This window comes from Paracoccus beibuensis (genome assembly GCF_026162625.1).
Taxonomy (GTDB): domain Bacteria; phylum Pseudomonadota; class Alphaproteobacteria; order Rhodobacterales; family Rhodobacteraceae; genus Paracoccus; species Paracoccus beibuensis.
The window spans coordinates 1-42,912 of sequence record NZ_JAOTBD010000032.1; the positions used below are offsets into that span (position 1 = coordinate 1).

42 protein-coding genes and 1 pseudogene are annotated in these 42,912 nt (G+C 67.3%); 20 read left to right on the top strand and 23 right to left on the bottom strand.

What is annotated here, in order from left to right; all coding sequences use genetic code 11:
* Positions 1–208 precede the first annotated feature (208 nt).
* From OC159_RS15710 to OC159_RS15745, 8 genes are all read right to left on the bottom strand, one after another.
* Positions 209–2,032, bottom strand: coding sequence for a methyl-accepting chemotaxis protein (locus OC159_RS15710; protein ID WP_265502117.1), 1,824 nt, complete (start codon positions 2,030–2,032; stop codon positions 209–211).
* Between the two features lie 80 nt (positions 2,033–2,112).
* Entirely contained in the window at positions 2,113–3,360 is a 1,248-nt protein-coding gene (locus tag OC159_RS15715) for an AI-2E family transporter (RefSeq protein ID WP_265502118.1), read from the bottom strand.
* Positions 3,361–3,478: 118 nt separating this feature from the next.
* Positions 3,479–4,705, bottom strand: coding sequence for a saccharopine dehydrogenase family protein (locus OC159_RS15720; RefSeq protein WP_265502119.1), 1,227 nt, complete (start codon positions 4,703–4,705; stop codon positions 3,479–3,481).
* Positions 4,706–4,740: 35 nt separating this feature from the next.
* Positions 4,741–5,835, bottom strand: a complete 1,095-nt coding sequence (gene nspC / locus OC159_RS15725) for a carboxynorspermidine decarboxylase (protein ID WP_265502154.1) — start codon at positions 5,833–5,835, stop codon at positions 4,741–4,743.
* A 126-nt stretch (positions 5,836–5,961) separates the two neighbouring features.
* Complete coding sequence (locus OC159_RS15730) at positions 5,962–6,342, bottom strand: hypothetical protein (RefSeq protein WP_265502120.1); 381 nt, start codon at positions 6,340–6,342, stop codon at positions 5,962–5,964.
* Positions 6,343–6,352: 10 nt separating this feature from the next.
* On the bottom strand, positions 6,353–7,132 hold the full coding sequence (locus tag OC159_RS15735; protein ID WP_265502121.1) for a DUF6478 family protein: 780 nt from the start codon (positions 7,130–7,132) through the stop codon (positions 6,353–6,355).
* 153 nt (positions 7,133–7,285) lie between these two features.
* On the bottom strand, positions 7,286–7,621 hold the full coding sequence (locus tag OC159_RS15740; RefSeq protein WP_265502122.1) for a 4a-hydroxytetrahydrobiopterin dehydratase: 336 nt from the start codon (positions 7,619–7,621) through the stop codon (positions 7,286–7,288).
* 10 nt (positions 7,622–7,631) lie between these two features.
* Positions 7,632–8,423, bottom strand: coding sequence for a phenylalanine 4-monooxygenase (locus OC159_RS15745; protein ID WP_265502123.1), 792 nt, complete (start codon positions 8,421–8,423; stop codon positions 7,632–7,634).
* Between the two features lie 117 nt (positions 8,424–8,540).
* Here OC159_RS15745 and OC159_RS15750 point away from each other — a divergent pair, with 117 nt between their 5' ends.
* Entirely contained in the window at positions 8,541–9,002 is a 462-nt protein-coding gene (locus tag OC159_RS15750; RefSeq protein WP_265502124.1) for an Lrp/AsnC family transcriptional regulator, read from the top strand.
* Here OC159_RS15750 and cls read toward each other — a convergent pair whose 3' ends face one another.
* Positions 9,003–10,430 carry a cardiolipin synthase gene (cls, locus tag OC159_RS15755; protein WP_265502125.1) on the bottom strand — a complete coding sequence of 476 codons (1,428 nt, stop codon included), beginning with the start codon at positions 10,428–10,430 and terminating at the stop codon, positions 9,003–9,005.
* A gap of 87 nt (positions 10,431–10,517) precedes the next feature.
* On the opposite strand from cls, the gene accD reads away from it, so the two are divergent.
* Both accD and OC159_RS15765 read left to right on the top strand, forming a co-directional pair.
* Positions 10,518–11,447: an acetyl-CoA carboxylase, carboxyltransferase subunit beta gene (accD, locus tag OC159_RS15760; RefSeq protein ID WP_265502126.1), complete on the top strand. Its 930-nt coding sequence runs from the start codon at positions 10,518–10,520 to the stop codon at positions 11,445–11,447.
* A gap of 51 nt (positions 11,448–11,498) precedes the next feature.
* Entirely contained in the window at positions 11,499–12,767 is a 1,269-nt protein-coding gene (locus OC159_RS15765; RefSeq protein WP_265502127.1) for a bifunctional folylpolyglutamate synthase/dihydrofolate synthase, read from the top strand.
* A gap of 232 nt (positions 12,768–12,999) precedes the next feature.
* On the opposite strand, the pseudogene OC159_RS15770 reads toward OC159_RS15765, so the two are convergent.
* Positions 13,000–14,225: pseudogene (locus OC159_RS15770) on the bottom strand (IS5 family transposase); the annotation flags it as partial.
* 48 nt (positions 14,226–14,273) lie between these two features.
* On the opposite strand from OC159_RS15770, the gene OC159_RS15775 reads away from it, so the two are divergent.
* On the top strand, positions 14,274–14,441 hold the full coding sequence (locus OC159_RS15775) for a hypothetical protein (RefSeq protein ID WP_265502156.1): 168 nt from the start codon (positions 14,274–14,276) through the stop codon (positions 14,439–14,441).
* A gap of 284 nt (positions 14,442–14,725) precedes the next feature.
* On the opposite strand, the gene OC159_RS15780 is transcribed toward OC159_RS15775, so the two are convergent.
* Positions 14,726–16,621: an acyl-CoA synthetase gene (locus tag OC159_RS15780; protein ID WP_265502128.1), complete on the bottom strand. Its 1,896-nt coding sequence runs from the start codon at positions 16,619–16,621 to the stop codon at positions 14,726–14,728.
* 259 nt (positions 16,622–16,880) lie between these two features.
* On the opposite strand from OC159_RS15780, the gene OC159_RS15785 reads away from it, so the two are divergent.
* A complete protein-coding gene (locus tag OC159_RS15785) occupies positions 16,881–17,423 on the top strand; it encodes a CAP domain-containing protein (protein ID WP_265502129.1) in 543 nt (180 codons plus the stop codon).
* Between the two features lie 93 nt (positions 17,424–17,516).
* Here OC159_RS15785 and OC159_RS15790 read toward each other — a convergent pair whose 3' ends face one another.
* Positions 17,517–19,316, bottom strand: a complete 1,800-nt coding sequence (locus OC159_RS15790) for an ABC transporter transmembrane domain-containing protein (protein ID WP_265502130.1) — start codon at positions 19,314–19,316, stop codon at positions 17,517–17,519.
* 81 nt (positions 19,317–19,397) lie between these two features.
* The gene (locus OC159_RS15795; protein ID WP_265502131.1) at positions 19,398–20,069 is read right to left on the bottom strand and encodes a 5'-methylthioadenosine/S-adenosylhomocysteine nucleosidase; all 672 of its coding nucleotides are present in this window, start codon (positions 20,067–20,069) and stop codon (positions 19,398–19,400) included.
* Between the two features lie 87 nt (positions 20,070–20,156).
* Here OC159_RS15795 and zapE point away from each other — a divergent pair, with 87 nt between their 5' ends.
* On the top strand, positions 20,157–21,254 hold the full coding sequence (gene zapE, locus OC159_RS15800) for a cell division protein ZapE (protein ID WP_265502132.1): 1,098 nt from the start codon (positions 20,157–20,159) through the stop codon (positions 21,252–21,254).
* On the opposite strand, the gene OC159_RS15805 is transcribed toward zapE, so the two are convergent.
* Positions 21,251–21,868: a DsbA family protein gene (locus tag OC159_RS15805; RefSeq protein ID WP_265502133.1), complete on the bottom strand. Its 618-nt coding sequence runs from the start codon at positions 21,866–21,868 to the stop codon at positions 21,251–21,253. The two genes, zapE and OC159_RS15805, sit on opposite strands and share 4 nt — an antisense overlap.
* Positions 21,869–21,960: 92 nt before the next feature.
* On the opposite strand from OC159_RS15805, the gene OC159_RS15810 reads away from it, so the two are divergent.
* Together OC159_RS15810 and OC159_RS15815 are read left to right on the top strand one after the other, a co-directional pair.
* On the top strand, positions 21,961–22,251 hold the full coding sequence (locus OC159_RS15810) for an HNH endonuclease (protein ID WP_265502134.1): 291 nt from the start codon (positions 21,961–21,963) through the stop codon (positions 22,249–22,251).
* Between the two features lie 59 nt (positions 22,252–22,310).
* Positions 22,311–22,511 (top strand): hypothetical protein, encoded by a 201-nt coding sequence (locus OC159_RS15815; protein WP_265502135.1) that lies wholly within the window; start codon positions 22,311–22,313, stop codon positions 22,509–22,511.
* Positions 22,512–22,578: 67 nt separating this feature from the next.
* Here the strand turns inward: OC159_RS15815 and ettA are convergent, their stop codons facing one another.
* Genes ettA through rimO form a run of 3 tightly spaced genes read right to left on the bottom strand, consistent with a single transcriptional unit; the run spans position 22,579 to position 26,545 of the window.
* Positions 22,579–24,234, bottom strand: coding sequence for an energy-dependent translational throttle protein EttA (gene ettA, locus OC159_RS15820; RefSeq protein WP_265502136.1), 1,656 nt, complete (start codon positions 24,232–24,234; stop codon positions 22,579–22,581).
* Between the two features lie 54 nt (positions 24,235–24,288).
* Positions 24,289–25,203, bottom strand: a complete 915-nt coding sequence (locus OC159_RS15825) for a sulfotransferase family protein (RefSeq protein ID WP_265502137.1) — start codon at positions 25,201–25,203, stop codon at positions 24,289–24,291.
* Positions 25,178–26,545 carry a 30S ribosomal protein S12 methylthiotransferase RimO gene (rimO, locus tag OC159_RS15830; RefSeq protein ID WP_265502138.1) on the bottom strand — a complete coding sequence of 456 codons (1,368 nt, stop codon included), beginning with the start codon at positions 26,543–26,545 and terminating at the stop codon, positions 25,178–25,180. The genes OC159_RS15825 and rimO overlap by 26 nt, the downstream gene beginning before the upstream one ends.
* A 257-nt stretch (positions 26,546–26,802) precedes the next feature.
* On the opposite strand from rimO, the gene OC159_RS15835 reads away from it, so the two are divergent.
* A complete protein-coding gene (locus tag OC159_RS15835; protein ID WP_265502139.1) occupies positions 26,803–27,264 on the top strand; it encodes a hypothetical protein in 462 nt (153 codons plus the stop codon).
* 3 nt (positions 27,265–27,267) lie between these two features.
* Here OC159_RS15835 and OC159_RS15840 read toward each other — a convergent pair whose 3' ends face one another.
* The 3 genes from OC159_RS15840 to mnmD all read right to left on the bottom strand — a co-directional run bounded on the left by OC159_RS15840 (position 27,268) and on the right by mnmD (position 29,933).
* Positions 27,268–28,029 (bottom strand): ABC transporter permease, encoded by a 762-nt coding sequence (locus OC159_RS15840; protein ID WP_407674145.1) that lies wholly within the window; start codon positions 28,027–28,029, stop codon positions 27,268–27,270.
* 5 nt (positions 28,030–28,034) lie between these two features.
* Positions 28,035–28,961 carry an ABC transporter ATP-binding protein gene (locus OC159_RS15845; protein WP_265502141.1) on the bottom strand — a complete coding sequence of 309 codons (927 nt, stop codon included), beginning with the start codon at positions 28,959–28,961 and terminating at the stop codon, positions 28,035–28,037.
* Positions 28,962–29,258: 297 nt separating this feature from the next.
* On the bottom strand, positions 29,259–29,933 hold the full coding sequence (gene mnmD / locus OC159_RS15850) for a tRNA (5-methylaminomethyl-2-thiouridine)(34)-methyltransferase MnmD (RefSeq protein ID WP_265502142.1): 675 nt from the start codon (positions 29,931–29,933) through the stop codon (positions 29,259–29,261).
* A gap of 30 nt (positions 29,934–29,963) precedes the next feature.
* Between mnmD and OC159_RS15855 the strand changes: the two genes are divergently transcribed.
* From OC159_RS15855 to OC159_RS20220, 10 genes are all read left to right on the top strand, one after another.
* A complete protein-coding gene (locus OC159_RS15855) occupies positions 29,964–31,001 on the top strand; it encodes an NAD(P)/FAD-dependent oxidoreductase (RefSeq protein ID WP_265502143.1) in 1,038 nt (345 codons plus the stop codon).
* 52 nt (positions 31,002–31,053) lie between these two features.
* On the top strand, positions 31,054–32,325 hold the full coding sequence (locus tag OC159_RS20025) for a DUF4202 family protein (protein WP_322626737.1): 1,272 nt from the start codon (positions 31,054–31,056) through the stop codon (positions 32,323–32,325).
* 71 nt (positions 32,326–32,396) lie between these two features.
* Positions 32,397–32,831 carry a MarR family winged helix-turn-helix transcriptional regulator gene (locus OC159_RS15870; RefSeq protein WP_265502144.1) on the top strand — a complete coding sequence of 145 codons (435 nt, stop codon included), beginning with the start codon at positions 32,397–32,399 and terminating at the stop codon, positions 32,829–32,831.
* Positions 32,828–33,640 carry an enoyl-CoA hydratase family protein gene (locus OC159_RS15875; RefSeq protein WP_265502145.1) on the top strand — a complete coding sequence of 271 codons (813 nt, stop codon included), beginning with the start codon at positions 32,828–32,830 and terminating at the stop codon, positions 33,638–33,640. Before OC159_RS15870 ends, OC159_RS15875 begins: the two co-directional genes overlap by 4 nt.
* A gap of 47 nt (positions 33,641–33,687) precedes the next feature.
* A complete protein-coding gene (locus tag OC159_RS15880; protein WP_265502146.1) occupies positions 33,688–34,815 on the top strand; it encodes an acyl-CoA dehydrogenase family protein in 1,128 nt (375 codons plus the stop codon).
* Complete coding sequence (locus OC159_RS15885; RefSeq protein ID WP_265502147.1) at positions 34,812–35,201, top strand: acyl-CoA thioesterase; 390 nt, start codon at positions 34,812–34,814, stop codon at positions 35,199–35,201. Before OC159_RS15880 ends, OC159_RS15885 begins: the two co-directional genes overlap by 4 nt.
* Before the next feature lie 30 nt (positions 35,202–35,231).
* Positions 35,232–36,851 carry an AMP-binding protein gene (locus OC159_RS15890; protein ID WP_265502148.1) on the top strand — a complete coding sequence of 540 codons (1,620 nt, stop codon included), beginning with the start codon at positions 35,232–35,234 and terminating at the stop codon, positions 36,849–36,851.
* Positions 36,848–37,669 (top strand): tryptophan 2,3-dioxygenase, encoded by an 822-nt coding sequence (locus OC159_RS15895; RefSeq protein WP_265502149.1) that lies wholly within the window; start codon positions 36,848–36,850, stop codon positions 37,667–37,669. Before OC159_RS15890 ends, OC159_RS15895 begins: the two co-directional genes overlap by 4 nt.
* Positions 37,670–37,852: 183 nt before the next feature.
* Entirely contained in the window at positions 37,853–38,149 is a 297-nt protein-coding gene (locus tag OC159_RS20215) for a BolA/IbaG family iron-sulfur metabolism protein (protein ID WP_407674143.1), read from the top strand.
* A 32-nt stretch (positions 38,150–38,181) separates the two neighbouring features.
* Entirely contained in the window at positions 38,182–38,664 is a 483-nt protein-coding gene (locus OC159_RS20220; protein ID WP_407674144.1) for a hypothetical protein, read from the top strand.
* Between the two features lie 763 nt (positions 38,665–39,427).
* Here the strand turns inward: OC159_RS20220 and OC159_RS15915 are convergent.
* The gene (locus OC159_RS15915) at positions 39,428–40,144 is read right to left on the bottom strand and encodes a GNAT family N-acetyltransferase (protein WP_265502150.1); all 717 of its coding nucleotides are present in this window, start codon (positions 40,142–40,144) and stop codon (positions 39,428–39,430) included.
* Entirely contained in the window at positions 40,144–40,884 is a 741-nt protein-coding gene (locus tag OC159_RS15920; RefSeq protein ID WP_265502151.1) for a competence/damage-inducible protein A, read from the bottom strand. Before OC159_RS15920 ends, OC159_RS15915 begins: the two co-directional genes overlap by 1 nt.
* 107 nt (positions 40,885–40,991) lie before the next feature.
* Between OC159_RS15920 and map the strand changes: the two genes are divergently transcribed.
* A complete protein-coding gene (map, locus tag OC159_RS15925; protein ID WP_265502152.1) occupies positions 40,992–41,789 on the top strand; it encodes a type I methionyl aminopeptidase in 798 nt (265 codons plus the stop codon).
* 178 nt (positions 41,790–41,967) lie between these two features.
* On the opposite strand, the gene OC159_RS15930 is transcribed toward map, so the two are convergent.
* Complete coding sequence (locus tag OC159_RS15930; RefSeq protein ID WP_265502153.1) at positions 41,968–42,219, bottom strand: hypothetical protein; 252 nt, start codon at positions 42,217–42,219, stop codon at positions 41,968–41,970.
* Positions 42,220–42,912 lie beyond the last annotated feature (693 nt).

Here is a 42,912-nt window from a genome sequence, read left to right on the forward strand (position 1 = left end):
ACCACGACGACTTCAAGGCCATGCCCGCCCCGGCCGACGCGCGGGTGATCGACACGCGCGGCATCTGGCCCCGCCCCGAATCCCTCACCCCCATCGCCGCCCAATAGCGCCGACTACGACCCCACCCCCTTCCCCAACCAAAAATGGAAGCGGAGGAATGAGGCGACCGTGGCGGTGCCGGGTCGCGTGCGGACCCGGCCGGCGCCTGCTACCAGGACGACCCGCCAGCCGTGCGCATCCGGTTCGGCGACAGACTGGCCAGATCGTCGCGTGAGCTGGTGCGGAACTGCGCCGCCTTGGCTGCCAGCTGCTCGGTCTGCTCTTCCAGGGCTCGCGCTGCGGCCGTGGTCTGCTCGACCATCGCGGCGTTCTGCTGGGTGACCCGGTCCATCTGGTCGGCCCCCTCGGACAGGGCCCGCAGGCTGTGGGACTGCTCTCGCGTGCTCGAGGCGATCATCGTGATGATCTCTCGCATCGCCGAGACCTCGTCGACGATGGCCACCAGCGACGTCCCCGACGCACGGACAAGGTCCGCCCCTTCCTGGACCGAGGCGGTCGAGGTGCCGATCAGCTTCTTGATCTCTCGCGCCGCCTCGACGGTCTTGTGGGCCAGCGCCCGCACCTCGTGGGCGACGACGGCGAAGCCCCGCCCGGCCTCGCCCGCACGGGCGGCCTCGATTCCGGCGTTCAGCGCCAGGAGGTTCGTCTGGAAGGCGATCTCGTCGATCACGGTGATGATCGTTCCGATCCGCTGGGTCGAGCCCTCGATCTCGCCCACGGCAGCCACGGCCTTCTGCACCACCTCGCCGCCGCTCTCGGCGCTGCACTGCGCCGCCTCGACACTGCTCTCGGCGCTCGACGCGCCGTCGGCTGTCTTGTCGACGCCTCTCGAGACCTCTGTCAGCGCCGCCACCGTTTCCTCGAGGTTGGCTGCCTGCTGTTCGGTCCGCTGCGCCAGATCCTGCGCGGCGGCGCTGATCTCGGCCAAGCCTGCGCGCATCACCGTCACACCTTCGACCACGACTCCGAACGCCTCGTCCAGCTGCCCCAGCGATTCGTTGAACTGATGCCGGATCGGCCCGAACTCGGCCGCGACATCGTCAGTGATGCGCACTGTCAGGTCGCCGCAGCTGAGCCTGTCGAAGCCCTGGCTGATCGCGGCCACGAACTCCTGCAGCTCGGCCGCCTTCTGCTTCGTCTCCTCGGCCATCGCCGTCTGGCGCGCCGCGACGTCGGCCGCCGACTTGGCCAAGCGGTCGCGTTCGATCGTCGCCTCGCGGAACGTCTCGACCGCACGGGCCATCGCGCCGATCTCATCCCGGCGGCCCGCGCCGGGTGCGGCCATGTCCGTCTGACCATGCGCCAGGCGGCCCATCATGGCGGTCAGCGACCGGATCGGCCCGCTGATGCTGCGCGACAGCGGAACGGCGCAGGCGATCAGCGCCAGCACCAGCAGCGCCGACCAGAGACCGCTGCGCCGGAGCTCTGCCATGAAGTCGGCGGTGATGTCGTCCACATAAAGCCCGGCGCCGACGGTCCAGTCCCAGGGCGCGAACTGGGACGAATAAGAGAGCTTCGGCTGCGGGTCGCCACCCGACAAGCGTTCAACGTGATAGTCGGTGAAGCCCCCTCCCGCCTGCGCGGTCTGGATCATCTGACGGATGTGCAGCTTGCCCTTCGCATCCGTGGCGTCCCATGCTTGAGTGCCTTCTCGCGCGACATCGGGGTGCATGATCCGCAGTCCCGTCGTGTCATAGATGAAGACGTAATCGTCGTCGCCATAGCGAATTGCGCGCGCAGCCTCTTTCGCGCGGGTTTGCGCCTCTTGCAGTGTCATCGCACCGGCATCCACCTGATCGGCGAAATGCGCGAGGATGCTCATGGTGCTTTCGACCTGCGTGGAGATCAGCTTCTTGCGGTCATTCCACATCACCTTGTTCAACGACATCAGCTGCAGCGACATCGCAAGGATGCTCAGCGTCACGGCCACGCCTATCATCAAGGTCAGCTTCTTCGAGATGCCAAAGGTCATCGTCCCGTCCCTTCCGGATTTGCCAGCCCCTGGCATAGTCCGAAAAGGTCAAGGCAAGGTTTACGGCGGCCCGTCCGGGCTCAGATGCTGCCGGACGGCTCTTCCGGCTCGACCAGCTCGCGGGTGATGGCACGGGCGGCGGGCTCGTCCTCGGCCTCGGCGCCGGTCTCGACCAGTTCCTTGGCCTCGGCCTCGTCCTCGTCCAGCGCAGGGGGCTGGTCTCCCGCCAGGAAGTTGCCGAACTTCTCCCACCCTGGAACATGTTCGGCCAGCACGCGCATCACGACCAGGACGGGGACCGCTATCACCATGCCGAGCACCGACCACAGCCATGCCCACAGCGCCACCGCCAGAAAGACCACCACCGTGTTCATCTGCAGCCGGCGCGACACGAAATAGGGCGTGATGATCTGCCCCTCGAGCGAGGTCAGCCCCAGATAGGTCAGCGCGACCATCGCGGGCCAGAACAGGCCCGGCATGACCACCAGCGCCACCAGGCCAGAAATGGCGACCCCCATGATCGCGCCCAGGTACGGAATGTAGTTCAGGACGAACCCGCCGATCCCGAACAGCAGCGCGCCTGGCATTCCCCAGGCCCACATCGACAGCCCGATCGCCAGGCCCAGGCAGGCGTTGATGATGGTGATCGCGCCCAGGTAGTTGCCAAGGGAATCCTCGATCTCCCGCAGGGCCAGGTAGGCGCCCCGCTTGTCGCGCATGCGGTCGAAGCTCTGCACGATCTTCAGATAAAGAAGGTCGCCGGACGCGATCATGAAGAACAGCAGGATCAGCGTGAAGACCGTCTGGCCCAGCAGCAGCGGCGCGGTCTTCACGACCATCCCCAGCGTCGTCTCGCCGTCCTCCTCGATGCGGATGGCAGGCGCTTCACCGGTCTGGTCGTCCTCGGTCTGCGCGTTCTCGATGCGCTCGGCCGCGTCGCGCAGGTCGGCAAGGCTGTCGCGGACGCTGTCGAACTTCTGCTCCAGCTGATAGCTGATCAGCGGCATGTTGTTCATCGCGCGGCTGATCGGCCCGCTTGCCGCATAGGCGATCACAGCGACACTGAGAAGAATGGACAGCGTGATGCCGGCGGCGGTCAGTCCATCCGGAACGCCCCGACGCTCGGCGAAGCGGCGTAACGGCGTGAAGACGAAAAACAGCAGCACCGCCATCGTCACCGGCATCAGGAAGTCGCGTCCGGCCGCGATGGCCGAAAATCCCAGGATCAGGAAGATGCCGATGACGGCCCAGTTCGCCAGCCGCGGAACAGAGCTTTCGCCCTCGGCGCTGAAGCGCGGAAACAGAAAGCCCTTGTCTGGACCTGGCATCAAGACCCCCCACATGCCTCGCACGACCCTTTCGGAACCCGTGCAGAAGACGCTGGCAAACGCGAACGGCGGCCCGGATGTTCCGGACCGCCGCGCATTCTTGCCAAAGATCAAGCCATCAGATCGGGCGGTCGCCCTCAGCGTCGATGACGCGGGTGGGCAGGCCCATCTGGCCCAGCAGCTCCAGGAACGGCCGTGCGGGCAGATCCTCGACATTGGCCATCTTCTTGACGTCCCACGGACCGCGGGCGATCAGGATGGCTGCCGCGACCGGTGGCACACCGGCGGTATAGCTGATGCCCTGGCTGCCGACCTCCTCATAGGCTTCCTTGTGGTCGGCGACGTTATAGATGAAGACCTCGCCGGGGTTGCCGTCGCGGGTGCCCTTGACCAGGTCGCCGATGCAGGTCTTGCCTTCGTAATCCGGCGCCAGGCTGGCCGGGTCGGGCAGCACGGCCTTGACCACCTTCAGCGGCACGACCTCGGACCCGTCGGCCAACTTGACAGGCTGTTCCGACAGAAGGCCCAGCTTCTGCAGGACGGTGAAGACGTTGATGTAATGCTCGCCAAAGCCCATCCAGAACCGCACATCCGCCTGTGGGAACCTGGCCGAGAGGCTGTGAACCTCGTCATGGCCGGACAGGTAGGCGGTGCGCTTGCCGACAACGGGCAGGTCCCATTCGCGACCCACCTCGAACATGCGGTTTTCCTGCCACGCTCCCTTCTGCCAGGAATATACCGTGCCGGTGAACTCGCGGAAGTTGATCTCGGGGTCGAAGTTCGTGGCGAACCAGCGGCCATGGCTGCCCGCGTTGATGTCGACGATGTCGATGCTGTCGATCTTGTCGAAATACTCGTCCTCGGCCAGGCGGGCATAGGCGTTCACCACGCCCGGATCGAAGCCCGCGCCCAGCACGGCGGTGATGCCGGCACGGGCCACGTCCTCGCGCCGCTTCCATTCATAGTTGCCGTACCAGGGCGGCGTCTCGCAGACCTTGGATGGGTCTTCGTGAATGGCGGTGTCGATATAGGCGGCGCCAGCGCGGATGCAGCCCTCCAGCACGGTCATGTTGATAAAGGCCGTGCCCACGTTGATCACGATGCCCGCGTCCACCTTGCGGATCAGCGTTTCCACCGCGACCGCATCCATCGCGTCCAGCGCATGGCTGTTGAAGGGCATGTCGTGGCCCTTGTCGCGCAGGGTCTGGATGATCGCATCGGCCTTGGCCTGAGTCCGGTTCGCGATGTGCAGCTCGCCGAACTCGACCGCCCATTGCGCGACCTTGTGCGCCGTGACCTGCGCCACGCCGCCCGCACCGATGATGAGCACGTTCTTCTTCGCCAATTCTGTCTCCTTCAGGTGGCAGAGGTTGGGTCGCCTCAGGAAAGGCTGCCTTTGTAATCGTCATAGCCGAAGCTGCGGACGGTGCGGACCGATCCGTCCTCCTCCAGACGGGCAATGGTGGGCATGGCCACGCCGTTGAACCAGTTCTTCTTGACCATCGTATATCCGGCCGCGTCCTGGATGCTGATCCGGTCGCCGACCTGCAACGGGCGCTCGAAGCGCGCCTCTCCGAAGATGTCGCCGGCGAGGCAGGTCTTGCCGGCCACCTGATAGGCGTGGTCCCCGTCTTTCGGAAGCTTGGCGTCCTCGCGATAGATCAGCAAGTCCAGCATGTGCGCTTCGGTGCTGCTGTCGACGATGGCAACCTGCTTGCCGTTGTCGATGATGTCCAGCACGCTGACCTCCAGCGTGGTGGTGCGGGTGACGCTGGCCTCGCCCGGCTCCAGGAAGGCCTGCACGCCGAAGCGGTCCTGGAACGCCTTCAGCCGGTCGGCCAGACGCTCCAGCGGATAGCCCTCGCCGGTGAAATGGATGCCGCCGCCGAGCGACACCCAGTCCAGCCGCTTCAGCAACCCGCCGAACTCGTCCTCGATCCGGGTCAGCTGGCGGTCGAAGAGGTCGAAGTCCGCGTTCTCGCAGTTATAGTGGATCATCACGCCGTTGATGTGATCCAAGGCGGTTTCCAGCCGGGCCGGGTCCGCCTCGCCCAGCCGCGAGAAGGGCCGCGCAGGGTCGGCAAGGTCGAACCCGCTGGTTGAAAAGCGCGGGTTCAGGCGCAGGCCGGTGGCGATGCCTTTGGTGCGGTCGGCGAAGCGATCCAGCTGCGACAAGCTGTTGAAGATGATCTTGTCGGCATAGCTGACGGCCTCGTCGATCTCGTGGTCCGCCCAGGCCACCGAATAGGCGTGGGTTTCGCGGCCGAACTCCTCGTGCCCCAGCCGCAGCTCGAACAGCGACGACGAGGTTGTGCCGTCCATGTAGTCGCGCATCAGATCGAAGACCGACCAGGTGGCAAAACATTTCAGCGCCAGAAGCGCCTTGGCGCCCGACGCCTCGCGCAGCCAGGCGACCTTTTCCATGTTGGCCCGCAGCTTGGCCATGTCGATCAGGTAATGGGGCGTCTGCGGCAGGGTCATGGGCGAATTCCTTCGGTGGCGCGGACGGGACGGGCGTGCGAGGCCGCCCATATAGAGAAGCACCTTGTTCTTCGCAAGGAAACAAGACGGGTCGGTGAACGGCGGCGGCCCCCCTGACGCTCAGCCGGCGGCGAAGCGTCGCAACTCTCGCTTGACCAGTTCCAGTTCGGCCCGCAGCGTGGCGATCTCGGCCATCAGATCCTCGTCCAGCGGCTGGCCTGCCAGCAGGACAAGACGCGCCAGCACCCGTCCGTCGGGGCGCAGTCCCTCCCCGCGGGCACCTTCTTCGGCCTTGAGCAGCAGTGTCTGCACGCCACTGGTCAGCACCTCGGCCGGCAGGCCGAGCTCGACATGCCACGCGTCAGGCCCGTCGGCGACGGGCACAACCTCGGCCATAATTTCACCGTGCTGGACCAGGACCACACGGGCCGGTGCCTGCGTCCCCCGCAAACAACCGCGCCACACGCCGCCCCGGAGGCCATGATCCTCGAAAATCGGCATGACGCCTCCTTCACATCTGTGCACGCGGATGGCGGGACAGGATCGCGTCGCGCAGCGCCACGGCGTTCATGTACGGCGCCTCGAAGATGACATCCAGCCACGCCTTGTCGACCGACCGCTGGGACAGGTTCGCATAGGCAAGGTCGAACTCGATGATGCGGTGACAGTTCCGACCGGCAATGTCGTCGCCCATCTTGCGCAGCAGCGTTTCGGTGTTCGGGCCCTGCTGGACGTTCAGCCGTGCATAGACGGCGATGGGGCGTTCAGCCTGCAGGACCGACTCCAGCCTCAGAATATGGTGGCTTGCCAGGTCCTCCAGCGCATCGGATGGCAGAGACAGCGAAAGCGACAGGAAGCTGCCGGTGAACCCCATCACCTCGAGCGAGAGGCCGAAATCCGACAGGTCGGTGGCCCGGCGGTTGCGGACCTGCCGCAGGATCAGCGCCCGTTCCCCGCAATCGTGAAACAGCGCAACCTCGTCCGACAGCCATTTTCCGTCACCGGGGGCGACCAGTGCGGGGGCTGCCGTGCGGCTCCGCATCACCTGCGGGCGCCACCGCCAGTCTGTGCCGGCCGGCAGGTCGATCCGGCGCAGCGAATCGCGCGGTCCCAGGGCCCGCGCATCGGCCGCCTGAAGAAAGCGGGACAGGACGTGCTGCAGGGCCCGCGCCTCGTCCCTCAGGTTTTCCGATACCGGGCCGGGGCGGCGCAGGACGCTTGCGTGCATCCGCTGCCACTGGCGCGCCGCGTTGGCGCGAAAGCGCCGCCGCAGCCAACCCCTGCCCCGCACTACCGCCACCCCGCCTGCGCCCCGGAACGCCGGCAGCGCCCGTCAGGTGAGGGACATCCTTCGGAACAAGGATCGATCATTCGCCGTAACCCGCCACATCCTGTCTGCGACCGGGATAGACCGTGACGCAAGCGGCGACAACCCTCGGATGTATCAGGCCACCAGCGCGTCCAGCCGCGCCGCGCAGATGAAGTCGTTGCGGGTCAGCCCGCCCGCCTCGTGCGTGGTGAAGGTGACGGCGCAGTATCCCCAGCCGAAGGCGATATCGGGGTGGTGGCCCTGCTTGTTGCCCAGCCACGCGGCCAGGTTCGCCATCTCGACCGCCTTGGCGAAGCCCTTGAAGTCGAAGCGCCGGGTGATGGCGGTGCCGTCGCCGGACATGGTCCAGCCGGTCAGTTCTGCCATCATGGTCTGGGCGCTGTCGGCGTCCAGGGCTGCGATGCCCCCCTGGCAGGGCTCGCAGGTGCTGGTGGCAAGATCGTCGGTCATCTGCATCTCCTCAGGCGGCATCCTTGGGTGGATATTTCGGGGCGTGCAGCCCCAGCGAACGGGCGTGCCCGACATCGGACAGCAGGTCGCGGCGGGCGGCGGCGAACAGGTCGTCCAGGTTGTCTATCACGAAATAGACCGGCTGGTGGATATCGATGCGGTAAGGCGTGCGCAGGATGTCGATCACGCCGAACGGCCGATGTTCGGGCTGGCCCGAGATTGCCCAGGGCAGTTCCGTGACCGAACTTGCCAGCCCCGACCCCAGCGCCTTCAGCTGGCCAGCCTCGCGCATCAGCCCGAACTCGATCGAGAACCAGTAGAGGCGGATCAGCCAGCTGTAGTCCGACTTGCCGCAGCGCGTCCCCGCCTCGCCGATGGCCTGGCTGAAGGCGGCGAAGGCCGGGTCGGTCAGCAGGGGCGTGTGGCCGAAGATCTCGTGGAAGATGTCGGGCTCCTCTATATAGTCGAAGTGCTTGCGCTTGCGGATGAAGCTGGCGGCCGGGAACGTCCGGTCGGCCAGCATCCCGAAGAAGCGACCGAAGCCGATCAGCGCCGGCACGGGCTCGACCCGCCAGCCGGTCAGCGTGCCCAGCTTCGCGGACACGTCGGGACATTGCGGCACGCGGTCGGCGCGCAGGTCCAGAAGCTCCAGCCCGCGCAGATAGGGCGCGGCCATGTGGCGGCGCACGGCCGGCAACTGCTGCACCACGAGGTCACGCCAGACGGCGTCTTCTTCGGCGTCATAGGTGATGAAGCCGCGGTCGTCGGGATGCTTCGCCTCGTATTCGGTGGACTTGGGCATGGTGGTTCCTCCTCGGAGACAGTCTAGCGCCGATGTCTGAAAAACCTTGCCCAGATGGGCCGCCGGACGCATTCTTCGGGAACAGGATGCCCGCGCGTCGGGGTCAGGGGGAATCGCATGCCGGATCTTGATGAGACCGACCGACGCATCCTGCGGCTGCTGCAGCGCGACGCGACCTTGTCGACCCAAGGCTTGGCCGAGGGCGCGGGCCTCTCGACCTCTCCCGCGTGGCGCCGCCTGCGCCGCCTGATCGACAGTGGCGTGATCGACCGCCAGGTGGTTCTGGTCACGCCCACGCAGGCGGGCCTGCACGCAATGGCTTATGTTCAGGTGTCGCTGCTGGACCACACGGAACAGACGCTGGCGCGCTTCGACCGCTTCGTACAGTCCGAGGACCAGGTCATGGAATGCGCGACGATCACCGGAACATCCGACTACCAGTTGAAGATCGTCGCCGCCGACCCCGAGGGGCTGGAACATTTCCTGATGCGCCGGATGCTGCCCCTGGGCATCATCCGCAGCACGGTGACGCATTTTGTCCTGCGCCAGACGAAATACACGACCGCCCTGCCGCTGTGATCACAGAAGCGGCGATGCCAGCGCCAACAGGTTGTTGCGCATCCGGCGCCCCCTGCTCCAACCCCTGACCTCCTCGAGCGTCAATTCCCGCGCGCGGGCGGCATAGGTCTTCTGCCGCGCGTCCAGCTCTCCCACGACCTCTCGGTCGATGACGGTCATGTTGACCTCGTAGTTCAGCTCGAAGCTGCGGCGGTCCAGGTTCGCGCTGCCGATCATGGCCATCTGCCCGTCGACAGTCATGATCTTGGAATGCAGCAGGCCCTCCTCGAACAGCATCAGCCGCACTCCCGCCGCCAGCAGGCCATGATAGAACCCCTGGCTGGTCGCGCCGACGATCAGGCTGTCGTTGCGCGCGGGCAGCAGCATGGTCACATGAACGCCACGACGCGCCGCGGACCGGATCGCCGCGTCCAGCGCCGCGTCGGGCACATAGTAGGGCGTCGTGATCACCACGCGGTCGCGCGCGACGTGCAGCATCCCCGACAGGCAGTCCGACACGCTGCCCGCCCGCAGGTCCGGACCCGTTGCGACGACCTGAAGGATGCTGCCGGGGTCCGCCACCGGCTGGACCGGCTGCAGCATGTCGCCCAGGTCCCGTCCGGTATAGCTCATCCAGTCGCCCAGGAAAACGGCCTGCAACTGCCGCACTGCCGGCCCCTCGACCGAAACCAGCAGGTCCACCCAGGGCGCGAAGCGCGGCTTGATCGCAAAGGCCATGTCCGAGCCGTTGCGGCTGCCGGTAAAGGCGATGCGGTTGTCGACTACAAGGATCTTGCGGTGGTTGCGCAGGTCCAGCCGCTGGAACAGGATGCTGATGAAGGGCAGGCCCCAGGGGAACGCCGTCACGCATTCCGCGCCGCCCTGCTGCATCCGGTCCCAGACCTCGGAACGCACGAAGGCGCGCGACCCCAGCGCGTCGACGATCACCCGGCACTGGACGCCCCGCGCCTCGGCCCGGATCAGCGCCTCGGCCAGCTTGATCCCGCTGACATCGGGCAGCCAGATGTAGAAGACGACATGGACATGATCCTGCGCCGCGTCGATCGCCTCGACCATCCGGCCGATGGCCTCGTCGCTTTCGGGCAGCAGCTTGACGCGGTTGCCGCTGACCGGCGGCATCCCCCCGACGGCAGCATTGGCCGCCACCACCGGGCTCGTGTCGTCCGGCACCGGCGGCCACGTGGCGGGGCTGGGACTGCGCAGGCCCGTCAGCCGGTCTCGCACGTCGGCCATGCGCTGAACCTCGGCCCGCTTCATGCGCACCTCTCCGAACAGCAGGTAGGCGACGGCGCCCACGACCGGCACGGCCTGGATCACCATCACCCAGACCAGCCGCACCGACGGCTCGATCCGCGGGCGCAGCAGCACCCGCACGATGATCGCCAGCGACAGCGAGGTATGCAGCAGAAAGAACAGGGTGGCCCACATGGGGCGCATCATTCCCGCCCGCCCCGGCAATTGCAATTCCTTGCTTCGCGGCATATCTGGGGCGGGAAGCAGCCAAGGTCGCCCGCGATGAACTGGATCACGAACTATGTCCGCCCGCGCATCAATTCGCTGTTCTCGCGCCGCGAGGTGCCCGAGAACCTGTGGACGAAATGCCCCGAATGCGGGACGATGCTGTTCCACCGCGAACTGGCGGACAACCTGAACGTCTGCACGAACTGCGACCATCACATGGCGATCACGCCGCGCGACCGCTTTGCGGCGCTCTTTGACGCGGGCGCCTTCGTCGAGGTGAAGGTGCCCGAACCGGTGGCCGATCCGCTGCAGTTCCGCGACCAGAAGAGATACCCCGACCGCATGAAGTCCGCCCAGAAATCCACGGGCGAGAAAGAGGCGATGCTGGTCGCCGAGGGCGAAATCGGCCGCACGCCCGTCGTCGCCGCCGGCCAGGACTTCAGCTTCATGGCCGGATCGATGGGCATGTATGTGGGCAATGCCATCGTTGCCGCCGCCGAACGCGCGGTGGAAACCGGCAAGCCGCTGGTGCTCTTTTCGGCGGCCGGCGGGGCGCGCATGCAGGAAGGCATCCTGTCGCTGATGCAGATGCCCCGCACCACCGTCGCAGTCGAGATGCTGAAGGACGCCGGCATCCCCTATATCGTCGTGCTGACCCATCCCACCACGGGCGGCGTCACCGCCAGCTATGCGATGCTGGGCGACATCCAGATCGCCGAACCGAATGCCTTGATCTGCTTTGCCGGACCCCGCGTCATCGAGCAGACCATCCGCGAAAAGCTGCCCGAGGGCTTCCAGCGGGCCGAATACCTGCTGGAACACGGCATGCTGGACCGGGTGACGCACCGCAAGCAACTGCGCGAGGACCTGATCTCGATCCTGCGCATGCTGGGCCGCCTGCCCGCGCCGACCCGCGCCGATCTTCCGGCCCCGGCCACGCCCGATGTCGCGCCGCCCGAAACGGCCGCAACCCCGGCGGAATAACCTTCTTCCTTGTTCAAGCCTCCGGTCGGGGGCTGTCCGGCGGTGTTCGACATGAGCCAATCAGACCAGATCCTGGCGCGCCTGATGGCGCTGCACCCCAAGGTCATCGACCTGTCGCTGGACCGGATGCACCGCATCCTGGCGGCCCTGGGCCATCCTGAACGGTCGATCCCGCCGGTCATCCATATCGCCGGCACAAACGGCAAGGGCAGCACACAGGCGATGATCCGCGCCGGGCTGCAGGCTGGCGGGGCCCGCGTTCACGCCTATACCTCGCCGCACCTGGCGCAGTTCCACGAACGCATCCGCCTGGCGGGCGACCTGATCCGCGAAGACAGCCTTGCCGCGACGCTGGAGGAATGCGAGGCCGCAAATGACGGTCAGCCGATCACCTTCTTCGAGATCACGACGGCTGCCGCCTTCCTCGCGTTCTCGCGCGTCGAGGCGGATTACACTTTGCTCGAGGTCGGCCTCGGCGGTCGCCTGGACGCGACGAACGTCGTTGACGACCCGCGCCTGACGGTCATCACGCCGGTCTCCATCGACCACACGCAGTACCTCGGCGAGACGCTGCCGCTGATTGCCGCCGAAAAGGCCGGCATCATCAAGCCGCGCGTGCCGGTCATCGTCGGCCCGCAGAACGACGAGGCCCTGCGCGTGATCGAGGTCCGCGCCCAAGGGCTGACGGCGCCGATCATCGCCTACGGCCAGCATTGGATGATCCAGCCCGACCGCGACGGGATGGTGTTCCAGGACGACCACGGCTTATGGGACCTGCCGCGCCCGAACCTGATCGGCCCGCACCAGATCCAGAACGCCGGCACGGCGCTGGCCGCGCTCCGCGCCCTTGGCGCGACCGAGGCCCAGGCCCGCGCCGCCGTCACCCTCGCGGAATGGCCGGCCCGCATGCAGCGCCTCCGCCACGGTCCGCTGGTCGATCTGGCGGGCCCGGCCGAGCTGTGGCTGGACGGCGGCCATAATCCGGCGGGTGGCGAGGCTCTCGCTGCCACCCTGTCGGCGCTGCCGCCCCGCCCGACCCACCTGGTCTGCGGAATGCTGAACACCAAAGACATCGCCGGCTACCTGCGCCCGCTGGCGGCCCACGCCGCCACCCTGACCGCCATCGACATCCCGGGCGAGGAGAACACGCTTCCCGCCGCCGAGACCGCACGCTCGGCAGCCTCGGTCGGCATCCCCGCCCGCACCGCCGCCAACGCAACCGAGGCGATCCGCGGCATCATCCAGGACGACCCCGCCGCCCGCATCCTCATCTGCGGCTCGCTCTACCTTGCGGGCCGCATCCTGCGCGACAACGGATGAACACCGGCGCGACGCTCGAAGCTTCTGGGTAGGCTCACTGCGACAGAGAGTATTCGTCTTCGTCGCAATCAGGCACCCTCTGATCCAGATGGGTGTGACCTGACAGCCATGAAATCGCCGGGAATCTGTGCCAATAAGGGTTTGGCTTCCGATCGCCGAGAGGCCATGCGCAGACCTTCTTAGTCCGGCCTGAACAACTGTGTCGGACGGCCAGCGCGAAGCTCTGGCAGTGTCTTTCGCGCCAGATACTGGCCTTGGTCAGGTGAAGCAGCAGACACCAACGAACCCTCATACGGGCGAGGATCTTGCGGATGTTGTGGCCGCAGGCGCAGAGGACGGCATCGCCGATGCGGCCTTTCAGCGGGCGCCTGGCGAGGCGACCGCCTGTGTTCATGTGCCCGATCTCAGGCTCGAGGGCGCTTCGTCGCTTGATGAGCTTGGCCGATAGCGGGGGTGATGCCGCGTCTCGTGCCGCTGATCAGGACCCTGGCCGTCTCCACGCCGTGGCCGCGATAGCCGCGGCCGACCACGGCCAGAGCCGGCACCTGGCCGGTCAGGATGGCGACCTGTTCCAGCGCAGGCGCCAGGGTATGGCCGTCGTGGGGGTTGCCGGGGAAGCTGCGGGCGCCGACAGCGAGGCCTCCGTCGAGGGTTGTGGCGAGGCTGACCTTGGTGCCGAACTCGTAGCGGATGCGGGCCTTGCCCCTGGAGATGCTGTCGACCTCCGGCTCGTGCAGGGAATGGACCCTGTTCTTGCTCTGCGGCGTCTGCTCGAGCAGGCGGCCGACCAGCCAGAGCGCCTCCAGCACCCGTCCGCGCAGCGGACCTTCGGAAATGTCCTGCGAGTGGCGGCGCAGGTCCCGGCAGAGCCTTCCAGCAAAGTTCTTGATCTGACGCAGGGCCTTGGGCATGCGCTAGAATTTTCCGGGTATGGGCATACCGCCCGACTTGAAGGGCCAGTCGCGGGGCAAGACGGGCGTAGCTCTGGCGCAGATCGATCCTGGCTTCCTTCGCCAACCCCACCAGCCGTGCGCGCGCCCGCTCGTAAGGTCGCGCATCCGTGGGATGGGCGATGGCTTTTTCCATCACAATTGTGTCGACCGCGACCCGCTTCAGGCTCTTGTCGCCGCCCGCGCCCGCGGCTCGGCCGGCTTCAAGGGGTCCTGGTCAGCAGCCATTCCACTCCTTCCTCGCCGATCCGCTTGCGCCAGCGCACCAGCGACGAGGGATCGGTCGGCGGGCGGTGCCGGAAGAACGTCTCGCCGGTGAAGTGCTGATGATACGGGTTCTCGACCCAACGGGCGACGACGGCCTCGTCCGACAGCTTGAAGGCTTGCTGGCGATACATCAGCCCCGCCACCAGGCGCGGCGACGGCGCAGGCTGACCCTGATGCGAAGGGAAGAAGCGCGCGCGCCAATCCATCAGTTCCGCAAGCTTCACCAGCTGGTGGCGATCATGTCGACCAGTCGGGGGCGGAGCAGGTCATCCTGTTCAGGAGCACGAAAATGAGCTTCATCGGCGACCGGATCGCAAGGCTTCTGCCCAACGCATACGAAACCGTGCATTTCAACGCGACCAAATCCGCAGCTTCATCGCGCAAAATCAACGAGCTAAGTGTTGTTCAGGACGGACAAGGTGGCGAGTATCCGCGCCGACATCGACACCGCTCGTGAGTGGGCTGGGAACCGTGGATGCCATGGCTTGACTGACCGACTGCATCAGCAAGCGCATGGCGGTCGCAACGAAGGCATGGAAGACCTACAGGTCCCGCGGCCGTGCTGGCGCGAGGCTGGCCGCGCAGGCACCTCCATGCGGCCTTGTTCCAGCGAACAAAGGCAAATTGCATATGCAATGCGCTGGCCATATGCCGATCGCCGTTGCCAGACAGACCAGACCCGACGACGGGCTGCCTTTGCAGGCTCGTGGCGAAGGGAAGCCACGACGAAGCCGTCGCTTGCTACTGGTCCGCGTCTGTCGGCCAATCCCAGGCGCAGGTGAACTGGCCGAGCCGCGTCCGGACCTCTGCCTCATCGGCACCGTTGCGCCGGATGTGGGCCACCAGGCCACGCTTCTTGTCCTCGTGCACGCCGGTGACATGCGCGCCGGTGCCCTCCAGCGCCATGTCAAAGACGCGCGTGATCGCCAGCTTGCGCAGATCCGGCTTGAAGATCTTGCCCACGGCGGTCTTGGGAAGTTCGGGCAGGATCTCGATGTGCTTGGGAATCGCCGCGCGTTCGTGGATATGGGCCTTGGCATGGGCCATCAACTCCTCGGCCGAGACGGTTGCGCCGTCGACCAGTTCGACATAGGCGCAGGGCAGTTCGCCCGCGAAGGCGTCCGGCTGGCCGATCGCGCCGACGAAGGATACGGCCGGATGGGACAGCAGCCCCTCCTCGATCTCGGCGGGGTCGATGTTGTGGCCGCCGCGGATGATCAGGTCCTTTGCGCGCCCGGTGATCCACAGGTACCCGTCCGCGTCGACCCGACCCAGGTCGCCCGTCCGCAGATAGCGGTCCTCGGCGAACAGCTTGTGGTTCTTGTCGACCTCGGTATAGGTCGATCCGGGGAAGACGCCGGGGTTGGCCACGCAGATCTCTCCGACCTCGTCGACGCCGCATTCGTGGATCTGCCCGCTGTCGGAATGGTTCAGGATCCGAACATGCGTGTAGGGCAAGGGAACGCCAACGGAGCCCACCTTCTTCACCCCGTCAACAGGGTTGCAGCTGACCAGGCAGGTCGCCTCGGTCAGGCCATATCCTTCCGCGATCTCGACGCCGGTGGCGGCCTTGAACCGGTTGTAAAGCTCGATCGGCAGCGGTGCCGACCCTGAAATCGCGGTCTTGAGGCTGCTGACATCGGCGTTAACCGGCCGCTGCATCAGCGCCGCGATGGCGGTGGGCACGGTGATCAGGAAGGTCGCCTGCCAGCGTTCGATCAGCTTCCAGAAGTTGTCGAAGACCCCGTCGCCCCGGTACCCGGCGGGCGTCGGCATGACCACATGCGCGCCCGAGGCGATGCAGGACATCAGCACCGGATAGGCCGCGAAGACATGGAACATCGGCAGCGGGCACATCAGCACGTCGGCTTCGTCGAACAGCAGCGTGCCGCCCAGCCAGCCGTTGTAGATCATGCCCGAATACTTGTGCTGCGCGACCTTGGGCGTCCCCGTCGTGCCCCCGGTGTGGAAATAGGCCGCAATGCGGTCCTGCTTCGGGTCGTCGAAATCCAGGCGCGTGTGATTGCAGCCGCTGGCGGCGGCCTCGAAGTTCAGGACCTTGGCATGGTGGCGCGTCTTCACCTTGGGGCGAATCAGCGGGACGATCCAGCGCTTGATGCCGCGCAGGTGGCGGTTCAGGTCGACCTCGATCACATGGGTCACATCGGGGGCAAGCGCCACCGCCTCGGCTGCCTTCTGCGCCACGTCGGCCTTGGGGAAGGACCGAAGCGTCACCAGCACCTTGGCCCGCGTCTCGCGCAGGATCCCGGCGATCTGCTGGGCATCCAGCAGCGGGTTGATCGGGTTCACGATCCCCGCCGTGGCGCCCGCCAGCAGGACCACCGGCGTCTCGATGCTGTTTGGCAGAAGATAGGCGATGGTGTCGGTGGGGCCGACGCCTAGGCTGCGGAACAGGTTGGCCGTCTCGGTCACCCGCTCCAGCAGGTCCTGCCATGTCAGGGTCGTGCACGGCGCGCGCGGTCCCGACAGAAGCTGAAACGAGATCGCAGGCCGCTGGGGGTGTTTCGCCGCCGTGCCGGACAGAAAGTCATAGATCGTGACCGGCAGGCCCCGCGCCTCGTAGTCGCATTGCTGTTCTATCCTGTTGCGATCCTCGTAGGTGCTGAACTTGCCCATCTGGTCCTCCCTCGCGAGCCGTGTTACGGCCCCGCCCTGCCGGGGCAGGATGTCCCGAAGGCGGCTTGGGGGGCAAGGGTCTGCACCTGTGCCCCTGCCAAAAACGCGGCGTCATCCCCGACGGTGCCGGATGACCGCCGCGTGGATGTCGGCAGCGTCCCGCCAATGCGCGGCGATCTCGACAATCGTGGCTGCAAATCCTTAAGGTTGTTCGTATAGACAATCGCGACAACCAGTGCGGATAAAGAAGAGGACGCAGATGGCAGAACGACAGCTCAGACTTCCGGCGCAGATGCTTGCGCTCTGCGGGCTGGCCCTGGCCGGTTGCGCGGCCCCAAGCGCGGACCTGGGGACCGACGCCTATGCCGTCCAGGTGGCCGAACCCGGCGAGGCGACCTGCGCCGCCACCAGCGCGTCCGAGAACGCCGCCGGGGCCGCGGCGACGAACAGCGCCCGCAGCCGGGCGAGCCTTCCCCCGGTCACCGCCCGGCCGGTGTTGGCCAAGGTGGCGGCGGCGCATGCCTGCGACATGGCCAAGCGCGGTCGCATGACCCACATCGGCAGCACCACCTCGGGTCCGGCGGCACGGGTTCGCGCGGCGGGATATGCGCCCTCGGTCACGGCCGAGAATATCGCCGCCGGTCCCTACACGCTGCCGCGCGTGCTGCAGGAGTGGAACTCGTCGCAGGGGCACCTGTCCAACATCATGCTGCCGCAGGTGCGCGACTATGGCATTGGCCGGGCGATCGGAGCTGACGGGCGCACGGTCTATTGGGCGGCGGTCTATGCGGCACCTCGATAGGCGCCGGTGCGCCGCCGACCGGTCAGGTCTTCGGCGCGGGGACGTCGGGCCAGCCTGCCGCGGCTCGACGGCCTTCGGCCTGCAACGGCAGGCTCAGACGGCCTGATCGGCTGCTTGCGGTCCGTCCGTGAACTGCATTCGCGCCAGGCGCGCATAGAGCCCGCCCTGCGCCACCAGCACGTCGTGGCTGCCCTGCGCCACGACCCGACCTTCGTCCAGCACGACGATCCGGTCCGCCTTCTTCACCGTCGCCAGGCGGTGCGCGACGATGATCGTCGTCCGCCCCTCGGCCAGGCGGCTGACGGCCGCCTGCACCAGCGCCTCTGATTCGGCATCCAGCGCGCTGGTCGCCTCGTCCAGCAGCAGGATCGGCGCGTCGCGCAGGATGGCGCGGGCGATGGCCACGCGCTGGCGCTGGCCGCCCGACAGCATCACGCCGCGTTCGCCAAGCGCCGTGTCATAGCCTTCGGGCAGCGCCGTGATGAAGTCATGCGCATGGGCCGCGCGGGCGGCGGCCTGGACCTCGGCATCGCTGGCCTCGGGGCGGCCAAGGCGGATGTTGTCGGCGGCCGAGGCGGCGAAGATGACCGGGTCCTGCGGCACCAGCGCGATCTGGCTGCGCAGGTCGACGCGCGCCAGTTCGCGCAGGTCAATCCCGTCCAGCGTCGCGCGACCCGCCTGCGGATCCCAGAACCGCTGGATCAGCTGGATCACCGTGGTCTTGCCGGCGCCTGACGGACCGACAAGGGCCACCGTCTCTCCGGAGCGGATGGTCAGGTCGACGCCGTGCAGCGCCGGGCTGTCGGGTCGAGAGGGGAAGCGGAAGCCCACACCCTCCAGCGCGATATCTCCCCGCACCGGTTGCGGCAGGGCGCGCGGGTGGGCCGGATCGGTCAGCGCATCCTCTGCCGACAGAAGCTCGGCCAGGCGCTCGGTCGCGCCGGCGGCGCGCTGCAACTCTCCCCATATCTCGGACAGGGCCCCTGCTCCGCCCGCGACCAGGATCGCATAGATCACGAACTGCACCAGCTGGCCCGCCGTCATCGCGCCTTCGCGCACGTCGCGGGCGCCGATCCACAAGACCCCGATGACGCCTGCGAAGATCAGGAAGATCACGATGGCGGTCATCACCGCCCGTGTGCCGATGCGGGTCATCGCCACGCGATAGGACCGCTCGGTCACGTCGTCGAAGCGGGCAATGCTGCGCGCCTCGGCCGTATAGGCCTGCACCGTCTGCGCGGCCAGCAGGGTTTCCGACGCGGTGCCCGACGATTGCGCGATCCAGTCCTGGTTCTGCCGCGACAACCCGCGAAGGCGGCGGCCCAGCACGATGATCGGCACCAGGATCGCCGGCACGATCAGCAGCACCAGCCCCGTCAGCTTGACCGAGGTCCAGGCCAGCAGCGCCAGGCCCCCAACCAGGATCAGCAGGTTGCGCAGCGCAATCGACAGGGACGATCCCACGACCGACTGGATCAGCGTCGTGTCGGTGGTGATGCGCGACAGGATCTCGCCGGTCAACACGCGCTCGAAGAAGGCGGGCGACAGGGTGATGACGCGGGCGTAGACCGCTTTGCGGATGTCGGCGACGACGCGTTCGCCCAATCGGGTCACGAAGAAGTAGCGCGCCGCCGTTCCTAGGGCCAGCAGCGCCACGATGATCAGGGCGGCGCCGAAATATTCGTCCAGCAGCCCCGCCCCATCATCGAAGTTGTCGACCACGCGGCGCACCGCCAGCGGAAGGATCAGGCTGATCCCCGAGGTGCCGACCAGCGCCAGCAACGCCATGACCACCTGCCCCCGATAGGGCCGCACAAAGGGCCACAGAGCCCCCAGCGCGCCGACGCGCCGGCTGGTGGGCCTGTCTTCGATGATCCGATTGCCGCGTGCCATTCCCGCCCGTCCGCTGTTCTTGCGGTCCCGGTTTAGGCCGGGGGCAGGGCAAGGACAAGCGCGCCCCCTGTCGCGGGCGACCTAGGGCTGAAGCCGGCCGTCGCCGATCGCGGCCTCCAGCAGATCCACAGCATGCGCCAGCTTTTCGTCGATGACGTGCAGGTACTGCGTCCAGCCGGTCAGCTCACGAAGCTCGGCCACACCGTCAGAGATGCCGCGCAGCCCGATCAGCGGGACATCGAACATCTGGGCGGCGCGAAGATGGGCGAAGGTCTCCATGTCGACCATGTCTTCCTCGACCCGCGCATAAGCCGCTCCGCTGACGATGTTCGCCCCCGTGGACAGGCTGGCCACCGGCAGGCCGGGGATGCGGTGCGGCAGATCGACCATGCGCGGCAGGTCCAAGAGCGGTGTGCATCCCGGCGCGAATCCCAGAGGAGAGGCGTCCATGTCGCGATAGCCGACCGCGCCGACCTGATAGAGCTCGGTCTGGACCAGCCGGGCCGACCCTGCCGACCCCAGCGACACGATCAGGCGCGGCAGCGGGTCCATCCGGGTCAGGGCGGCGGTCAGACGCACGGCGGCCTCGACCGGGCCGATGCCGGTGATCAGCGGGGTGATGCGCGCCTGCAGGGCGGGGCCGTATTCAGGCTTCGCGGCCATGACGAACAGCACAGGAAGGCCTGCGATCAGGTCGGGCTGGGGCGTCTGGAACATGATCACCTCGGGCAGGTTGCGCCACCGACGTGGCATGCACCCTTGGCAGGGTCAAGCGCGATGCGCCCTTGCGGCCATGCGCGCCGCTGTGGCAGGGGTTCGCCGTTCTAAAGAGGGGCAGCGATGGGCAAGGTCAGCGATCTTTACCGGCAACGCGTGGCGGCGGGCGCCCTGCGCGCCGATCCCGCGCAAGAGGCCGTCCTGCCCCACATGGACCGCGTTCTGGACCAGATGCAGGCCGCGCCGGCGCCCAAGCGGTCCGCTTGGCGGGCCTTCCTGGGCGTGGGCAATCCCGACCCGGCGCCGGGGACGCGCGGGCTCTACCTCTGGGGCGGTGTCGGGCGCGGCAAGTCGATGCTGATGGACCTGATGGCCGAGGCCGCCGGCGACATCCCCTGCCGCCGCGTCCACTTCCACGCCTTCATGCAGGACATCCAGGCCGGGCTGGACGCTGCGCGCAAGCGCGGCGAACAGGACACCGTCCGTCCCGTGGCCGAGGCCGTTGCGCGCGAAGCCCGCCTCCTCTGCTTTGACGAGATGCAGATCACCGACATCGCGGACGCGATGATCGTGGGGCGGCTGTTCCAGGTGCTGTTCGACCAGGGGGTCGTGGTGGTCACCACGTCGAACCGCGTTCCCGAGGACCTCTACAAGCACGGGCTGAACCGGCAGCTGTTCCTGCCCTTCATCGACCTGATCCGCCAGCGGATGGAGGTCGTGTGCCTGGACAGCCAGACCGACTATCGCCAGAACCGTCTGTCTGGCGGGCAGGTCTGGTTCAGCCCGGCCAACGCGGATGCCAAGGCCGCCATCGACAGGCAGTGGTCGGATCTGACGGGCAATGCCGCCCCGACGCCCTGCCGGATCGAGGTCAAGGGACGCCAGGTCGAACTGGCCGCCTGCGCGGGCCGGGTGGCGCGGTCCAGCTTCTGGGACCTGTGCGGGCGGCCCTTGGGTCCGGCGGATTATCTGGCGGTCGCGGATGCCGTGGACGTGCTGATGATCGACGGGGTGCCGCGGCTCTCGGCCTCGAACTACAATGAGGCCAAACGCTTTGTCACCCTGATCGACGCCCTCTACGAGGCAGATGTCCGCCTGATCGCCAGCGCCGCCGACGAACCCGAGCAGCTCTACAACGAGGGCGAAGGCAGCTTCGAATTCGAACGCACCGCCAGCCGGCTTCGGGAAATGCAGGACGCGGCCTGGGGCGCGCGGGACTAGACGCCCATCGTCCTGCGCCCGCGGGCGACCAGGTCGCGCATCTCCTGCGGGGTCATCTCACCGAAGACGGCCTCGTCGCCGCAGATGAAGGTGGGGGTGCCCATCAGCCCCATGTGATCGGCCAGAAGAAAGCTGGTCGCGATGTGGCTGGACACGGAGTCCGAATCCATCCGCTCTCGCAACTCGGCCGCGGCCAGGCCCACGTCGCGGGCGACGCGCATGACGCTGGCCTCCTCGGCCCGGCCGCGCATGCCCAGCATCCCGGCATGGAAGCGCCAGTACTTGCCGGTCGGCAGCGACGCCAGCGACGCGCGGGCGGCGAATTCCGATCCCGCGCCGAAGACCGGCCATTCGCGATAGACGACGCGCAGGTCCGGGTCGCTGCGGACCAGCTGCTGCATCACCGGCAGCATCTTGCGGCAGAACCCGCAGTTGTAGTCGAAGAACTCGGTCAGGGTGATGTTGCCGTCGGGATTGCCCAGAACGGGTGCGGTGGGATCGCGTTCCAGCGCATCTCGCAGTTCCTCGGGCATGGGGTTGGCGCGCTCCTGCGCCAGCGCAGGTAGGGCCACGAACGCACCGGCAGAGGCCAGAAGAAGGCGTCGTGTCGGCATGACTTGTCCTTTCGCGGCGGGTGCGGTCACATGGTCAGCTAACGCGAGGTAACGGCATGCGTAAACCACGGCAGCAGAAAGAGAGGGTCACGATGCCGTCAGACTCCGGCGCCGACCCGGTCTGCCCGCTCTGCCTGCGCCCGATCCCGCCGGACGTGCCGCAAAGCCGCCACCACCTGATCCCCAAGCTGAAAGGCGGCAAGGGCAGAGAGACGGTCCTGCTGCACCACATCTGCCACAAGACGATCCACAAGACCCTGCGCGAGGGCGAACTGGCCCGCAACTTCAACACGGTCGAGGCGCTGCGAAGCCACCCTGAACTGGCACGTTTCTGGGCATGGATCGCCAGACGCCCGCCGGGATTTACAGGAAAGGTCCGTTAGCCGCTTTGAGATCGGCCGATTCGGGCGCACGCTGGATGCTCAACCAGAAGGAGCCTGCCATGACCCGCACGATCCTGACCGCCATCGCCCTGGGATGCCTTGCGGCACCGGCCCTGGCGCAATCCTCGGACACGCCCGCACCGGCGCCCGTCGTGGTCCCTGCTCCCGAGGATGCCCGAACAGAGATGACCCCGCGCCCCGAGACAGCGACTCCGGCCAGCCGGAAGTCCTGCGGGCGCGACCGCCACGTCATGTCCTGACAGCCCCGGCATCTGCCGCGCTGCCTGGCCTCGAAAAAGGGCGCCGGGGTTGCGACGCCCCTGATGGTCAGCGCGTGAACTTCTTGTACTTCACACGCTTGGGTTCGACCGAATCCGGCCCGAGGCGGCGGATCTTGTCTTCCTCGTAGGCTTCGAAGTTGCCCTCGAACCATTCCACATGCGCGTCGCCCTCGAAGGCCAGGATATGCGTGCACAGCCGGTCGAGGAAGAAGCGGTCGTGCGAGATGATCACCGCGCAGCCGGCGAAATCGTCCAGCGCCGCCTCCAGCGCCTGTAGGGTTTCCACGTCCAGGTCGTTCGTCGGTTCGTCCAGCAGCAACACGTTGCCGCCCGATTTCAGCAGTTTCGCCATGTGGACGCGGTTGCGTTCGCCGCCCGACAGCTGGCCCACCTTCTTCTGCTGATCGCTGCCCTTGAAGTTGAACGCGCTGCAATAGGCGCGGCTGTTCATCGTCGCATCGCCCAGGGCGATCAGTTCGGCCCCGCCGCTGATTTCTTCCCACACGGTCTTGCCGTCGGCCAGCGCGTCGCGCGACTGGTCCACATAGGACAGCTGGACGGTGTCGCCCAGGGTGATGCTGCCCTCGTCGGGCTGCTCGTTGCCGGTTAGCATGCGGAACAGTGTCGACTTGCCGGCGCCGTTCGGGCCGATCACGCCGACAATGCCGCCGGGGGGCAGGGCGAAATCCAGGTTCTCGATCAGCAGCTTGTCGCCCATCGCCTTTTTCAGGCCGGTGACCTCGATCACCTTGCCGCCAAGGCGTTCGCCGTTGGGGATGATGATCTGGGCGTTCGACAGCCGTTCCTTTTCGGTCTTGTTGGCCATCTCATTATAGGCGTTGATCCGGGCCTTCTGCTTGGCCTGGCGGGCTTTGGCACCGGCGCGGATCCATTCCAGTTCCTTTTCCAGGACCTTCTGCTTGGACTTGTCCTCGCGCGCTTCCTGCGCCACGCGCTTGGCCTTGGCCTCCAGCCACGAGGAATAGTTCCCCTCGTGCGGCAGGCCGCGGCCACGCTCCAGCTCCAGGATCCAGCTGGTGATGTCGTCCAGGAAATAGCGGTCGTGGGTCACGGTCAGGATCGTGCCCTTGTATTCGATCAGGTGCTTTTGCAGCCAGGCGATGGTTTCCGCATCCAGGTGGTTGGTCGGTTCGTCCAGCAGCAGCATGTCGGGCGCTTCCAGCAGCAGCTTGCACAGCGCCACGCGGCGACGCTCACCGCCCGACAGGGTGGTGACATCGGCATCGTCGGGCGGGCAGCGCAGCGCCTCCATCGCGACGTCGATCTGGCTGTCCAGGTCCCACAGGTTTTCCGCGTCGATCTGGTCCTGCAGGGCCGCCATCTCCTCGGCGGTCTCGTCGCTGTAATTCATCGCCAGTTCGTTGTAGCGATCCAGCTTGGCCTGCTTTGCCGCGACGCCCAGCATGACGTTGCCGCGCACGTCCAGCGATTCGTCCAGCTGCGGCTCCTGCGGCAGGTAACCCACGGTCGCGCCCTTGGCGGCCCAGGCCTCGCCGGTGAAGTCCTTGTCCCAGCCCGCCATGACGCGCAGCAGGGTCGACTTGCCGGCACCGTTGACGCCGACGACGCCGATCTTGACACCGGGAAGGAAGTTCAGACGGATGTTCTCGAAGACCTTCTTGCCGCCTGGATAGGTCTTGGACACGCCGTCCATGTGGTAGACGAACTGATAGGACGCCATCGGACTCTCCTGTAATTTGCTGCCTTGTAGGCGATCGGGCGGGCCGATGGAAGGTCAGCGGATCTCGGCCACGAAATTGCAGCCCAGCATGTCGCGCAGCGTATCGACCTGCGGCGCCAGCCGGGCCTCCAGCGCGGCCACGGCTTCGGGCGGGGGCATCAGGCCGGGGGCATTGGCAAAGACCTTCTTCGTCAGGTTCGCATAGAAGCCGGGGCCGATCCCCAGATGCGCCTCGACGGCGTCCATGACCTTGTGGGGCGCGGCGGCGATGCGCCCGAAGGGGATCACCAGCATGTCGGGATAGCGCGCCAGCCAGCGCGGCAGATAGGTCGCATAGTCGCCGCGCTCGTCCAGCACCGGGTTCGCCACCTCGGCCAGCCAGTCGTCCAGCGTCAGGGGCGTTCGCTGTTCGCGCCGCAGGTTCATGCGTAGCTGGGATATGGCGCGATCGACCGGGTGGCGGACCAGATAGATCACGCGCGCCTTGGGCAAAAGGTCGCGGACGGCCTGCACGCCTTCGTCCGGCAGCGCCGAATATTCCGGCGTAAAGTCCATGGGCATGGCATGGGCAGGCGCGGGTGCGAAGATGCGCTTGTACCACTGGTTGTGGAACATCTTGCCGCTGGTGATGGCGGTCAGATAGGCGTCCAGCGCAGGCTCCAGCGGGACCTGCCGCATCCTGTGGCGGTCGCGGATCTCCTGCGGCTTGTTGCGGTAATGCCAGGCGATCCAGCGGCGGTGTCCGGGCATGTGCTGGTGGTTGAAATACTGCACCTCCTTGAAGGGCGGGATCCAGACCTGAGGGTGCTGGCCCAGCATCTGCGCGAGCCAACTGGTTCCGGCTTTCTGCGCCCCGATGCACAGGGCGCCGGGCTTTCGCGGCCGGCCTACGGGGTCGAAGGCGGGGCTGATGGCCAACGTGGTCACCAGCCGCGCCAGCTGGTCAGTCGCGTCGTCCCCAGAGGTCATAGTCGCCCGCCTCGTCCACAGTCACGGTCAGGATATCGCCGGGGGTCAGGCCGTCAAACCCCTGATCGATGAAGAGGTTACCGTCGATTTCCGGCGCGTCGGCCTTGGTGCGGCAGGTGGCGCCGTCCTGGTCGATCTCGTCCACGATGACCTCAAGCCGCGTGCCGACCTTGGCCTCCAGCTTGGCGGCGCTGATCGCCTGCGCCTTTTCCATGAAACGTTCGAAACGCTCCTGCTTGATGTCGGGGGCCACATGATCGGGCAGGTCGTTGGCGCGCGCGCCCTTGACGTTTTCGTACTGGAAGGCGCCGACGCGGTCCAGTTGCGCCTCGTCCAGCCAGTCCAGAAGGGTCTGGAACTCTGCCTCGGTCTCTCCGGGGTAACCGACGATGAAGGTGGAGCGCAGGGTGATCTCGGGGCAAATCGCGCGCCACGCCGCGATCTCGTCCAGCGTCCTGGCCGCGGCGGCGGGGCGGGCCATGCGCTTCAGCACGCCCGGGTGGGCGTGCTGGAACGGGATGTCCAGATAGGGCAGCACCAGCCCTTCCGCCATCAACGGGATCAGGTCGCGCACATGCGGATAAGGATAGACATAGTGCAACCGCACCCAAACCCCAAGCGAGCCCAGATCGCGCGCCAGATCGGTGATATGGGCGCGGTGGCCACGTTCGGTGTCGTGGCGGCGGTCAAGCCCATAGGCGCTGGTGTCCTGGCTGATCACCAGCAGTTCCTTGACACCGGCCTCGACCAGCTTCTCGGCCTCTCGCACGACGGCATGGGCCGGGCGGCTGACAAGGCGGCCGCGCATGTCGGGAATGATGCAGAACTTGCACTTGTGATTGCAGCCTTCAGAAATCTTCAGATAGCTGTAGTGCCGCGGCGTCAGGCTGACCCCGCTTGCCGGCAGCAGGTCGATGAAGGGATCGGGCCTGGGCGGCACCGCCAGATGCACCGCGTCCAGAACCTGTTCGTACTGATGCGGCCCGGTCACGGCCAGAACCTTGGGATGCGCGCCGGTGATATAGTCCGGTTCCGCCCCCAGACAGCCGGTGACGATCACGCGGCCGTTCTCGCGCAGCGCCTCGCCGATTGCGTCCAGGCTCTCGGCCTTGGCGCTGTCCAGAAACCCGCATGTATTGACGACCACGGCATCCGCGCCGTGATAGTCGGCACTGATCGCATAGCCTTCGGCCCGCAGGCGGGTCAGGATGCGCTCGCTGTCGACCAGCGCCTTGGGGCAGCCCAAGGACACCATGCCGATGGTCGGCTGGCCGTCGCGGCGTTCATCGGGGATGCGCGCGCGGGCAAGGTCGGGGCGAAGGTCTGGCGGGTTCTGCTGCATCCGCCGCACATAAGCGATTCGCCCGCGCGGGAAAAGACGCAACCGCTGGCCGCCAGGTGCCCCCTGTCACCGCCGCCGCATGAAGCGGCGCAGCATCTTGAAGATCGCGAACCACTTGAACAACCTGTACATCTTTTTTCTCCGGTTCAGGGAAAAGGGTAACGCCGGACATGGCCGGCGGGTTCGGCGGTCGCGCAGGGCGCTCCTGTCGCCGGATCGTGATTTCACCTCCGCCGCGTTTGCGGGATGATGGCGGCATGAAGATGATCCGCCCCGCCCTGATCCTGATCGCCGCGCTGGCCACAGCGACCCCCGCCCTGTCGCAGGAAGGGATTCGCCGCGCCGGCCCCTTCATCGACGTCTGGAACAACCGTGGCGGCAACGTGCTGCAGATGGTCCAGACGCGGCAGGACCTTGCCGGATCGGGCCGGCAGGTGCGCATCCGCGGATACTGCCGGTCGGCCTGCACGATCCTGACGACGCTGCCGAACGCCTGCCTGGGACCGCGTGCCCGGATCGGGTTCCACGCGCCGCGCATCCCTAACACGCAGATCATCCCGCCCTATGTCGACCAGATCATGGGCAACTTCTATCGCGGCAGCATCCGCGACCGCTGGTTCGGCGGCTGGAATCGGTCGATGGAGATGCAGGTGATCAGCGCCCGCGAATATGTCCGGATGGACCCGCAGGCGCGCATCTGCGACAGCATCAAGCCGTAGGGGTCATTCGCGCAGCCGCCAGCCGGTGGCGAAGATCCAGCGGATCACGGCCATGCAGACGACGACCATCAGCGCCACGGCGAACAGCGACGTCCCCACCGGCACGTCGGCCAGCCCGAAGAACGCCCACCGGAACCCCGAGATCAGGTAGAGCACCGGGTTCAGCTTGGCCACACCTTCCCAGAAGGGCGGCAGCATGCTGGCCGAATAGAAGGCGCCGCCCAGGAAGACCAGCGGCATGATGACCATCATCGGCACGATCTGCAGCTGTTCGAACGACTTGGCCCACAGCCCGATGATGAAGCCCAGCAGGCTGAAGCCCAAAGACGACAGGACCAGGAAGGCCACCATCCAGAACGGGTGCAGGATATGGACGCCCACGAAGACGAAGCTGGTCAGCAGGATCACCAGCGCGATCATGATCGCCTTGACGGCGGCCGCGCCGACGAAACCCAGGGTGACCTCGATCCAGCCGACGGGGGACACGAGGTATTCGAAGATCGTCCCGCTGAACTTGGGGAAATAGATCCCGAAGCTGGCGTTGCTGACGGCCTGCTGCAGCACGGTCAGCATCATCAGGCCCGGCACGATGAAGGCGCCGTACTCCACGCCCTCGACCGACTGGATGCGCCCGCCGATGGCCGCGCCGAAGACCACGAAATAGAGTACCGTCGACAGCACCGGGGAGGCCAGCGACTGCCAGATGGTGCGGAAGAAGCGAGTCATCTCGTGGTGGAAGATGGCCCAGATGCCGTGCCAGTTCAGCGCGCTCATGCTGCGTCCTCCGACACGAGGGACAGGAAGACCTCTTCCAGGCTGGATTGGCGGGTGGACACGTCGCGCACGGTGATCCCGCGCGCCGCCAGGTCGCCCAGCAGGCGGGCGATGCCGGTGCGTTCGGCCCGCGTGTCATAGTCATAGCGCAGGTGGCGTCCATCCGTCAGCACAACGCCGCGGTCGGCCAGGTCGCCCGGCACCGCGTCCAGCGGGGTATCCAGCTCGATGTTCAGTGTCTTCTTGCCGAATTCGCCCATCAGTTCGGCCGTGGGGCGAACCAGCAGCAGCCGGCCCTTGGCGATGACGCCGACGCGGTCGGCCATCTCCTCGGCCTCCTCGAGGTAGTGGGTGGTCAGGATGATCGTCACGCCCTCGCGGCGCAGGTCGCCCACGACCTGCCACATCTCGCGGCGCAGCGCGACATCGACCCCGGCGGTCGGTTCGTCCAGGAACAGGACCTTCGGCTGGTGCGACAGGGCCTTGGCGATCAGCACGCGGCGCTTCATGCCGCCCGACAGTTCGCGCGTCGCGGCATCGCGCTTGTCCCACAAGGCCAGCGCCCGCAGGATGCGTTCGATATAGGCGTCGTCCGGCGGCATGCCGTAAAGGCCGCGCGTGAAGCGGACGCAGTTGATGACCTTCTCGAACGGCTCGAGCGCGATTTCCTGCGGCACGAGGCCTATGAGCTTGCGCGCGCCGCGCCAGTCGGTGCGGATGTCGTGGCCGCCCACGCGGACCGTGCCGCCCGTCGGTACAACCAGCCCGCAGATGATCGAGATCATGGTCGTCTTGCCCGCGCCGTTCGGTCCCAGAAGGGCGATGATCTCTCCCTCGTCGATGGTCAGGCTGACATCGTCCAAAGCCTTGGTTCCGCTGCCGTATTGCTTCGACAGGTGGTCAATTTCGATGATCGCGCCCATGCGCCCCTCCGGTTGGTCGTGATGGCGGGCCGCATGCGCCCGGCCCGCAGATATGCATCGCCCGCACGGATTGCCAGAGCGGCAACCCGAGTCTGCCCGTGGCCGCAGGCTTGCACCGACAGGCGCGGCGGGGCAAGCACATCGGAAACTGCACATCCTCGTGGCGGCAAGGCCGGGTTTCGGCGCGCAATGCGTTCCGCAGCCGAAATTCCGCTTGCCTCCGCTGCCGGCGGGAAGAGGCGCGGGCGGCGTCCCCCATCGAGGGGGCCGCCGCCCGCCGGGGCCTGCCGGCCCCGATCAGCCCCGCAAGCGCCCCACGCTCATGTGCCGCTTGCGGCCGAAACCGGGGCGACGGAAGACATCGAACCCGGCCTCCGACAAAGCGCGGCGGACGTGGCCGGCTGCGGTATATGTTGCAAAGCTGCCCCCGACAGCGGTGTGCCGACCGACCGCGGCCATGAGATCGGGATGCCACATCTGCGGGTTCTTCGCGGGTGAGAAGCCGTCGAGGAACCAGGCATCGGCCATGCCCGCCCACTGCGGCAGCTTCTGCCGGACATCCCCCAGCACCAGCGTCAGGCTGACCTGACCGACCTGGAACTGCGTTCGACCCCACTCTTTGCGCAGCTGGAAAGCGAGGTCCGCCAGTTCGGGAAAGGCCGCATGTGCCTGCGCCAGCTGGGCGGTGGACATGGGATAGGCTTCGAAGCTGGTCATGCGGATCGGCACCTGCGCCACCTGCGCCAGCGCCAGCGCGTTCAGGCCGGTGCCGAAGCCAAGCTCGGCCAAGTGAAAGCCGGGGACCAGCCGTGCGGGCAGATCGTTCCCGTCCAGGAAGACGTGGCGGGTCTCGGCCAGCCCTCCTACCAGACTGAAATAGGGGTCGTTGAAGCGGGTGGAGACCGGCACGCCGCCGTCGCGCCAGTCCAGCGCAGGCTCGTCTTCGGGGCGGGGATCGGATAGATCGCTCATGCATGGCAGCTTTCGGGGAAGGGCAGCGATTTGGCAAGTGACGGGACGATCCACGTGGCGGGCGCGGGCATCTTCGGCCTGGCCTGCGCATGGGCGCTGCTGCAACGTGGCGCGAGGGTGCGAGTCTTCGAGGTTGACCGAATCGGCGCGGGATCGTCCGGCGGCCATGTCGGCGCGTTGGCCCCCCACGCGCCCGAGAACTGGAACCCGAAGAAGGCGCTGCAGCTGGAGAGCCTGCTGTCGGCGGCGGACTTCTGGGCGGAAGTCGAGGCCGTGTCGGCCCTGCCCTCTGGCTATGTCCGGACCGGACGGCTGCAGCCGGTGGCCGACGCCGAAACGGCTGCGCGCCTGCAGGACCGCATCGCGGCGGCGACACTGAACTGGCCGGGCGCGATGGGCATGTCGCTGATCGACCGCCCGCAGGGGGCGCTGGTCCCCAACAGCCCCACCGGCCTCTGGCTGCTGGACGGGCTGACGGCGCGATTGAACCCGCGCGCCGTGCTGGCCGCGCTGGCGGGCGCAATCCGCGCCGGGGGCGGAGAGATCGACGAAGGCAGACCGGCACCCGCCGATCATGCGCCCACGATCTGGGCCACAGGGACGGCGGGGCTGCTGGATCTGAACGCGGCGCTGGACCGCAGGATCGGGCAAGGGGTCAAGGGGCAGTCGCTGCTGGTGGGCTTTGCGGCACCCGACAGCCCGCAGGTCTTCGCCGACGGGCTGCACATCGTGCCTCATGCGGACGGGACGACCGCCATCGGCTCGACCTCGGAAAACAGCTTTGACCATGACCGGCCCGACGAACAGGCGGACGCGCTGCTGGCGCGGGCAGTGGCGACCTGCCCGGCCTTGGCCGGCGCGCCGGTGCTGGATGTCTGGGCAGGGCTGCGGCCCCGCGCCCGGAGCCGCGCGCCGGTTCTGGCGCCCTGGCCCGGCCGCCCCGGCCACCTGATCGCCAATGGCGGCTTCAAGATCGGCTTCGGCATGGCGCCGCTGATCGCGGACCTGGCGGCGCAGGTGGTGCTGGACGGGCGGCGCGACCTGCCCGACCTGTTCGCCCTGCCCTGACGGCTTGCGCCGCGCCCCCGGCAGGCGGCACAGTGGCGCAAAGGAGACGCCCATGACCACCCGCCTCGACCACGCCTTCGCCGCCATCGACGCCGCCAATTCGCAGGACCCGAACTGGGAGGAGGGCAAGCCAGCCAACCTCCTCTATGGCCAGCGCATGGCCGAGGAACAGCAGCGGATGTTCCCACAGGCCGACGACGTGCTGCGCATCGCCTGCCGGGGCCAGCATATCGAACGCTGGACCCTGCCCCGCAGCGACTTTCCGATGAGCCGCCCAGGTTATCTGCAGTGGCGGCAGGAACAGGGCCGCCGACATGCCGGGCGCATCGCGGGCATCATGGCCGACGCCGGCTATCCGGCCGAGGATATCGACCGGGCGCGCCGGATGCTGACCAAGCAGGGGATCAAACGCGACCCGCAGGTGCAGGCGCTGGAGGACGTGATCTGCTTCACCTTCATCCGCTGGTACCTGGGCGACTTCATGGCAGCGATTTCGGACGAGAAGATGCCGCGGATCATCGAGAAGACCGCCCGCAAGATGTCGGCCGAAGCCCGCGCCCGCGCGCTGGCGGAATTCCCGATGCCCGAGACCTTCGCGGTCTATTTCCGCGACGCAGACGAGAGCCGCCCCGTGAGGCGCGCCGTGATCGTGTCGCACGGCCAGCCGGGCGACCCTGAACCTCAGCAGGCCGCCATCGAGGCGCTGGCGGCCGAGGTGGCACGGCACGATCCGGGGCTGGAGGTGCTGGGCGCGACGCTTGCCATGCCGGGGGCGCTGGCCCGCACCTGCCGCAGCGATTGCGTGATCTATCCGATGTTCATGGCCGAAGGCTGGTTCACCAGCACTGAACTGCCCCGCCGCCTGATCGAGGCCGGCGCACCGGGGGCGCATATCATGCGCCCATTCGGAACCGATCCGGGTCTGCCGGACCTGATCGTGGACAAGGTGCGGCAGGCAGCCGAGGCCGAGCGCTGGACGCTGGACCAGGTCACGCTGCTCTTGTCGGCGCACGGATCGCAGCGCAGCCAGGCCAGCTTCCAGATCACCACCGCGCTGGCCGAGCGCCTGTCGCCGCAGTTCGCCCGCCTCGTCACCGGATTCGTTGAGCAGGAGCCGTTCATTGCCGACGCGGCGCGCGGGCTGGACCGTGCCATCAGCCTGCCGCTGTTCGCGCTGCGGGCCGAACACGTGCTGGAGGATCTGCCGGAGGCCCTGGATCAGGCCGGATTCACCGGACCGCGACTGGACCCGATCGGGCTGGCGCCTGAAGTTCCGGCAATGATCGCGCGATCCATCGCGACCGAAGTTTCAAGCTTGAAATAATATACGGCCCGTGCCAGCCTCCGTGACAGGAGGTGGCACGGCATGACGACATCCCGCCAGCAGGCCCACGCATGAGCGAGCTGTCCAAGCGTCGGCTGAAGACCTGGATCCGCCTGCTTGGCGTGACACGGACGGCCGAGAACCGCCTGCGCGACTACCTGCGGCGCGAACACGCCACCACCCTGCCGCGCTTTGACGTCATGGCCGCGCTGTGGCGGCGGCGCGACGGGGTCACCATGTCCGAACTGTCGCGCCTGCTGCTGGTATCGAACGGCAATGCCACGGCGGTCGTCGACCGGCTGGAGGCCGACGGGCTGGCGCGGCGCGAGGCCGAGGGCGGCGACCGCCGCCGGGTCCGTGTGCGCCTGACCTCCGAAGGGCTGACCGCGTTCGAAGCCATGGCCTCTGGCCATGAGGCCGAGGTGGACGACCTGTTCTCCGGCCTGTCCGAAACCGACCTTGACCAGATGCGCGAGATCCTGTCCCGCGCCGGGAGGAAAGAATGACCCCTGTCACCATGGCCGGCCTGACGCCGCAGCATTTCCAGTGGGAGATGCAGGGCCGCATCGCCGTCATCCGCCTGAACCGGCCAGAGCGCAAGAACCCCCTGACCTTTGAAAGCTATGCCGAACTGGGCGACTGCTTCCGCCGGCTGGTCCATGCCTCGGACGTGGATGTCGTCGTGCTGGCCAGCAACGGCGGCAATTTCTGTTCCGGCGGCGACGTGCACGAGATCATCGGACCGCTGGTCGGAATGGAGATGCCGCAGCTGCTGGCCTTCACCCGGATGACCGGAGAACTGGTGCGCGCGATGATCCATTGCGGCAAGCCCATCGTCGCCGCGGTCGAGGGCGTCTGCGTGGGCGCGGGCGCGATCATGGCGATGGCGTCCGACCTGCGGCTGGCGGCACCCTCGGCCAAGACCGCGTTCCTGTTCACGCGGGTCGGGCTGGCGGGCTGCGACATGGGGGCCTGCGCCATGCTGCCCCGCATCGTCGGCCAGGGGCGTGCGGCCGAGCTGCTGTATACGGGCCGGGTGCTGCGCGCGGAGGAAGGCGAGCGCTGGGGGTTCTGGAACAGCCTGCATGACGACGTCTTTGCGGCGGCAATGGATCTGGCGCAGGGGGTCGCCGCAGGACCCGTGTGGGCGCACGGAATCACCAAGACGCAGCTGAACCAGGAATGGAACATGGGCCTCGACCAGGCGATCGAGGCCGAGGCGCAGGCGCAGGCCATCTGCATGCAGACCCGCGATTTCGAACGCGCCTATCGCGCTTTCGTCGCCAAGGAAACGCCGGTCTTCGAAGGAAACTGAGGCGGTCGGGGCGCTGCCCCGGGCCCCGAATATCTGGAACACGGAAGATGGATCGAAGCTTTCTGGACTGGCCGTTTTTCGAGGATCGCCACAGGGCGCTGGCGGCGGACCTTGAGGAGTGGGCCAGCAGTCTTGCGGTGGATCACGGCGATGCCGATGCGGCCTGCCGGGCGCTGGTCCGCGACCTGGGCCATGCGGGCTGGCTGCGGCATTCCGGGGGCGAGGCGCTGGACGTGCGCAGCCTGTGCCTGATCCGCGAGACGCTGGCGCGGCATGACGGGCTGGCTGATTTCGCCTTCGCCATGCAGGGGCTGGGGATGGGGGCGGTCACGCTGTTCGGCAGCCCGGCGCAGCGGGACTGGCTGGAGCGGACGCGGGCGGGCACGGCCATTGCCGGTTTTGCGCTGACCGAGCCGGGGTCGGGGTCCGACGTGGCGCGGCTGGCGACGACGGCGCGGCGTGACGGCGATGGCTGGATGCTGGACGGGGAAAAGACCTATATCTCGAACGGCGGCATCGCGGATGTCTATGTCATCGTGGCGCGCACGGGCGAGGCGCCGGGCGCGCGCGGGCTGTCGGCCTTTCTGCTGCCCGCCGACACACCCGGACTGGAGGTCGTGAGCCGGATCGAGGTGATTGCGCCGCATCCGCTGGCGCATCTGCGGCTGACGGGCGTGCGTCTGCCGGGCGCTGCGCTGATCGGGCAGCCGGGACAGGGGTTCCGCATCGCCATGACGGTGCTGGATCATTTCCGGCCCACCGTCGGCGCGGCGGCCCTGGGCTTCGCGCGCCGGGCGCTGGACGAGGCCCTGGAGCGGGTCCGGTCGCGCGAGATCTTCGGCGCGCCAATGGCGGATCTGCAGATGGTCCAGGGGCACCTGGCCGACATGGCGCTGAAGGTCGACGCCAGCGCGCTGCTGGTCTATCGCGCTGCCTGGGCCAAGGACGGCGGTGCGGCGCGCATCACACGAGAGGCGGCGATGGCCAAGCTGCATGCGACCGAAACCGCGCAGCAGGTGATCGACCAGGCGGTGCAGCTGCATGGCGGGGACGGCGTGCGCAGCGGCACGGTGGTGGAAAGGCTCTATCGCGAGATCAGGGCGCTCCGCATCTATGAAGGGGCCAGCGACGTGCAGCGGCTGGTCATCGCCCGCAGTGTGCTGGAGGGCGCATGACCTATCGCCGCACCATCGCGATCGAGTTCTGCCACTGCGACCCGGCGGGCATCGTCTTCTATCCCCGCTATGCCGAAATGGTGAACCACATGGTCGAGAACTTCTTTTTGGAAGAGGTCGGCCACGGTTTCGGCTCCATGATGGCGGCGGGCCAGGGCATGCCGACCGTCAGGCTGGAGATCGACTTTCGCAAGCCCTCGCGCCTTGGCGACCGGCTGGAATGGACGCTGGAGGTCGAACACCTGGGCCGGACCAGCGCCCGGTTCCGCGTGACGGCCGAGGACCGGCTGGAGGCGCGTTCGACCGTCGTCTGGATGGCACGCAATTTCACGCCCTCGCCCTGGCCCGATGACATCCGGCGGGTGCTGGAGGCGCATCAAGGCTGAACGGGATCAAGACCAACAAGGACGGGGAAGATGGCAGCACTGGGACCAAGCGGACATACCGACAGCTTCACACGCGACAACCTGCCCGCGACCGAGGCCTGGCCGCAGATCGACCTGTCGGGTTTCGACTATCCCGATTGGCTGAACGCGGGGGCCGAACTGACCGACCGCATGGTCGAGCGTGGCTTCGGCGACCGCGTGGCGCTGGTCGGCAACGGCCGGGCGCGCACCTACAAGGAACTGTCGGACTGGACCAACCGGCTGGCCCATGCGCTGGTCGAGGATTATGGCGTCAAGCCCGGCAATCGGGTGCTGATCCGGTCGGCGAACAACCCGGCGATGGTCGCCTGCTGGCTGGCCGCGACCAAGGCGGGGGCGGTCGTCGTGAACACCATGCCGATGCTGCGCGAAAAAGAACTGGCGCAGGTGATCGACAAGGCACAGGTCAGCCACGCGCTCTGCGACACGCGGCTGATGGACGAACTGGTCAGTGCGGCCAAGGGGTCGGCGGTCCTGAACACGGTCGTGGGCTTTGACGGCACCGCCAATCACGATGCCGAACTGGACCGGGCTGCACTGACCAAGCCGGTGCGGTTCCAGGCGGTGCGGACTGGGCGCGACGACGTGGCGCTGCTGGGGATGACCTCGGGGTCGACGGGGGAACCCAAGGCCACGATGCATTTCCACCGCGACATCCTGGTCATCGCCGACGGCTATGCCCGAGAGGTGCTGGGCGTGACGCCCGACGACGTCTTCGTGGGCTCGCCGCCCCTGGCCTTCACCTTCGGGCTCGGCGGGCTGGCCGTCTTCCCGCTGCGCTTCGGGGCCAGCGCCGTGCTGCTGGAAAATGCGTCCCCGCCGAACATGATCGACATCATCCAGACCCATCGCGCCACCGTCTGCGTCACCGCGCCCACCGCCTACCGGGTGATGCTGCGCGCGATGGCCGAGGGGGCCGACCTTTCCAGCCTGCGCGTCGCCGTCAGCGCCGGAGAGACCTTGCCCGCGCCGATCTGGCAGGACTGGTGCGACCGGACCGGCAAGCCGATCCTGGACGGAATCGGTGCCACCGAGATGCTGCACATCTTCATCACCAACCGACTGGATGACAGCCACCCGGGCTGCACAGGCCGGCCCGTGCAGGGATACCGCGCGAAGATCGTGGACGACAACGGCCGCGAGGTTCCGCGCGGGGAACTGGGGCGGCTGGCGGTCATCGGTCCGACGGGGTGCCGGTACCTGAACGACGCGCGGCAGGCGGATTACGTGCGTGACGGCTGGAACCTGACCGGCGACACGTTCTGGCAGGACGAAGACGGGCGCTTCCATTTCGCGGCGCGCTGCGACGACATCATCGTGTCGTCGGGATACAACATCGCGGGGCCGGACGTCGAAGCCGCGCTGCTCGCCCACCCGGATGTGCTGGAATGCGCAGTCGTCGGCGCCCCCGATCCCGAACGCGGCCAGATCGTCGAGGCGCATGTCGTCCTGGCCCCCGGCGTCGCGGCCGACCAGGTGACGGTCGAGCGCTTGCAGCGCCACGTCAAGGATGCGATCGCGCCCTTCAAGTATCCCCGCCGGGTGGTCTTTTGCGACGCCCTGCCCAAGACCCAGACCGGCAAGATCCAGAGGTTCAGGCTGAAGCAATGACGGTCGATCCCGCATCCGAAGGCGCCCGCATGTCGTTCGACGGGCGCATGTCCTATGGCGACTATCTGAGTCTGGACCAGCTGCTGACGGCGCAACATCCGCTGTCGGATGCCCATGACGAGATGCTGTTCATCATCCAGCACCAGACGTCGGAACTGTGGATGAAGCTGGCGCTGCTGGAGATGGGCGCGGCCCGGGCGCGCATCGCCGCGGGCGACCTGCGGCCCGCCTTCAAGATGCTGTCACGCGTGTCGCGGATCATGGAGCAGCTGAATTCGGCCTGGGACGTGCTGCGCACGATGACGCCGTCCGAATATTCGACCTTCCGTCCGGCACTGGCGGAAAGCAGCGGGTTCCAGTCCTTCCAGTACCGGATGATCGAATTCGTGGCGGGCAACCGCAACATGGCGATGATCGGCCCGCATGCCCATCGCAATGATCTGGCCGAGGCGCTGCGGGCCGAGGCTGCGCGTCCGTCGCTTTACGACGAGGTGCTGGGCCGGCTGCGGGCTGCGGGCTTCGACGTGCCCGCGCGCGAGGCGCTGGACCGGCCGCACCAGCCCGACCCGGCGGCGCGGACGGCATGGGTCGAGGTCTATCGCAACCCCGCACGGCACTGGGAGCTTTACGAGCTGGCCGAGAAGCTGGTCGATTTCGAGGACTATTTCCGCCGCTGGCGCTTCAATCACGTCACGACCGTAGAACGGATCATCGGCTTCAAGCGCGGCTCGGGCGGAACTTCGGGCGTGAACTATCTGCGGCGGATGCTGGACATCGTGTTGTTCCCGGACCTGTGGGAGCTGCGGACGGAACTCTAGCGGCGCCCAGGCCGGACCTTCGGCCCGGGCGCCACCGACGACCTGCTAGGGGCCGTATCGCCCTAACATCGTGCTGAAGAAGTCGGTGCTCGACCCGGTTCGAGGAACATGGTTCCCCGTCGGGGATTAGGGCGGGGGTGATGATGCGGGGCACGGACGAGACGAGCGGGTCGCTGTTCAGCTGTGTCGATCCCGAGGCGCGCATCCGGCACGGCATCCGGCTCGCGCAAGATCCGGCAGGTGGTGAACGAGGCGCTGGCCAGCCTGGATGCCGAGTTCGAAACGCTCCATACCGTTTCGGTCGCCCCTCGATTGCGCCGGAACGCCTCATCGGGCCGGCCTGCTCCAGCCACTTCCATATCCGCCTCGCCCGCCTTCAAGGGCCTGTCGCGGGTCCAGCGGCACCGTCCGGTCCATGCCGCTCTGGGCGACATCGTGCCGCAAATTCACACGCTGTCGCTGGATCTGTCGGAAAGCTGATCCTCTTCCCGGACCGTTCGGAGCGGCAGCTGATGCAGGACAACCTGCCGTTCCGGTGGCTCGTGGGGCTGGGCATCGACGTCCGGGTCCGGGTCCCGACGGTGTTCACGAAGAACCGCGACCGGCTGCTGACGACCAAGATGCCGCGCAAGGTGAAGGCTGCGATCCCTGCCCACCGCGAGGTCGCGCCGCTCTTGTCGGACGGGCATTTTCCGGTCGACGGCCCGCCGGTCAAGGCTTGGGCTTCGATGAAGAGCTTTCAGCCGAAGCCGGACATCCTCTCGCCTGATGATGAGGGACCGGGCGACCCGCCCTCGCCAGGCACGACCGCTGCCGTCCAGCCCGGACCGGCCCCAGAGACCGTCCCGATGCTCCGCCCCACCCGCCCACGCCGCAATGCCGAAGCCGGCCTCCGAGGCGAGCGGCGTCCGGACGCCATCCATGCCTCGACGCCCGGCCCTGCAGGAAATCGCCCGGCACCGGCGCGATGCCGTGCTTCAGCGGCCATGCGCTGATGGAGAACCGCAGCGGCGATCCAAGGCGATCTGGCCGAAGCGGACGGCCATGCCGAACGTCGTGCCGCGCTCGACATGGTTCCGCCACTCCCCAGGATCGACCTGCAAACTGACCGTCGGGATATGACGCCGCCGGATCCGTTGCCGACCGGCGTCATCCCGCATGTCGCCCGAAAGGCGAGATATTCGGCGGTCGATGGGCGAACCACCCGGCACAAGGCTACGACCTGTCCCCGAAGCACCGGAAGCGGATCGAGGATCCCTTCGGATGGGCCAAGACCGTCGGCGGCATGGCACAGACCGTCTATCCCGGCGTCGCACGGGTGCGCGCCCGCTTCATCCTGACAATGGCGGCCAACAACCTGGCCCGGCTGCCACGACTGCTGAGCGCATGAAGACGAAAGGCGGCATCGGCCGCGCACACCGTTTGCCCCGACAGGCCGGAAGCTCAACGCAGCCGGGCCCGTCCCAAGAAAACCGCTCCGCCTCGGCGAGTTCTTTGGCAGGCTGGTAGGGCGGATCTAACCGTTGAGCGCCCGTGCATCCGCAAACGTGGAGATGGGCACGATCAGGCGGCTGCGGCGCGATTGCGGCGACGTTTTGAAAGCCTGCGGTCATCCCGAACCTGCTTGCCACATGTGACTGAGACGCCATGGTGGCCGCCGGGGTCAGGCTGATGCAGGAAGCTTCGTGACCGCGAAATGGCGCAGCGGTGGCGGGCAGATCGCCATTGCAAGCCGACCGGCAGTCCCGCCCAAGATCGTTATCGGAGGTAGTAGGCATAGCTGCCAACCACGGCAAAACCGAGGCTGGCATAGGTTGCCTGTGCGCCTGTATTGGCCCGACTGACGGCCAGCGCGATGCGCGTGGCGCCGTGGTCGGCGGCCCAGAAGGCGGCCTGCCGCATCATCCAGCCGGCCAGGCCCTGGCGGCGGAAGTCCGGCAGGACCTCGACGGCATGGACCATGCCGATGTCGCCGTGGCACGCAATGAAACCCGCCCCGGCAGCACGGTCGCGGATGCGACCCAAAAGCGCCGCCTTGGGTTCGGGCACCCGCTCCATGACGGCCTGACGGGCGGCGTCGATGCTGCTGGCTGCCCAGATCTCGCGCTGGATGGCCAGCGGTGGCCAGACGGCGAAGGCGGTGACGCGCGGCAGCGGGCGGTCGGTCAGCGCGGCGATCGGGGCAGCCATCACCCGCGTCGGCGTATCCGGACGGTAGCCGCGTGCCGCCAGAGCGGAGATGAAATCGCTGTCGTCGTCCCAGGCACGGAACAGCGGCGGCTGGTTCCAGGCTGCGTGCTTCGCCTCGGCCGCGTCAAGGTCGCTTTCGGACCACGGACCGACGGCGCGGGCCGAACTGACGCGGCCCCCGGCGCCCCTGCCTCGGCCAACGGCGATCCCGCCGAACCGGGCCACCTCGGCGGTGGGCCAGGTCGCCTCGAACGCGGCTACGATGGGGTCGTCGGGCCGCGCCATCAGAGACCGATCCGCGCACGCAGCGCGGCCATCGCCTGACCCACGCGGTCGGCATCAAGGCCCCGCACGACAAGATTCGTTCCCCAGCCCGTGTCGTCGCGGAAAGGATAGGACCCCAGCGAGAGGTCCGCGTATTCGTCGGCGACCGCCTGCAGATCCTCGGCCACGTCGCTTTCGCCGCGCCGCACCTCGACGGTCAGCGACTGGACGGGAAGGCCGCCGGGCAGGCGCGGGATCAACCAGTCGACCATGCCGCGGAAAACCTCGGGAACGCCCGCCATGACATGCGTGCCGCCGATCGAGAAGCCGGGCGCCGCCGACACGGCGTTGTCGATCAGCGTCGCACCCACGGGGATGCGGGCCATGCGCAGGCGGTTCTCGGTTAGCTCCATTCCCATGCGGTCGCAACGATCCTGCAGCAGAGCGCGCGCCTGAGGGTGGATCGCGACCGTGGTGCCATGCGCAGCGGCAACGGCGTCGGCGGTGATGTCATCATGCGTCGGCCCTATCCCGCCCGAGGTGAAGAGCAGGTCGTAGTCGCCCCCAAGCGTCCGGTCCAGCGCCCGGATCGCCGCCACGATGCGGTCGTGGTCGTCGGCGACGACGCGGATTTCCCGCAGGTCGAAGCCGGTGGCGGTCAGCACCTGCGCCAGGTGATGGGCGTTTCCTTCGCGGGTGCGGCCGGACAGGATCTCGTCCCCGATGACCAGGATCGCGGCGGTGGGGTTGTCCGACTGCATGGCATTGTCCCTTGCTTCATGTCCGTTTGGCCTATCTATGCCCGCCCCGAGGGCTGGAACAAGTGGTCCATCAGGTCTATCTAGACGCCAGACAGAAAGGATTTGCCATGGACCAGAGCCGTATCACCAAGGAAGGGATCCGCATCCATGCCCCCGAGGATTTCGCGGGCATGCGGAAGGCCGGGGCACTGGCCGCGCAGATCCTGGACGAGGTCGGCGACCTGGTCGCCCCCGGCGCGACCACCGGCGCGCTGGACGAATTCATCACCCGCCGCGTCGAGGAGCTTGGCGCGACCTCGGCCACCATCGGCTATCGCGGCTATCAGCATGCCAGCTGCATCAGCGTGAACCACGTCGTCTGCCACGGGATCCCGGGCGACAAGGTTCTGAAGGACGGCGACATCCTGAACATCGACGTGACGGTGATCCTCCACGGCTGGTTCGGCGACTCAAGCCGCATGTATGCGGCGGGCCGCGCGTCGTTGAAGGCGCAGCGGCTGCTGCAGGTGACGCATGACGCACTGATGAAGGGGATCGAGGCCGTGCGCCCCGGCGCGACCTTCGGCGACATCGGCGCGGCTATCCAGACCTATGCCGAGGAGCGGCGGATGTCGGTGGTGCGCGATTTCTGCGGCCACGGGATCGGGCGCGTCTTCCACGCGCCGCCGAACGTCCTGCACTTTGGCCGCCCCGGCAAGGGCGCGGTGCTGGAGGAGGGGATGTTCTTCACCATCGAGCCGATGATCAACCTGGGCCGGCCCGAGACCAAGGTCCTGGCCGACGACTGGACCGCGGTGACCCGGGACAAGTCGCTTTCGGCGCAGTTCGAACACTCGATCGGCGTGACTGCCGATGGGTGCGAGATCTTCACGCCGTCCGAGAAGTTCTTCCCGCAGATGGATTGACGGCGGCTGCCGGGCCAGCCCCGGAGGGTTCCACCCCCCGGACCCCCTGGGGCGGAGGACGTGCGGAAACAGCACTCGGCAAAGGGCACATCGCAACCAGACCTGCAGGCGGCAGATCCCCAAGATACGTCGCGACAGGGTGCAGAGATGGCCGATCGGAAACCTGTGACACCAGCGGTCAGCATTCAAGCGAATCGATCTTGTCAAGATCTTGGTATCTTCTGCATTGCCCCGCCTGCGCAGAAACGCTGCAAGCTGGTTGAAGCTTCACCCAATCCGACAGGCGCAGAATGATTTGCCGTGTCCGCGACGGCGCAACCAATGCGGTGATGCTCGACAGCGGGTCGTATCGCCACGGCACGAGGTCCCAGCTGCGGGATATCGGTCGTGCATAGGTGACGGCGGAGGGTGTCGGCAGGTTCGTCCACATGGTTCACGCCGGACATCTTGCTGATGGCGTCGAGCGCCACCCGGGATCGGGCGCGACCTTCAGTCCCGGCGCGGAGGGCGTGCTTGCGGGTCACGGGCGCACCTGGTCCCCGACCGGGTTGGCGTCTATTCCGGAGCTGCCATTGTCGATAAAGCAGATCAGGTCGGCTCACCGGTCTGCGGTGTCGCGGCTTGGTCTCTTGTAGAAACTGTCGCTTGAGCGGAGCCTCGCAAGCCTCGAAGCGTGCGGTTGGCGCAGTTGCCGATCTTGCCATGGCCGAGGTGGTGCCTCGCCGCTCGAAAACCCCGGCACGGCGGTAGAACGAAGGGTGGTCGACGAAGTTCGACAGGATTGAGCCAACCATCAGCCGCTCGGCCGGCAACCGGTGCTCGCGCCTGCACCACCGGCTGCTCTGGAAAACGTGGCACCCGCGGCTAAAGGACCTCTATCTGCGCCAGGACGACGTCGCGAGGTCTCGACAAGCCGCGCCGTGTCGCCAGAGCCGCAGCGGCAAAGGGTGCTGACGGGTGCGGTCGCCCGCCTGATCCGGGGAAGATGACCACGCTTAGCACGCCGCTGAAACAGTCGGCTCTCGAGGCGGTTTGCAGAACATGATTTGCTGCCTGGAAGAGGACGGCGGGGGTCATCATGCGCGGAGCGGACGGATAGAGCCGGTCGCTGTTCAGCTATCGA

Bases quoted from the DNA above. Each gene is read 5' to 3' on its own strand.
- OC159_RS15710 (WP_265502117.1), bottom strand. From the start codon at position 2,032: ATGACCTTTGGCATCTCGAAGAAGCTGACCTTGATGATAGGCGTGGCC.
- OC159_RS15715 (WP_265502118.1), bottom strand. From the start codon at position 3,360: ATGCCAGGTCCAGACAAGGGCTTTCTGTTTCCGCGCTTCAGCGCCGAG.
- OC159_RS15730 (WP_265502120.1), bottom strand. From the start codon at position 6,342: ATGCCGATTTTCGAGGATCATGGCCTCCGGGGCGGCGTGTGGCGCGGT.
- OC159_RS15740 (WP_265502122.1), bottom strand. From the start codon at position 7,621: ATGACCGACGATCTTGCCACCAGCACCTGCGAGCCCTGCCAGGGGGGC.
- OC159_RS15745 (WP_265502123.1), bottom strand. From the start codon at position 8,423: ATGCCCAAGTCCACCGAATACGAGGCGAAGCATCCCGACGACCGCGGC.
- OC159_RS15750 (WP_265502124.1), top strand. From the start codon at position 8,541: ATGCCGGATCTTGATGAGACCGACCGACGCATCCTGCGGCTGCTGCAG.
- cls (WP_265502125.1), bottom strand. From the start codon at position 10,430: ATGTGGGCCACCCTGTTCTTTCTGCTGCATACCTCGCTGTCGCTGGCG.
- accD (WP_265502126.1), top strand. From the start codon at position 10,518: ATGAACTGGATCACGAACTATGTCCGCCCGCGCATCAATTCGCTGTTC.
- OC159_RS15765 (WP_265502127.1), top strand. From the start codon at position 11,499: ATGAGCCAATCAGACCAGATCCTGGCGCGCCTGATGGCGCTGCACCCC.
- OC159_RS15775 (WP_265502156.1), top strand. From the start codon at position 14,274: ATGAGCTTCATCGGCGACCGGATCGCAAGGCTTCTGCCCAACGCATAC.
- OC159_RS15780 (WP_265502128.1), bottom strand. From the start codon at position 16,621: ATGGGCAAGTTCAGCACCTACGAGGATCGCAACAGGATAGAACAGCAA.
- OC159_RS15785 (WP_265502129.1), top strand. From the start codon at position 16,881: ATGGCAGAACGACAGCTCAGACTTCCGGCGCAGATGCTTGCGCTCTGC.
- OC159_RS15790 (WP_265502130.1), bottom strand. From the start codon at position 19,316: ATGGCACGCGGCAATCGGATCATCGAAGACAGGCCCACCAGCCGGCGC.
- OC159_RS15795 (WP_265502131.1), bottom strand. From the start codon at position 20,069: ATGCCACGTCGGTGGCGCAACCTGCCCGAGGTGATCATGTTCCAGACG.
- zapE (WP_265502132.1), top strand. From the start codon at position 20,157: ATGGGCAAGGTCAGCGATCTTTACCGGCAACGCGTGGCGGCGGGCGCC.
- OC159_RS15805 (WP_265502133.1), bottom strand. From the start codon at position 21,868: ATGCCGACACGACGCCTTCTTCTGGCCTCTGCCGGTGCGTTCGTGGCC.
- OC159_RS15810 (WP_265502134.1), top strand. From the start codon at position 21,961: ATGCCGTCAGACTCCGGCGCCGACCCGGTCTGCCCGCTCTGCCTGCGC.
- OC159_RS15815 (WP_265502135.1), top strand. From the start codon at position 22,311: ATGACCCGCACGATCCTGACCGCCATCGCCCTGGGATGCCTTGCGGCA.
- ettA (WP_265502136.1), bottom strand. From the start codon at position 24,234: ATGGCGTCCTATCAGTTCGTCTACCACATGGACGGCGTGTCCAAGACC.
- OC159_RS15825 (WP_265502137.1), bottom strand. From the start codon at position 25,203: ATGACCTCTGGGGACGACGCGACTGACCAGCTGGCGCGGCTGGTGACC.
- rimO (WP_265502138.1), bottom strand. From the start codon at position 26,545: ATGCAGCAGAACCCGCCAGACCTTCGCCCCGACCTTGCCCGCGCGCGC.
- OC159_RS15835 (WP_265502139.1), top strand. From the start codon at position 26,803: ATGAAGATGATCCGCCCCGCCCTGATCCTGATCGCCGCGCTGGCCACA.
- OC159_RS15845 (WP_265502141.1), bottom strand. From the start codon at position 28,961: ATGGGCGCGATCATCGAAATTGACCACCTGTCGAAGCAATACGGCAGC.
- mnmD (WP_265502142.1), bottom strand. From the start codon at position 29,933: ATGAGCGATCTATCCGATCCCCGCCCCGAAGACGAGCCTGCGCTGGAC.
- OC159_RS20025 (WP_322626737.1), top strand. From the start codon at position 31,054: ATGACCACCCGCCTCGACCACGCCTTCGCCGCCATCGACGCCGCCAAT.
- OC159_RS15870 (WP_265502144.1), top strand. From the start codon at position 32,397: ATGAGCGAGCTGTCCAAGCGTCGGCTGAAGACCTGGATCCGCCTGCTT.
- OC159_RS15875 (WP_265502145.1), top strand. From the start codon at position 32,828: ATGACCCCTGTCACCATGGCCGGCCTGACGCCGCAGCATTTCCAGTGG.
- OC159_RS15880 (WP_265502146.1), top strand. From the start codon at position 33,688: ATGGATCGAAGCTTTCTGGACTGGCCGTTTTTCGAGGATCGCCACAGG.
- OC159_RS15885 (WP_265502147.1), top strand. From the start codon at position 34,812: ATGACCTATCGCCGCACCATCGCGATCGAGTTCTGCCACTGCGACCCG.
- OC159_RS15890 (WP_265502148.1), top strand. From the start codon at position 35,232: ATGGCAGCACTGGGACCAAGCGGACATACCGACAGCTTCACACGCGAC.
- OC159_RS15895 (WP_265502149.1), top strand. From the start codon at position 36,848: ATGACGGTCGATCCCGCATCCGAAGGCGCCCGCATGTCGTTCGACGGG.
- OC159_RS20220 (WP_407674144.1), top strand. From the start codon at position 38,182: ATGCAGGACAACCTGCCGTTCCGGTGGCTCGTGGGGCTGGGCATCGAC.
- OC159_RS15915 (WP_265502150.1), bottom strand. From the start codon at position 40,144: ATGGCGCGGCCCGACGACCCCATCGTAGCCGCGTTCGAGGCGACCTGG.
- OC159_RS15920 (WP_265502151.1), bottom strand. From the start codon at position 40,884: ATGCAGTCGGACAACCCCACCGCCGCGATCCTGGTCATCGGGGACGAG.
- map (WP_265502152.1), top strand. From the start codon at position 40,992: ATGGACCAGAGCCGTATCACCAAGGAAGGGATCCGCATCCATGCCCCC.
- OC159_RS15930 (WP_265502153.1), bottom strand. From the start codon at position 42,219: ATGTGGACGAACCTGCCGACACCCTCCGCCGTCACCTATGCACGACCG.